This is a genomic window from Micromonospora sp. NPDC049107 (genome assembly GCF_040648595.1).
GTDB lineage: Bacteria > Actinomycetota > Actinomycetes > Mycobacteriales > Micromonosporaceae > Micromonospora.
Genome location: NZ_JBEZEC010000011.1, coordinates 180,684 through 237,787, shown reverse-complemented (window position 1 = coordinate 237,787; position 57,104 = coordinate 180,684). Strand labels below are relative to the sequence as shown.

Genomic DNA, 57,104 nt, shown 5'->3' with positions numbered 1-57,104 from the left:
GCCCGCCGGCGGGTGCCGACGGGCTCCGGTGCTGGTGCTGTCGAATCAGGCGGAGAGCCGGCGGGCCAAGTTCTCGTCGAGCGCGTTCATGAACTCGTCGGTGGTCAGCCACGGGGCGTCGCGCGAGATGAGCAGCGCGAGGTCCTTGGTCATCTGGCCGCCTTCGACGGTGTCGATGATGACCTGCTCCAGGGTGTTGGCGAACTCGGTGACCGCCGGGGTGCCGTCCAGCTTGCCCCGGTGGGCCAGGCCCCGGGTCCAGGCGTAGATCGACGCGATCGGGTTGGTCGAGGTCTTCTCGCCCTTCTGGTACTGCCGGTAGTGCCGGGTGACCGTGCCGTGCGCCGCCTCGGCCTCGACGGTACGACCGTCCGGGGAGAGCAGCACCGAGGTCATCAGGCCCAGCGAGCCGAAGCCCTGCGCGACAGTGTCGGACTGCACGTCACCGTCGTAGTTCTTGCAGGCCCACACGTACCCGCCCTCCCACTTGAGCGCGGCGGCGACCATGTCGTCGATGAGCCGGTGCTCGTAGGTCAGTCCGGCGGCGTCGAACTCCGCCTTGAACTCGGACTCGAACACCTCGGCGAAGATGTCCTTGAACCGGCCGTCGTACGCCTTGAGGATGGTGTTCTTGGTCGACATGTAGACCGGGTAGTTGCGGTCCAGGCCGTACCGGAAGGAGGCGCGGGCGAAGTCCCGGATCGACTCGTCGTAGTTGTACATGCCCATGGCGATGCCGCCGCCGGGGAAGTTGGCGACCTCCATCTCCATCGGCGTGCCGCCGTCGGCCGGCGTGTAGGTGATGGTCACCGTGCCCGGGCCGGGGACGACGAAGTCGGTGGCCTTGTACTGGTCACCGTGGGCGTGCCGGCCGATGATGATCGGCTTGGTCCAGCCGGGGACCAGCCGCGGCACGTTGGACATGATGATCGGCTCACGGAAGACGACGCCGCCGAGGATGTTGCGGATGGTGCCGTTGGGCGACCGCCACATCTTCTTCAGGCCGAACTCCTCGACCCGGGCCTCGTCCGGGGTGATGGTGGCGCACTTGACGCCGACGCCGTGCTCCTTGATGGCGTTGGCGGCGTCAATGGTGACCTGGTCGTCGGTCTCGTCGCGGTACTGGATCGACAGGTCGTAGTAGTGCAGGTCGACGTCGAGGTAGGGCAGGATCAGCTGCTCGCGGATCTGCTTCCAGATGATCCGGGTCATCTCGTCGCCGTCGAGCTCCACGACCGGGTTGTTTACCTTGATCTTCGCCATCGGCCGGCGCTCCTCTCGGGGGACACGTGCTCAAGCAGTACGAGCGTACTGCAATTGGGCCGGCAGCCCCCAGCCGGCCTCGGCCGACCGGTGAAACCGGGGCTGCACGGCACAGCAGTTCCCTGACACGATCGCGCGATGCCACTGAGCCGCACTCTCGGGTCTATCACGATCACCGCGCTCACCGACGGAGAGGGCGCGTTCTTCCAGCCCCGCGACGAGGTATTTCCGCACGCCACGGCCGCACACTGGGCGGAGGCCGACCGCCGCGACCCTGGTTCGGTCACCGCAGACGGGCAGTGGTGGCTGCCGTTCCGCAGCTTCGCGATCCGCTCCGGCGACGGACCGGTGACCCTGGTCGACGCCGGAATCGGCCCGACCGACGCGCCCGCCGCGAGCTGGGCGCCGGTGCCCGGCCGGCTACCCGCCGAACTGGCCGCCGCCGGCATCGACCCCACCGACGTCGACACGGTCGTACTGACCCACCTGCACAGCGACCACATCGGCTGGGCGGTCACCGGCACACCCGGCCGGCCGTACTTCCCGAACGCGAGCTACCTGCTGCAGCGCGCCGAGGTGGACGCGGCCCGGACGCTCAACCCGGGCCTGCCGGCCGGCCTGATCGCGCCGTTGCGCGCCGCCGGCCAGCTCCGGGTGGTCGACGGCGAGACAGACCTCACCCCGGGGGTACGACTGCTGTCCACCCCCGGACACACCCCCGGCCACCAGTCGGTGCTCGTGACGGTGGCCGACGAGCGCCTGCTGATCACCGGCGACCTCCTGGTCCACACGGTGCAACTGGTCGACCCCACCCTGGCGTACGCCCACGAGGAAGACCCCGACGAAGCCCGCCGTTCCCGGGAAACCACCCTGACCACGGCAAACCCCACCCTGCTGGCCACCCCCCACCTAACCACCCCCTTCACCCCCCACCCCTAACCCCGCCCAGCCAGCCCCCCGCACCCCGACCCCGCCCGCCCCGCCCCCGCCTGCCCGGCCCACCCGGCCCTCCGGCCCGATCTCCGCCTACCCGGCCGGCGACTCCCCGGCCCGCTCTCCGCCTGCCCGGCCCGCCCTCCTACCCGCCCAGCGACTGCCCGGCCCGCCCCCGTCGATCACGAAATTATTGCCTTCCCACTCGGCGTGTCCGGGCAATAACTCCATGATCGACGCGTGGATCGAGGTACGGACCCGGCGGCACCCCCGTGATCAAGAGGTTTGCGTCAGGAATCGGGGTTTTGGTGACGCGAACCTCTTGATCACCGGGTTAGGTGGGCGCAGGCCGGGATGTGGCGCGGGCGGCCGGGTGGGGGTGGCGCGGGGGTGGGAGGGAGTGCGAGAAGGGCGCGCCGGCTTGGCCGGCGCGCCCTTCGTCGTGCTGCTGGTGGATCACATGCTGGAGATGTCGCCCTGCTTCGCGCGGACGGCCTCGGCCGCCTCGAGGAGGCTCGCGCGCTCGTCGGCGTCCAGGTCGGTCTCGACGACCCGACGGACACCCTCGGCGCCGATTTCGGCCTCGACGCCCAGGTAGACGCCGGAGATGCCGTACTCGCCGTCGACCCAGGCGCAGACCGGCATGACGTCGCCGGAGTCCTCGGCCACGGCCTTCGCCATGCGGGCCGCGGCGGCGGACGGGGCGTAGTACGCCGAACCCGTCTTGAGCAGCGCGACGACCTCGGCCCCACCGTTGCGGGTCTTGACGACCATCTCCTCGATCTGCTCGGCCGGCATCGCGTCGCGCAGCGGCTTGCCGTTGACGGTGCTCTGCGACGGCACCGGCACCATGGTGTCGCCGTGCGAGCCGAGGGTGAGGGTGCGTACGGACGCCACGGGCACGTTCAACGCCTCGGCGACGAAGTTGCTGAACCGCGCGGTGTCGAGCATGCCGGCCTGGCCGAGGACCCGGTTCTTGGGGAACTGGGTGGCGATCTGCGCCAGGGCGGTCATCTCGTCCAGCGGGTTGGAGACGACGATGACAACGGCGCTCGGGGCGTACTTGGCGACGTTCTCGGCGACCTGGCGGACGATCTTGGCGTTGGTCTCCAGGAGGTCCATTCGGCTCATGCCCGGCTTGCGGGGCAGACCGGCGGTGATGACGACGACGTCAGAGCCCTCGATGGCCTCGTAGCCCTCACCGTTCGGGCCGGTGGTCACGCCGACGACCTTGGTCTCGAAGCCCTCGATGGCCCGCGACTGGTTGAGGTCGAGCGCGAGGCCCGCGGGCTTGCCCTCCACGATGTCGGTGATCACTACGGTGTCGAAGACGTCGTACTCGGCCAGGCGCTGTGCGGTGGTGGAGCCGTAGAAACCAGCCCCGACGACAGTGACCTTCTTACCCATGGTCGTCCCACTCCCTGATACCAGTCGGTTTTCCGGACCGTATCAGCCATCCTGGCACCGATCGGGCCAGGGGCGGAGGGTTACCGCCTTGTCGGGTTAGGAAGGGCCCCTTTACATGCACCAGGCGTTAATAAGGTGCCCTTCCTTACACCTCAGCCGCGTTCGGCGCGCTCCACCACGTTGGTCAGCAACATGGCGCGGGTCATCGGGCCGACACCGCCGGGCATCGGGACGAGCGCGCCGGCCGTCTCGGCCACCTCCGGGTCGACATCCCCGGTGTAGCGGCCCTTGCCGTCCGGGCCGATAACCCGCGTGATGCCGACGTCCACGACCACCGCGCCGGGGTTGATCATGTCGGCGGTCAGCAGTCCGGGTACGCCGGCCGCGACGATGACGATGTCGGCGGCGCGGGTGTGCGAGGCGAGGTCGAGGGTGCCGGTGTGGCAGAGGGTCACGGTGGCGTTCTCGCTACGACGGGTGAGCAGCAGGCCGAGCGGGCGGCCGACGGTGTTGCCCCGGCCGACCACGGCCACGGTGGCGCCCCGTAGCGCCACGTCGTGGCGGCGGAGCAGCTCGACGATGCCACGCGGGGTGCAAGGCAGCGGACCGTCGTAGCCGAGGACCAGGCGACCCAGGTTGACCGGGTGCAGGCCGTCGGCGTCCTTGTCCGGGTCGATCAGCTCCAGCACCCGCTGGGTGTCCAGGTGGGCGGGCAGCGGCAGTTGGACGATGTAGCCGTGGCACGCCGGGTCGGCGTTCAGCTCGGCGATTACGTCGTCGACCTGCTGCTGGGTGGCGTCGGCCGGCAGCTCCCGGCGGATCGAGGCGATGCCCACCTCGGCGCAGTCGCGGTGCTTGCCGTTGACGTACGCCTGGCTTCCCGGGTCGGCCCCGACCAGGACCGTGCCCAGCCCGGGGATGATGCCGCGCTCCGCGAGCGCCTTCACCCGTGTCCGCAGCTCGTCCTTGATCTCCGCTGCGGTCGCCTTGCCGTCCAGAACCGTCGCCGTCACGACCAGATCGTCTCATGTCCGGCACCTGCCGTTCCCGGGACCTCGCTCCGGCCGACCGCCGAGGCCCCGATCACACACCCATCGGTAACGAAGAGTCACGTGCCGTTCATCACTATCAGTGACTGCCTGTGGAACTGGTCACCGTCGAAACGGGCGGCGGCGGTGCGCGTGGGCGACACCGGACGACTCGCCACGGAGCGCCGAATCCGTTTCACCAGAGCACGGAAGATCTCCGCTTCACCGGCGAATTCCCAGTTCATGGCCGCCTGTCCGGTCTGGGGTAGCACGCGCTAGGTCCGCACGCAAGCAGGTACGACTGGAACCGTTACCCGCCCGCGACCCAGCCGTTGTCGACAGGCGGTAAGCCGGCCTACCGTTACCGCCTGTTGCGCAGCGTAAACCCAGCGTCGGGCATGACTGCGCAGCGTGAGGAGATGAGGAGGCTCAATGCGAGTTCGTAGACTCGCTGCCTGGACCGCCCTCCCGCTCGCGGTGACGCTGGGCCTCGCGGCCTGCGGCAGCGGCGGAGACGGCGGATCCGGTGGCAACGGCAGTTCGGCCGTCAGCATCCAGATCGGCGAGCCGAAGCACCTGGTTCCCACCAACACCACGGAGACGTCCGGCTCTCAGGTCATCGCCGGCCTGTTCAGCCCGCTCGTCGACTACGACGCCCAGAACAAGCCGTACGAGGTGGCTGCCCAGTCGATCACCTCGTCCGACAACAAGGTCTGGACGATCAAGCTCAAGGACGGCTACACCTTCCACAACGGTGAGAAGGTCACGTCCCAGAACTACATCAACGCGTGGAACTACGGCGCGTACGCCCCCAACGGCCAGGACACCAACCCCTTCTTCGAGAAGATCGCTGGTTACGCGGACCTGCAGGGCAAGGAGCCGAAGGCCAAGGAGATGTCCGGCCTGAAGAAGGTCGACGACCTCACCTTCACCGTGACGCTCTCCGACCCGTACATCGACTTCCGCACGACGCTGGGCTACAACGCGTTCTTCCCGATGCCGGACGCCGCGTTCTCGGCGCCGGGCGTGCTCAAGGACTCCTACGAGCAGGCTCCGATCGGGCAGGGCCCCTTCAAGATGAAGGGCACCTGGCAGCACGACAGCAAGATCGAGGTCGAGCGGTACGACGCGTTCCCGGGCGAGAAGCCCAAGGTCAAGAACGTGGAGTTCCGGATCTACCAGCAGCTCACCGCGGCGTACGCGGACGTCCTGGCGGACAACCTTGACGTGCTGCCGACGATCCCGACCGAGAGCCTGAGCACCGCGCCGACCGACCTGGGCGACCGGTACCAGACCAGCCCGATGTCGTCGTTCCAGTTCCTGGCGTTCCCGACGTTCGACAAGGACTACAGCAACCCGGACGTCCGCAAGGCCATCTCGATGGCGATCGACCGTGACGAGATCACCAAGTCGGTCTTCAAGGGCTCGCAGACGTCGGCGCGCTCCTTCGTCTCGCCGGTCCTGCCGGGCTACCGCGAGAACACCACCGGCACGGCGGGCGAGTTCAACCCGACCGAGGCCAAGAAGCTCTACCAGGCCGCCGGCGGTCCCGCGAAGATCGTCATCTCGTACAACGGCGACGGCGGTCACAAGGACTGGGTCGACGCCACGGTCAACCAGCTCAAGGCCAACCTGGGTGTGGACGCGGTCGGCGTGGCCGAGCCGAAGTTCGCCGACCTGCTGACCAAGGTCGAGAAGAAGACGCCGGTGGGTGCCTTCCGGATGGGTTGGGTCATGGACTACCCGACCATGGAGGACTACCTCGGCCCGCTGTACAGCACGAACGGCTCGTCGAACTACTACGGCTACAGCAACAAGGATTTCGACAGGCTGGTCAAGGAGGGTGCCGCCGCCAAGACGCAGGACGAGGCGATCGCCAAGTACCAGCAGGCGGAGGACATCCTGGCCAAGGACATGCCGGTGATCCCGCTGCGCTTCGGCCAGAACGTGTTCGGCTACTCGTCCAAGGTCAAGAACGTGCAGATGGACCTGTTCCAGCGGGTCAACCTCGTCAAGATCGAAGCAGCCAACTGAGCTGAGCAGGGTGCGGGCCACCCGGGCGACGAAGCCCGGGTGGCCCGGTCTGCACCACCGGGGCCGGGCCGCAGCAGCGGACCCGGCGTCGGTGGCGCCGGCTCCCCCGGGCCGGACGGCACGTTCCGGATATTTCGGGTACGACCAGAGATGCCGTCCTGCGACCCTTTCGCACATTTCCGGAGAGACTGCTAAGCATGTTCCGCTACATCCTGCGGCGCCTACTGCAGATGGTCCTCGCCTTCTTCGGGACCACCCTGATCGTCTACGCGCTGACATTCGCCGGGCAGGGCGACCCGATCCAGGCGCTCGCCGGCGAACGGCCGGTGACGCCAGCGCAACGGGCCTACCTGACCGAGAAGTACCACCTCGACGCCACCGGCGTCGGCGGGTTCTTCTACCGCTACTTCGACTACGTCAAGAACCTGCTCCAGGGCAACCTGGGCGAGTCACTCACCGGTCGGAACATCGGTGACATCCTCCAGTCGGCCTGGCCGGTCACCGTGCGGCTCGCGCTCATCGCACTCGCCGTGGCGATCATCTTCGGCGTCACCGCCGGGGTGCTCGCCGGCATCCGCCGGGCCAGCATCTTCGACAACTCGACGCTCGTGCTGACCCTCCTGGTGCTCGGCATCCCGACGATCGTGCTGGCGCCCCTGGCGCAGTACCTGCTGGGCGTCAAGTGGCAGCTCTTCCCGCCCACCGCCGGCTCCGACCCGACCTTCTACGCGCTGCTGCTGCCGGGCATCGTGCTCGGCTCGCTCTCGCTGGCCACCGCCCTGCGACTCACCCGGGCCTCGGTGGCGGAGAACCTGCGCGCGGACTACGTCCGGACCGCTCGGTCCAAGGGCCTGGTCAAGCGGCGCATCGTCGTCGTCCACGTGCTGCGCAACTCACTGATCCCGGTGGTCACCTTCCTCGGTGTGGAACTGGGCAACCTGATGAGCGGCGCGATCATCACCGAGGGCGTCTTCAACATCCCCGGCGTCGGCTTCAACCTCTTCCGCGGCATCCGCACCGAGGACGGCCCCCTGGTGGTGGGCATCGTCAGCGTGCTGGTCGTGGTCTACCTGGTCTCGAACCTGGTGGTGGACGTCCTGTACGCCGTACTCGACCCGAGGATCCGCTATGAGTGAGCGCAGCGAGGTGCCGGCATGAGTGACTTTGAGACTGTCGCGGCCAGCGAGAACCAGGCCGCGCGGCGGGGCCCTTCGGGCGAACCGGGCGCACCCAACCAGGTGGGCGTTCCGCAGAAGCCCCGCAGCCTGGCCGGAGACGCCTGGCGGGACCTGCGCCGCAACCCGATCTTCTGGATCTCGCTGGCACTGGTCACCATCTTCACCCTGATGGCACTGCTCCCCGGGGTGTTCACCACGAACAATCCGAACGACTGCCTGCTCTCCCGACAGCACGCCGGGCCGTCCGGCGGAGCTATCTTCGGGTACGACTTCCAGGGCTGCGACACGTACTCCCGGGCGGTCTACGGCACCCGGGCCTCGCTGCTGGTCGGTGCGCTCGCCACCCTCGGCACCGGGATCATCGCGCTCGTGGTCGGCATGCTCGCCGGTTACTTCGGCCGCTGGGTCGACGCGGTGCTCTCCCGGGTGATCGACGTGGTGCTCGGTATCCCGCTGCTGCTGGCCGCGATCGTGCTGCTCAAGCGGGTGTCCAGCGACAGCCAGTGGGCCCGGATCGGCGCTGTCGTCTTCGTGCTGGCGCTCCTCGGATGGACCACCGCCGCCCGCGTGGTCCGTTCCTCGGTGATCACCGCCAAGGAACAGGACTACGTCGCGGCGGCCCGGATGCTCGGCGCCGGCAACAGCCGGATCATGTGGCGGCACATCCTGCCGAACTCGCTGGCTCCGGCCATCGTGGTGCTGACGATCGCGCTCGGCTCGTTCATCGCCGCCGAGGCGACGCTGTCCTTCCTCGGCATCGGCCTCAAGGCGCCGACCATCTCGTGGGGCCAGGACATCGACACCGGCCGGATCCACATGCGCGAGGCGGCCACCCCGCTCCTCGTTCCGTCGGCCTTCCTCGCGCTCACCGTCCTGGCGTTCATCATGCTCGGCGACGCGATCCGTGACGCCTTCGACCCGAAGCTGCGGTGATTCACTCATGACCGTCGAACCCACGCCCGCCTCCGCCACGCCCGAGGGCGGTCACCTGCTGGAGTTGCGGGACCTGCACGTCGAGTTCCGCACCAACGAGGGTGTGGCCCGGGTGATCAACGGCGTGTCGTACCACCTGGACGCCGGGGAGACCCTCGCCGTGCTCGGTGAGTCCGGCTCCGGCAAGTCGGTCACCGCCCAAGCGATCATGGGCATCCTGGACTCGCCGCCCGCGTTCGTCCGCTCCGGCCAGATCCTCTATCAGGGTCAGGACCTGCTCACCCGCTCCGAGGAGCAGCGTCGGCAGGTACGCGGCAAAGAGATCGCGATGATCTTCCAGGACGCGCTGTCCGCCCTCAACCCGGTGTTCCCCGTCGGCTGGCAGATCGGTGAGACGTTGCGCCAGCGCGCCGGGATGTCCCGGGGTGACGCCCGTCGTCGCGCGATCGAGCTGATGGACCTGGTCAAGATCCCCGGGGCCGCCAAGCGGGTCGGTGACTACCCGCACCAGTTCTCCGGCGGCATGCGGCAGCGCGTCATGATCGCGATGGCGTTGGCGCTGGACCCGAAGGTGCTCATCGCCGACGAGCCGACCACCGCGCTCGACGTCACCGTGCAGGCCCAGATCATGGACCTGCTCGCCGACCTGCGCCGGGACCTCAACATGGCGATGATCCTGATCACCCACGACCTGGGCGTGGTCGCCGGCGTCGCGGACCGGATCGCGGTCATGTACGCGGGCCGGATCGTCGAGCACGCCGACGTCCGCTCGCTCTACAAGGCGCCGGCCCACCCGTACACCAAGGGGTTGTTGGAATCGATCCCCCGCCTGGACGTCCGCGGCCAGGAACTGGCGACGATCAAGGGGTTGCCCCCGAACCTGATGCGCATCCCCTCCGGATGCCCCTTCCACCCCCGGTGCCCGTACGCGCAGCAGGTCTGCGTGGACGTGGTGCCGCACGACCTGGTCCTCGGCGACGGCCGAACCAGCGCTTGCCACTTCGCGCAGGAGGTCCGTGATGACAGCGCCCGCTAGCTCCGCCAAGGTCCGGGGCGAGACGATCCTCTCCGTCGACAACCTGGTGAAGCACTTCCCGATCAGTCAGGGTGTGCTGTTCCAACGGCAGATCGGCGCGGTCAAGGCCGTCGACGGCGTGAGCTTCGAGCTGCGCCGGGGCGAGACGCTGGGCGTGGTCGGCGAGTCCGGGTGCGGCAAGTCCACCCTCGCCCGACTGCTCATGCGGCTGGAGACGCCCACCTCCGGAAGCGCCACCCTGGAGGGCAGGGACCTGTTCAAGGCCTCCGGGTCCGAACTGCGCCGGCTACGCCGGAACATGCAGATGGTCATGCAGGACCCGTACACGTCGTTGAACCCGCGGATGACGGTCGGCGACATCATCGGCGAGCCGTTCGAGATCCACCCGGACGCCGCGCCCAAGGGCAGCAAGGCCAAGCGGGTCCAGGAGCTGCTCGACCTGGTGGGGCTGAACCCGGAGCACATCAACCGGTACCCGCACCAGTTCTCCGGCGGTCAGCGGCAGCGCATCGGCATCGCCCGGGCGCTCGCGCTGCGGCCCGAGGTGATCGTCTGCGACGAGCCCGTCTCGGCGCTGGACGTCTCCATCCAGGCCCAGGTGATCAACCTGCTGGAGCAGCTCCAGGACGAGTTCGGGCTCTCGTACATCTTCATCGCCCACGACCTGTCCGTGGTGCGGCACATCGCCGACCGGGTCGCCGTCATGTACCTCGGGCGGATCGTCGAGATCGGCACCGAGGACGAGATCTACGAGCGGCCGACCCACCCGTACACCCAGGCCCTGCTCTCGGCCGTGCCGGTGCCGGACCCGGAGGTACGCGACCAGCGCAGCATGATCCGGCTGGTCGGCGACGTGCCGAGCCCGGCCGACCCGCCGAGCGGCTGCCACTTCCGGACCCGCTGCTGGAAGGCCCAGGAGATCTGCGCGATCGAGGACCCGCAGACCGTCCCGAGAGCGGCAGACCCCCACCCGTCCGCCTGCCACTTCGCCGAACTCCGCTCCCCCACCACAGCCTGACCCCGCCCCCACCCCCGCCCGCCCCCGCCCTTCCGCCCGCCCTCGTCGATCATGAAGTTGCGGTGGGCGAACCCTCCGCCGGCGCCCCTTTTGCGGGGCACCACAACTCCATGATCGACGCGGGCAGGGCAGGGCAGGGCGGGGCGGGGCGGGGCGGGGCGGGGTGGGTCAGTGGAAGAAGTGGCGGGTCTTCGTCAGGTACATCGTTACGTTGGCCTTCTTCGCCGCTTCGATTACCTCTTCGTCGCGGATGGAGCCGCCGGGCTGGACGATGGCGCGGACGCCCGCGTCGATGAGGATCTGCGGGCCGTCGGCGAACGGGAAGAACGCGTCCGAGGCGGCCACCGAGCCACGGGCCCGGTCGGCGCCGGCGCGGCTGACCGCGAGCTGCGCCGAGTCGACGCGGTTGACCTGACCCATGCCCACCCCGACGGTCGCGCCGTCCTTGGCGAGCAGGATCGCGTTGCTCTTCACCGCGCGGACCGCCCGCCAGGCGAACGCCAGGTCGCGCAGCAGCTCCTCGTCGGCGGGCTCACCGGTCGCCAACTGCCAGCTCGCCGGGTCGTCGCCGGGGGCGTCCACCCGGTCGGCGGCCTGGGTCAACACGCCGCCAGTCACCGACCGCCACTCGACGGCAGCCGGAGTCCACGCGGGCGCGCGCAGCAGCCGGATGTTCTTCTTGCCCTGCAACACCTCGACCGCGCCCTCGTCGAAGCCGGGGGCGACCACCACCTCGGTGAAGATGTCCGCGACCTGCCGGGCCATCTCGACCGAGACCGGCCGGTTGACGGCGATGACACCGCCGAACGCCGACACCGGGTCGCAGGCGTGCGCCCGGCGGTGCGCCTCGGCCACGTCCACGCCCACCGCGATGCCGCACGGGTTGGCGTGCTTGATGATCGCCACGGCCGGCTGGTCGGCGAAGTCGTTCGCGGCCCGCCAGGCGGCGTCCGCGTCCACGTAGTTGTTGTACGACATCTCCTTGCCGTGCAACTGCTCGGCCTGAGCCAGCCCTGCCGGGGCGTCCGGGTCGACGTAGAGAGCGGCCGGCTGGTGCGGGTTCTCGCCGTACCGCAGCACCGTCGACTTGCGCAGCGCCGAACCGGCGAACGCCGGCCAGGTGTCGTCGGCGGGAGCCAGCTCACGGGCACACCACTGGGCGACCGCCACGTCGTACTCGGCGATGTCGGCGAACGCGCGGGCCGCGAGCGCGCGACGCTGGGCCAGCGTGAAGCCGCCCTCGTCGAGCGCGCCGAGCAGCGCCGGGTAGCCGGCCGGGTCGGTGAGCACGGCGACCGAGGCGTGGTTCTTGGCGGCGGCGCGCACCATTGCCGGGCCGCCGATGTCGATCTGCTCCACGCACTCCTCGACGCCGGCCCCGGAGGCGACGGTCGCCTGGAACGGATAGAGGTTGGAGACCAGCAGGTCGAACGCGGCCACCCCCAGCTCGTCGAGCTGGGCCACGTGGGTGTCCTTGCGCAGGTCGGCGAGCAGGCCCGCGTGCACCTTCGGGTGCAGGGTCTTCACCCGGCCGTCGAGCACCTCGGGGAACCCGGTCACCGTCTCCACCGGCGTCACCGGCACCCCGGCGGCGGCGATGGTGCCCGCCGTGCTGCCGGTGGACACGATCTCCACACCGGCCGCGTGCAGGGCCTGGGCCAGCTCGACCAACCCGGTCTTGTCGTAGACGCTGACCAGCGCCCGCCGAATCGGGCGACGCCCGTCCTGAGTGGGACTCACGGAACCGTGACCTTCCTTCCGGTGATGGTCCAGCCTTCGCGGACCAGCCGACCGACCTGCTCGACGAGCTGGCGGCGCTCGGCTTCCTTGATGCGTTCGGTGAGGGTGTCCACGTCGTCGTCGTCCAGCACCGGCACTGCGACCTGCGCCACGATCGGCCCGGTGTCCATGCCGGCGTCGACGAAGAACAGCGTGGCCCCGGTGAGCTTCACGCCGTAGGCGAGAGCGTCGCGCGGGCCGTGGATGCCGGGAAACGCCGGCAGCAGGGTGTTGTGGGTATTCAGGTAGCGGTCGCCGAAGGCGGCGAGGAAGTGCGGGCCGACCAGCTTGAGGAACCCGGCGGAGATGACCAGGTCCGGTTGGTGCTTGGCGACGTGCGCGGTGAGCGCCCGGTCCCAGTCTTCCCGGCTGTCGTGATCCGGGACCCGCTCGACGAACGTCGGCACCCCGGCGGCCTCGGCCCGGTCCAGGCCCGCGATGCCGTCGCGGTCCGCGCCGACCGCCACCACCTGGGCGCCGTACGCGGGATCGACCGCGGCGTCCAGCAGGGCCTGGAGGTTGCTCCCGGAGCCGGAGACGAGGACGACGATGCGGGCGACGGACGCGGGCTCGGTCACCGCAACACCCTATCGGGCAGGTCACGAACGACCTTCGACCGGGCGGCGCGCCGATTCTGTGCCGGTGCGGACGAGCATCGAACCGGTACGCTGCCGGTCGCTCGGGCTGGACACCGCGCCGGCCCGCACCCCTGTCAGTAATCCGGCACGGCGAGCGTGCCGATCGAATGAGGAGCACCCCCATGCACCCCGGCGCCCACCCCCAGCAGCAGCCGCCGATCAACAACAACATGACGATGTCGATCGTCGCCATCTTCCTGTTCTGGCCCCTGGCCATCCCGGCGATCATCAACGCGTCGAAGGTCAACCCGCTGCTGCAGCAGGGTGACTACGCCGGTGCCCAGGCCGCCGCCGCAGAGTCGCGGAAGTGGTCGAAGTGGGCCCTCATCGTGGGCATCGCGTGGCTTGTCATCGTGTTGCTGTGCTGTGCGTTGGGCGGCCTGGGCGCGATCATGAGTGGGAACAGCAGCACCAACTGACGGATCCAACCAAGGAGTTCTCTCGAATGCAGCCCGGTAATCCCGGTCAGGACCCGTACGGCCAGCAGCCGAACGACCCGTACGGCCAGCAGCCGAACGACCCGACCGCACCCCAGCCGCCGCACGACCCGTACGCCCCGCCGCCGGCCGCCCCGTACGGCCAGCAGCCCACCTCGGGCCAGCCGTACGGCCAGCCCGCTCCGGGGCAGCCCTACGGCCAGCCGCCGCAGGACCCGTACGGCGCGCCGCAGGCCCCGTACGGGCAGCAGCCGCAGGCGCCCTACGGCGCTCCGACGTACCCGAACGCCGGGTACCCGCAGGCCCAGGGGCAGAACAACACCCTCGGTCTGGTGTCGATGATCCTCGGCATCGCGTCGATCCCGCTGGTCTGCTGCGTCTTCCTGGGTATCCCGGTGGGCATCGCCGCCGTGGTGACCGGCTACCTCGCCAAGCAGAAGGTCGCCCAGGGCCAGGCCAGCAACGCGGGCCAGGCCAAGGCCGGTCTGATCTGCGGCGCGGTCGGCGTCGGCCTGGGCATCCTGCTGCTCCTGCTGAACGTCATCGGGAGCTTCAGCCTGCCGACCGAGCCCTGATCGGCAACCCTCTCGTCGGGGCGCTCCGGATCTCCTCCGGGGCGCCCCGCGGCGTTCCCACCCTCGATCCCCCACGCGTTGATCATGAAGTTATCGCCCCGCACCTCGGCGTGTCGTGACAACAGCTTCCTGATCAACCGAAGGTCAGGGGGTGGGGCGGGGGGTGCGGGCCAGTACGCGGGTGGCGGCGGCGCCGAGTAGCGCGCCTACCGCGACGACGCCGGCCGCCACGGCGCCGACCTGCCAGGCCACCGGCCCGAGCTGCGCCAGCCGCCCCGATCCGAGTGGTCCAGCGGAGGCCGCGGCGGCGACGCCGAGCAGCACGCCGGCCACCGGGCCGGCCAACGCGGCCGGCGCCAGCAACTCCGCCCACCGTCGCGGGGCGCGCTCCGGCCCGGCGACGCGGGCCAGCCGGCGGGCGAGCAGCCAGCCGGCGACCATCCCGGCCAGCACCGGCACCGCGAGCAGCAGGGCGCCGAGGCCGTCCACCGGGCCGCGCGGCAGGCCGGCGAGCAGGGGTACGGCCGGCAGCGCGCCGACGGACACCTCGCTGGTACGCACCGCCGTGTCGACGCCGACCGCGAAGCCCGGCCCGAGCAGATAGCTCGTCGACCAGACCGCCGCGTTCGGCGCGTACGCCATGCTGACCAGGGTGATCCCGGCCTGCCCGGCCACGCCGGTCCGGTACGCGCCGATCATGTCCGCCGCGTCGCCGCCACCGGTGGCCACGGCCAGGCCGGCCGCGCCGGCCCCCGCGCCGAGCAGCAGGAGCGCGGCCACCAGGCCGGTGCGGACGCCGTCGCGCAGCGGGCCGGGTATCCGGGCGACGAGCAGCCGGGTCACGGCGGTGATCCGGATCGCGCCGACCAGCGCGCCGAGCGTGCCGACAACCGCGAACGTGGCCGCCGCCCGCACCGGGGACACCTGTGGACCGTGCGCGCCGATCAGCACCGCGGCGAGAGCGCCGAGCAGGGCGTACGCCAGACCGACCGCTCCGGCCGCGATCAGCGCCCGGCGCGGTGAGCGGCTGTCGCGGGCGCCGATCGCGCGACTCACGTGCACGCCGGCCCGGGTGAGTCGCCACAGCGCGAGCACGGTCAGCGCCAGCGGGGCGAGCCCGAACGGGCCCGCCTCGGTGTGCAGCGGGACGCCGTGCCCCACCAGCCAACCGGCCAACGCGGTGCGCAGGGTGCCGCCCAGCGTGGTGGAGTCCGCGCCCAACTGGACCAGGCCGAGCACGATGGCCACCGGCAGGTACGAGGTGAGGGCGGCCCCGCCGGCGGCCACCCCGGCGGCGACGGGCAACGGCGCCCGGCCGCGCGGCGACCCACCGGCGCGGGGCGCGGGCACCCGTCGGCGCGGCGGGGCGCGGTCGACCGGCCGGTCGTCGGCGCGTACGCCGCCGGCACGGCTGGGACGGTCAGGGGTGACGGGGGACATCCGCTCTACTCTGGCACGTCGCGCGGGCTGTGGCAGTCCGTTAACGCGCCCTCAGGGGCGGCGAGTTGGGCGAACCGGGTTCCGGACGGCCCGCGCGGGTCTAGCCTCGGCCCAGAGGGGGGTGGCCGTCGCCGCCATCGGGTCTCATCCGCCGGTCGCGGCCCGGGTCCGCCCGCCGCCCAGGACCGACCGGAGGTAGTCGTGACGACCGCATACCCGCCGCCACCGCCGGCCCGGGGCCGGGACCGCACCACGCTCTGGGGCGTGCTGGGCATCGTCCTCGGCCTGATCTGTTGCGGCATCCTCGGCATCATCTTCGGTTACCTGTCACTGCGGGACGCGCGGCGTAACGGCCAGTCGCCGGTGCTCGGCTACCTCGCCATCGCGTTCGGCGTGATCAACATCATCGGCGGGTCGATCCTGCGTCTCACCGGCAACTACCCGTTCTGGAACAACGACTGAGCCGGCGGTACGACGAAGGGGCCGACCGGTTCCGGTCGACCCCTTCGCTGTTGCCCTGCCGGCTCAGTTGCCGGACATGATCTCCCGCATCAGCTTCGCGGTCTCGGTCGGCGTCTTGCCGACCTTCACCCCGACGGCCTCGAGCGCCGCCTGCTTCGCCTCGGCGGTGCCGGCCGAGCCGGAGATGATCGCGCCGGCGTGGCCCATGGTCTTGCCGGGGGGCGCGGTGAATCCGGCGATGTAGCCCACCACCGGCTTGGTGACGTTGGCCTTGATGAACTCGGCGGCCCGCTCCTCGGCGTCGCCGCCGATCTCACCGATCATCACGATGGCGTCGGTCTCCGGGTCGGCCTCGAACGCCTTGAGGGCGTCGATGTGCGTGGTGCCGATGATCGGGTCGCCACCGATGCCGACGCAGGTGGAGAAGCCGATGTCGCGCAGCTCGTACATCATCTGGTAGGTCAGCGTGCCGCTCTTGCTGACCAGGCCGATCCGGCCGGAGCCGGTGATGTCGGCCGGGATGATGCCGGCGTTGGACGCGCCCGGGGAGGCGATCCCCGGGCAGTTCGGCCCGATGATTCGGGTGCGCTCGCCCTGGGCGAGGTTGTACGCCCAGAACGCGGCGGTGTCGTGCACCGGCACGCCCTCGGTGATCACCACGGCCAGCGGAATCGCGGCGTCGATCGCCTCGACCACGGCGGCCTTGGTGAACTGCGGCGGCACGAAGATGACGGTGACGTCGGCACCGGTCTCGGCCATGGCGTCCGCCACGGACGCGAACACCGGCAGCTCGGTGCCGTCGAAGTCGACCTTCTGGCCCGCCTTGCGCGGGTTGACGCCGCCCACCACGTTGGTGCCGGCGGCGAGCATCCGCCGGGTGTGCTTGGAGCCCTCGGAGCCGGTCATCCCCTGGACGATGACCTTCGATTCCTTGGTCAGCCAGATAGCCATGATCAGACCCCCGCAGCTGCCAGCTCAGCGGCCCGCTCGGCCGCACCGTCCATGGTGTCCACCCGCTGCACGAGCGGGTTGTTCGCGCCGTCCAGGATCGCCCGGCCAGCCTCGGCGTTGTTGCCGTCGAGACGGACGACGAGCGGCTTGGTGACCTTCTCGCCACGCTGCTCGAGCAGGGCCAGCGCCTGGATGATGCCGTTGGCGACCTCGTCGCAGGCGGTGATGCCGCCGAAGACGTTGACGAAGACGCTCTTCACGGCCGGGTCGGAGAGCACGATCTCCAGCCCGTTCGCCATCACCGCGGCGCTCGCGCCACCGCCGATGTCGAGGAAGTTGGCCGGCTTGACGTTGCCGTGCCGCTCACCGGCGTACGCGACCACGTCGAGGGTCGACATGACCAGGCCCGCGCCGTTGCCGATGATGCCGACCTCGCCGTCGAGCTTGACGTAGTTGAGGTCCTTGGCCTTGGCGGCCTGCTCCAACGGGTCCACGCTGGCCTGGTCGACCAGGGCCTCGTGGTCCGGGTGCCGGAACGCGGCGTTCTCGTCCAGGGTGATCTTGGCGTCGAGCAGCAGCAGCCGCCCGTCGCCGTTCTTGGCGAGAGGGTTCACCTCGACCAGGGTGGCGTCCTCGGCGACGAACGCCTGCCACAGGCCGACGGCCACCTCGACGACCTGGTCGGCGACCTCGGCCGGGAAGCCGGCCGCGGTGACGATCTCCCGCGCCTTGGCCTCGTCGACACCGGTGTTGGCGTCGATCGGCGCCTTCACCACGCGGTCCGGGGTCTCGGCGGCGACCTGCTCGATGTCCATACCGCCGGCCACGCTGGCGATGCAGAGGAAGGTGCGGTTCGCCCGGTCGAGCAGGTACGAGAAGTAGTACTCCTCGGCCACGTCCGCCGTCACGGTGATCATGACCTTGTGGACGGTGTGACCCTTGATGTCCATGCCCAGGATGTCGGTGGCCCTGGCCACCGCCTCATCCGGGCCCTCGGCGAGCTTGACGCCACCGGCCTTGCCTCGGCCGCCGACCTTCACCTGCGCCTTGACGACCACTCGACCGCCGAGGCGTTCGGCGATCGCGCGGGCCTCTTCCGGGGTCGTGGCAACGCCGCCGGCCAGCACGGGCAAGCCGTGCCGCTCGAACAGGTCCCGCCCCTGGTACTCGTACAGGTCCACGATTGCGCGTCCCGTCCCGTCTCCGCGGCGCGCCGTCGCGCCGCCACCAGCGTTCAGAAAACAGTTTGACGCCTGTCATCAGTTGAAACAGGCCATTGGCCGCAGCCTAGCGAGGTGGGCACGGCCGGCAACCGAGCGGGTGCGCGGTGTGCCGTAATGCACAGAGGCGGTCGGGACACGACCCGTTCCGACCAGGCCAGGGTCGGTGTCAGCCGTCCGGGCGATGTTGGCAGGGGTGCGTAACCCGGCCGTGGGGTCGTCGTTGAGTCAGGTGTCGGAGCGCTGCACAGCGCGATGACGGGAGACGGCCGATGCCCTGTCGGTCGAGGGGTGGCGGCGGGGCATCGTGCATAGAGGGGCCGGACGTGTGAGGGGTGCGTCCGGCCCCTCCCCCGTGCCCGGATACCGCGCCGCCGCTCAGGAGACCGGCTGCGCCACGTTCTCGCGGACCCACTCGACGATCGCCTGGGTGGTGGCGCCCGGCGTGAAGATCTTCGCGACGCCCAGCTTCTCCAACTCCGGGATGTCGTCGTTCGGGATGATGCCGCCACCGAAGACGACGATGTCCCGCGCGTCGCGCTCGGTGAGCAACTCCAGCACCCGACGGAACAGCGTCATGTGCGCGCCGGAGAGCACGGAGAGTCCGACCGCGTCGGCGTCCTCCTGGATGGCCGTCTCCACGATCTGCTCGGGCGTCTGGTGCAGGCCGGTGTAGACGACCTCCATCCCGGCGTCCCGCAGGGCGCGGGCGACGACCTTCGCGCCGCGGTCGTGGCCGTCCAGACCTGGCTTCGCGACGACGACCCGAATTCGAGAGCTCATCAGCGCACACCTTTCACCGGCTCCACGGCCTTCACCTGAACGAACGGTAACCCGCCCGGCCGGGGCCGGGAAATCCGGGCTGGAAACACGTCCGTCATCCCGGCGACCACGGACGCGCCCGGCGGCAAGCGCCCTCGCCCGGCCGTGGCGTCAAGCCGGACGACTCCGCCGGATCGGTCACGCTCGGCGACGAACGGGTGGTTACGGGGGCACCGTTCGACGGCACGATGCATGACAATCACGGACGCAAACGGACAAGTCGACACGCCAATTCAGCGGTCTGGCTTGTGACTCGCCTGGTGGTTGGCTAACGTGTCCACGGTTGTCATCAGGTCCATGGACGGGTGACGACGCGGTCGGCAGACGTTCATCCGAGCTTCACGGACGTCCACCGGTCGCCTCGGAACCCCGACAACGGAGGGTGTGCGTGCGCCAGCGCCTGTCGTCTGAGCCCGATCGATATCGCGGCCGCCGCCGCGTACCCACCCCCCCGCGTAGCCGTTACGCGGCGGTCGTCACCACCGCGTTCGTCGGCGCGGGCATCGTCGCGCTGGGCGCGTCGGCCCTGCCGGACGCCAAGGACGTCAGCCCGTCGGTGCTCGACGAGCTCAAGCAGGCGTCGGTCACCAGCCAGGACGCCGCAGCCCGCGCGGACAACGCCGAGCGCGCCTCCCGGGACAGCCGCGGCAAGGAAGCGGCCGAGCCCGAGGTCTGGATGCTGCCGCTGCAGGGCTACGACTTCAACTCGCCGTACGGGATGCGGTGGGGCAAGCTGCACACCGGTGTCGACCTGGTCGTCCCCGAGGGCACGCCCTACGTGGCCGTCCACGACGGGCTGGTCACCAAGGCCGGCTGGTTCGGCGGCTACGGCTACGCCGTGATCGTGCAGCACGCCGACGGCAGCGAGGCCATCTACGGCCACTCCTCCGCGCTCAGCGTCAAGGAGGGCCAGCAGGTCAAGGCGGGCGACCAGCTCGGCCTGGTGGGCCAGACCGGTCACGCCTACGGCACCCACCTGCACCTTGAACTCCATGTCAAGGGCGCACCGATCGACCCCGTTCCGTACCTGCAGGAGCGCGGAGTGGACATCAAGCTGCAAGTCGAGGCAATCTACAGCGATGTAGCCGCGTCCTGACGCTGCGTACTGACCGTTGACCGCCCGGATCTGTCGATCCGGGCGGTTCTGCGTGCGCTGATGTTCCCTGGGTCACAGCGTCGACTGTGGCCCAGCACACGGGCCGCATGATCACTTATCCGGACGGAACGCTTCAGGATGCTGCATAACGGGCCGTCCCGGCTGCGGCCGGCGGGCCGGGCGTCCGGTCCCGGCCATCGCCCGACTCGGCCCGGCACCAGTATTTCGAGGTCAAGTGCCCCTCGACTGTGAAGGTCCGCCGTGCAGGAAGACAGCCCCGTCCAGAACGAGAACACCCCCGACACCACCGGTGAGCAGCCTCGGCGTGCCCGCCGGCGGAACCGCCTCATCGTGCTCGGCGCGGCCAGCCTGGTCGCCCTCGGCCTGGGCGGGGTCGCCGTCGCCACCACCGGACCCGACCGGCCCGCGCCCACCGCCGTCTCGCTCGACGCGCGGTCCCGGGCCGAGGCCGCCAGCCGGGCCGACCGTTCGGCCCGCGAGTCGAGCCCGCCCGCCTCCCCGTCGGCCAGCCCGACCGCGAGCCCCTCGGCCGTCGCCGCCAGCCCGTCGCCCACGAAGACGGCCACCGCCAAGCCGAAGCCGAAGCCGAAGAAGACCACCAAGCCGACGGCCGCCTGGGTCGACCCGATGCCCGGGGCCGCGGTCACCTCCTGCTACGGCGAGCGCTGGGGCACCCTGCACGCCGGGATCGACCTGGCGCTGCCCTCGGGCACCCCCATCCGCGCCGCGGCGGCCGGCACTGTCACCCAGGCCGGCGACGCCGCCGACGGGTACGGGAACTCCGTCTTCATCGACCACGGCAACGGCTACCTGACCCACTACGCCCACCAGAGCCGCATCGCGGTCACCGTCGGCCAGAAGGTCAAAGCCGGCCAGGTGATCGGTTACGAGGGCGCCACCGGCGACGCCACCGGCCCACACCTGCACTTCGAGGTGCACCAGGGCATGTGGAACCAGATCGACCCGGCCCCGTTCATGCGCGCCCGAGGCGTGGACCTGGGCTGCTGACCCCGTACCTGCGCCCCGTCCCCGCCCACTCTTTGCCGCGATCTTGCACTTTCGGTGGCGACATAAAGGGCAGAAGCTCTCATGCCGGCAACCGAAAGTGCAAGATCGGCGCGGGAGGGGGCGGCGGGCGGGGCGGGGGGCGGGGGGGCGGGTTAGAGCTTGTCGACCGGGGCGTGGCGCAGGACCAGCCACATGGTCTGGTCGCCGAAGTCGATCTGCGCGCGGGCACCCGGGCCGTGGCCCTCGACGGCCAGCACCCGGCCCAGGCCGTAGCGCTGGTGGTTGACCCGGTCGCCGGCCGCCACCTTCGGCCCCTGCGGCAGCTCGCTGGCCGTGGTCAGGCGACTGCCGTCCACGCCGAGCCGCTGGGCGAGCTGAGCCGCCTTGGGCGTACCCCCGGTGAAGGTGCCGCGCCCGCCGGGCGCGCGGTCCGCGCGGCCACCGACGCCGCCGCCCCCGCCAGCCCACGAGGTGTACGACCCCTCGGTGCGCTCCCAGCGCACCAGCTCCGGCGGCAGCTCCTCCAGGAAGCGTGACGGGGGGTTGTAGGACGGCTGCCCCCACGCCGAACGGGTGACCGCACGGGACAGGTAGAGCCGCTGTCGGGCACGGGTGATCCCCACGTACGCCAGTCGGCGCTCCTCCTCCAACTCGCGGGTGTCGCCCAGCGAGCGCAGGTGCGGGAAGACGCCGTCCTCCAGGCCGGTCAGGAAGACCACCGGAAACTCGAGGCCCTTGGCGGTGTGCAACGTCATCAGGGTGACGACGCCCTGGTGGTCGGGGTCGTCGGAGGGGATCTGGTCGGCGTCGGCCACCAGCGCGACCTGCTCCAGGAACCCGGCCAGGGTGGCCCGCTCCCCGTCCTCGCCCAGGGCCTCGATCCGCTCGGTGTACTCCCGGGCGACGCTGACCAACTCCTGGAGGTTGTCCACCCGACCGGCGTCCTGCGGGTCGAGGCTCTCCTCCAGCTCGGTGAGGTAGCCCGAGCGGGTCAGCAGGGCCTCCAGCACCTCCTCCGGGGTGCCGGTCTCGGCCAGCTCCCGTGCGCCGTCGAGCAGCGCCACGAAGTCGGCGATGCCGTTGGCCGCCCGGGTGGAGATGCCGGGCGCCTCACGGGCCCGGCGCAGCGCCGCGCCGAAGGAGATCCGGTCCCGGCTGGACAGCGCCTCGACGCACGCCTCCGCACGGTCGCCGATGCCCCGGCGTGGGGTGTTCAGCACCCGCCGCAGGCTCACGGTGTCGTCGTCGTTGACCACCGAGCGCAGGTACGCCAGCGCGTCGCGGACCTCCTTGCGCTCGTAGAAGCGCACCCCGCCGACCACCTTGTACGGCAGGCCGGCGCGGATGAACACCTCCTCGAAGACGCGGGACTGGGCGTTGGTGCGGTAGAAGACGGCGACGTCACCGGGGCGGGTCTCGTCGGCGTCGACGAGTCGGTCGATCTCCCGGCCCACCCAGTCGGCCTCGGAGTGCTCGGTGTCCGCCACGTACCCGACGATCCGCTCGCCGTCGCCGGCCTCGCTCCACAGCCGCTTCGGCTTGCGGGACGTGTTGCGGTCGATCACCGCGTTGGCCGCGTTGAGGATGGTCTGCGTGGAGCGGTAGTTCTGTTCCAGCAGGATCGTCCGCGCGTCGCTGAAGTCCCGTTCGAACTCCAGGATGTTGCGGATCGTCGCGCCCCGGAACGCGTAGATCGACTGGTCGGCGTCACCGACCACGCACAGCTCGGCCGGGTCCAGCCCGTCGGTGCCGGAGACCAGCTCCTTGATCAGGACGTACTGGGCGTGGTTGGTGTCCTGGTATTCGTCGACGAGCACGTGCCGGAACCGCCGCCGATAGCTCTCGGCCACGTGCGGGTGGGACTGGAGCAGGTGCACCGTCGTCATGATCAGGTCGTCGAAGTCCAGCGCGTGCGCCTCGCGCAGCCGGCGCTGGTAGAGCGTGTACGCCTCGGCGAGCGCCCGCTCGTTGGGCCCGCTGGCCCGCGCGGCGAACTGCTCCGGGTCGACCAGCTCGTTCTTGAGGTTGGAGACCTGGGCGGCCAGCCCACGCGCCGGGTAGCGCTTCGGGTCGAGATCCAACTCCCGGGTGACCAACTGCATCAGGCGGCGGGAGTCATCCGCGTCGTAGATCGAGAACGTCGATTTGAGGCCGGCGTGCTCGTGCTCGGCGCGCAGGATGCGGACGCACGCGGAGTGGAACGTCGACACCCACATCAGCCGGGCCCGGGGACCGACCAGCGCGGCGACGCGCTCCTTCATCTCGCCCGCCGCCTTGTTGGTGAACGTGATGGCGATGATCTCGCCGGGGTGGACGTCCCGTGCGGCGAGCAGGTAGGCGATCCGGTGGGTGAGCACCCGGGTCTTGCCGGAACCGGCGCCGGCCACGATCAGCAACGGGGAGCCGGCGTGGCTGACCGCGTCGCGCTGCGGCCCGTTCAACCCGTCGAGCAGTTGCCCCGGATCGAGGCGGGCGGCGGCCGGCCCGGGCCGGTGCGGACGGGCCGGCGCGGACTCCGGCGCGGGCGGGGACGCGGGGATGTCGAAGAGAGGATGCATCGCGCGCCAAGTCTATGCCGCCAGCCGGACACTTCCCGACCGGTGCGGGCCCCGTCCGCCAGCCGGGCCCCGCGTCACGAACCGCGTCGAATCCTTGCGCGCCGGCCATCCGCGTGGGCATACTCGACGGCGTGATCGGAGCGCGCTACTACTTTTACTACGGCACCGGGAGTCCGGCTGCCGTAGGTCGCGCCTGATCGATCAGACCTGCGAAAAGCCCCGGGCTCCTGGAGTCCGGGGCTTTTTCGTCCCGGGTTGCGGGCACGGGGCACCAGAGCGCGAGAGGTACCCGATGATGACAGACGTGGTGGAGCAGAACGGCGGCCCGGCACGGCCGGACCCGGCACAGGCCCCGGTCGACGGGAGCGTGCCGGAGGCGGGCCCTCCGATGGAGTCCGGCGAACCGGCCGACGCGCGGACCGGCACGGTGGAGCCGACCGCCGCCGCGCGGATCGTGCAGATCAGGGAGCGGATCGACGAGATCGACCACGCCTTGATCACGCTCTGGCAGGAGCGGGCCGCGCTGTCGCGGGAGGTCGGCGCGACCCGGATGGCCTCCGGCGGCACCCGGCTGGTGCTCTCCCGGGAACGGGACATCCTGGAACGCTTCCGGCTCGCGCTCGGCGCCGACGGTACGCAACTGGCGCTGTTGCTGCTGCGAGCGGGCCGCGGCCCGCTCTGAGGCGCTCAGCGGGCCGGGAAAGACAGAACCGCCTGCCGTCGTCGTGGTGACGTCGGCAGGCGGTTCCGGTGGATCACGCCTCGTGGGTGGCGACGATCTCGCGCCGCTCCGCGAAGTGGCACGCGCTCGGGTGGTCCGAGTCGCGGCGGATCTCCAGCAGCGGGACCTGCTCGGCGCAGACATCCTGCGCCTTCCAGCAGCGGGTCCGGAACCGGCAGCCCGAGGGCGGGCTGATCGGCGACGGCACGTCACCCGTGAGCCGGATGATCGTCTTGTTGTTCCGCTGGGTCGGGTCCGGCACCGGCACCGCCGAGAGCAGCGCCTGGGTGTACGGGTGGGTCGGCCGCTCGTAGATCTCGTCCTCGGTGCCGATCTCGACGATCTTGCCGAGGTACATCACCGCCACGCGGTCCGACAGGTGGCGGACCACCGACAGGTCGTGGGCAATGAAGATGTACGACAGGCCCAGCTCACCCTGCAGCTTCTCCAGCAGGTTCATCACCTGGGCCTGGATGGAGACGTCCAGCGCCGAGACGGGCTCGTCGCAGACGATCACCTCGGGCCGCAGCGCGAGCGCCCGGGCGATGCCGATGCGCTGCCGCTGACCGCCGGAGAACTGGTGCGGGTACCGGTTGATGTGCTCCGGGTTCAGCCCGACCAGGTCGAGCAGCTCGCGGACCTTGGCCCGGCGGCTGCCCCGGGGCGCCACCTCCGGGTGGATCTCGAACGGCTCACCGATCAGGTCGCCGACCGTCATCCGCGGGTTCAGCGAGGTGTACGGGTCCTGCATGACCAGCTGGATCTGCCGACGCAGCCGGCGCAGCGCCCCACCGGAGAGCTTGGAGATGTCCTGGCCCTTGTAGACCACGCTGCCTGCGGTCGGCTTCTCCAGGTTCATCAGAACCCGGGCGAGGGTCGACTTGCCGCAGCCGGACTCGCCGACGACACCGAGCGTCTCGCCGGCCCGAAGACCGAACGAGACCCCGTCGACGGCCTTGACCTGACCGACGGTCTTCTTGAACACCACACCCTGGGTGACGGGGTAGTGCTTGACCAGGTCACGGACCTCGAGGATGTTCTCAGACACGGTTCACCAGCTCCTCGGCGAAGTGGCAGGCGCTGGCCCGGGCGTGGCCCACCTGAAGCAGCGGGGGGACCTTCTCCCGGCACACCGGCTGAGCCATGGGGCAGCGCGGGTTGAACGGGCAGCCCGGCGGGATGTTCATCAGGTTCGGCGGGAGGCCCTTGATCGTCCGGAGCTGCTGCCCCTTCTCGTCGAGACGCGGGATCGAGTCGATCAGACCCATCGTGTACGGGTGCGCCGGCTTGGCGTACAGGTCGTACACGTCGGCTTCCTCGACGATGCGGCCCGCGTACATGACGGCGATCCGGTCCGCGACGTCGGCGACCACGCCGAGGTCGTGGGTGATCAGGATCATGCCCATCTGCCGCTCACGCTGAAGCTCCGCGAGCAGGTCCATGATCTGGGCCTGCACGGTCACGTCGAGCGCGGTGGTCGGCTCGTCGGCGATCAGCACCTCGGGGTCGAGCGCCAGCGACATCGCGATCATCGCGCGCTGCCGCATACCACCGGAGAACTGGTGCGGATAGTTGTTGAACCGGCCCTTAGCGTTCGGGATCTTGACCTGGTCGAGCATTTCGATCGCGCGCTTCTTGGCGTCGGCGCGACCCATGCCCCGCCGGACCCGGAACTGCTCGGCGATCTGGAACCCGACGGTGAAGACCGGGTTCAGGGCGGAGAGCGCGTCCTGGAAGATCATCGCGATGCCCTCGCCGCGGATGCGGCGGCGCTCCTCGCCGGACATGCGGAGCATGTCCTTGCCGTGGAAGCGGACCTGCCCACCGGTGACGAAACCCGGGGGCGTGTCGAGGATGCCCATGATGGTCTGCGCCGTGACGCTCTTGCCGGAGCCGGACTCGCCGAGCACGGCGAGGGTCTCCCCCGCGTCGACGTGGTACGTGACCCCGTTGATGACCTTTGCGACGCCGTCCCGGGTACGGAACTCCACCCGCAGGTCGTCGACCTCGAGCAGCCGGCCGGAGGGACGCCCGGACCCGCCGGATCCCGGCGCGGACTGCTCGGACACGAGAATGTCGGACACTGGATCTCCCCTAGCGGAGTTTCGGATCGAGGGCCTCGCGGACCGCCTCGCCGAGCATCACGAAGCTCAGCACCGCGGCGACGAGGAAGGCGGCGGGGAAGAACACCAGCCCCGGCGCGACCCGGATGAAATCCTTGCCCTCGCTGATCATGATGCCCCAGGACACCACCGGCGACTTCAGGCCGACGCCCAGGAACGAGAGGGTGGCCTCGGCGCCGATGAACGAGCCGACCATGATCGTGCCGTAGACCAGCAGCGGGGCCAGACAGTTCGGCAGCAGGTGCTTGAGGATGATCCGACCGCTACCGGCACCCAGCGCGCGGGCCGCGACGATGTAGTCGGCCTCCCGGGTGGCGAGCACCGAGGAGCGCATCAGCCGCATCACGACCGGCCAGCTCAGCACGATCAGCGAGACGGTCACCAGGCCCATGATCTCGGCCTTGCTGTTGCTGGTGCCCGAGCCGTTGAACGTGGTCAGGATGACGATCGCGCCGAGCACGAACGGAACCCCGAAGAACACGTCGGCGATCCGGCTGAGCAGCGTGTCGACCCAACCACCGAGGTAGCCGGAGATGATGCCCATGGTCCCACCAACCAGCAGGGTGCCGACCACGGAGAGCACGGCGACCACGACGGAGGCGCGGGCACCGTAGATGACCCGGGCGTAGACGTCCCGGCCCTGTAGGTCGTACCCGAACCAGGCGTTCCCGGACGCCTTGTTGAGGCTGCGCGACAGGGAGCCGTTGACCGCGTCGCCCGGGGCGAACAGCGACGGGAAGGCCGCCATCAACAGGAAGATGACGATGAACGTCGCCGAGATCCAGAACAGCGGCTTGCGGCGCAGGTCGCGCCAGGCGTCACCGAGCAGACCGCGCGGCTTCTCGTTGCTCTGGGGCCCCGGGGCGGCCGGGGTGTCCGTCGCCTGCGGGGTGGGGGTGCTGACGATCGATGCGGTGCTTGGGTCACTCATAACGGATCCTCGGGTCCAGGGCGGCGTAGAGCAGGTCGACCAACAGGTTCATCAACAGATAGACGACCACCAGTACGACCACGATGCCGACCACCGTAGCGCTCTCCTTGGTGATGATCGCGCGGTAGACCTCGCGGCCGATTCCGTTGATGCCGAAGATGCCCTCGGTGACGATCGCGCCGCCCATCAGCGCGCCAAGGTCGGTGCCGAGCAGGGTGACCACCGGAATGAGCGAGTTGCGCAGCAGGTGCACACCCACGACCCGGCGCATCGGCAGGCCCTTGGCGATGGCGGTGCGCACGTAGTCCGCTCGGCGGTTCTCCGCGATGCTCGTGCGGGCCACCCGGGCGATGTACGCCACCGACGCGCTACCGAGCACGAAGCCCGGGACGATCAGTTCGGACAGCCGCATCTCCGACGAGACGGTCGGCTTGACGAGGCCCCACTGCACGCCCAGCAGCCACTGCAGCACGAAGCCGACGACGAACACCGGCAGCGCGAGCAGGAAGAGGGTCGAGACCAGGACCAGGTTGTCCAGGAAGCCGTTGCGGCGCAGACCGGTCAGGATGCCGGCGCCGAGGCCGACGATGGCCTCGATGGCGAGCGCGACCAGGGCCAGCTTCAGCGTGTTGGGGTACGCCGTGGCGATGATGTCGCCGATTTCGCGCTGCGAGAACGTCTGCCCGAAGTCGCCCTGAAGGAGGTTCTTCATGTAGTTGCCGTACTGCACGAAGACGTTCTGGTCCAGGTGGTACTTCTCGGTCATGTACGCGATGTACTGATCCGGGCAGCGGCGCTCGCCGCACTTGCCGGCGAACGGGTCGCCCGGGACCGACCAGACGAGCCAGTAGATCAGGAAAGTCGAGCCGATGAAGACCGGCACGAGTTGGAGCAGCCGTCTCAACAGATAACGGCCCATGGGGTGGTCCTCCAGACAGGGGGCGCGTCGGACGGCCGACACGGTGGCGACAACGTGGCGAGTGGCATGTTGTAGCACCCACTCGCGGAACGGCCCCGGGTCGGGCTCACCGGATGTGGCGAGCCCGACCCGGGGTCAGACCGTACGGATCAGAGCTCGACCGAGGTGATGTCGAGTTCGCCGACGTTGTTCAGCTCGAGCTTCTTGATCTTCTCCGAGTGGCCGGACTGCTGGCCGTAGAAGTAGATCGGGATGCTCGGGACGTCCTGGTCGACAACCTCGACGGCCTTGGCGAACGCCTCGTGCGAGGCCTCCAGGCTCGGCGCGGCGCTGGCCTGCTTGGCCAGGGTGTCGACCTGCGGGTTGCTGTACAGACCGTCGTTGGAGGAGCCACCCTTGACGTAGAGCGGGTTGACCCAGTTCTCCACGTCCGGGTAGTCCTGCTGCCAGGCGGCACGGTACGGGCCGTTCATCTTGTGCGCGTTGATGTTCTGCCGGAAGACCGCGAAGGTCGGGACGCCCTCGGCGCGGGCCTCGATGCCGAGGTTGGTCTTGACCTGCTGCGCAACGGCGTCCATCCAGTCCTTGTGGCTGGAGTCGGCGTTGTAGTAGAACACCATCTCACCGGTGAAGCCGCCGGCCTCGGTCAGCAGCTGCTTGGCCGTGGTCGGGTCGAACTTGCAGGCGGTGCAGTTGCCCGGCTTGGCGCCCGGGGTCAGCGGGTTCGCCCAGCTGTCGGCCGGCTTGCGGGTACCGAAGAAGATCTTGTCCGAGATCTCCTGCCGGTTGATCGACAGCGAGACCGCGCGACGCAGCTTCGGGTTCTGGAAGCGCTTGTCGTAGATCGGGAACGCGATGAACGCGGTCGACGGGGTGACCGTGTTCAGGCCCCGCTCGCCGAGGTCGGCCTTCCACTTGTCGCCGGCGAGCGCCGAGGTGGGGACAACCTCCATGAAGTCGAGGTTGTTGCTCAGCAGGTCGGCGTACGCGGCCGTCTCGTCCTGGTAGAGCTTGACGTCGACGTCCTTGATCTTCATCTTGTCACGCAGGTTGTAGTCGTCGAAGCGCGTGAGCTTGATGACGACGTTGTCCTGCCACGAGACGAACTTCACCGGGCCGTTGCCGATCGGCTTCTTACCGAAGTCCTCGGGCTTCATGGTGAAGAACGCGTCCGGCAGCGGCATGAAGGCGCTGTAGCCGAGCTTGGTCGGGAAGACCGCGGTCGGCGCGGCGAGGGTGACCTCGAAGGTCTGGTCGTCGACGACCTTCAGGCCGGAGAGCTCCTTGGCCGACGGGGTCGGGGCCTTCTGCGGGCCGTCCGCGCCGTCCGGGTCCTCGGTGTAGGTCTTGTCGAAGCCCTCGATGTCCGAGAAGAAGGAGCCGTTCTGCGCGCCGTTCGGCGAGTACGCGGCCCAGTTCCAGGCGTCGACGAAGTTCTTCGCCTTCACCTCGGTACCGTCGTGGAACTTGGTACCCTTCTTGATCTTGATCGTGAAGACCTTGGAGTCCTTGGTGTCGATGGACTCGGCCAGCGCGTTGCGCGGGGCCCCACCGTCGTTCGGGTACTCAACCAGGCCGGTGAACAGCCAGTCGATGACCTTGCCACCGCCGGTCTCCGTGGTGTTCGACGGAACCAGCGGGTTCTCCGGCTGGACGCCGTGGATGACGATGGCGCCGTCCTTGCTGGCGGCGGCGTCGCCGTCGCCGTCACCGCTCGAGCAACCGCTCGCGACAAGCGCGGCAGCCGCGCTGAGCGCGATCGCGCTCGTCGCCCGCTTCGAGACTCTCATTCCGAGGGGCCTCCTCTTTCTAACCTGGTCCGTCGTGGGTTTCACGCACGTTTGGGGGTGACACCGCCCGGCTACCTCGGGGCGGAGGTCGCCGGGACCACAGGGAAGTTTGGAGACACCCCTGATGTTCCGATCCGCCGGGCTCCCCACCCGACGGGGCACGACGCTACGCAGGCGTCGCGACCACGAACCCGCCGGGAAGCAGCGGAGATCATGGTCGTGGGCCGTACGGAGTGCCACACACCGAGGGTGAGGTGCTGCCACTGTGACACCCACCGGCCTCTTCCGTGAAGGTGCCGTTATCAAGCCGTTAGTTGCCCGCCACGTAGCCGATACTTGAAAAATGATCATAAAACGGTCGGTGTGTAGCTCCCCGGCTGCAACGCTCCGACCTGCCAGGAGACCCGTGCGGCGCTCAGATCCCGGCCTTTGTGAGTCACCCCGCACCCGGGGCCGTCGATCGGTGACCGCTCGCGCACTCAGTGTTCTTTACCCGTCCGGATGATGTCCTCGTCCGCTACACGGGCACCAGCACCGACTGGGTGGACGAGGGCGCCGCGGACGGACTTCTGCGCACCACCGACGGCCGAGATGACATCGGCCCCGGCACCGCTCGCGCGGTTCCGGGGCCGATGGTGCGGCGAAATGGATCAGGCGGTGAAGCGGACCTTACGGCGACGCACCACCAGGACGGCCACCGCGCCCGCGGCGAGCAGCAGCAGACCCGCGGTCGCCGCAGCCGCGATCGGCGAACCGGTCAGCGGCAGGCCGCCACCGTTGCTCGCCGGCGAGGTGGACGGGGCCGGGCTGGCCGGCTGCGCCGAGTCCGACGGCGTGGCCGACGGGGTGGTCGGCGACGGCGACGCGCTCGGGGTCGCCGACGGGGTGGCCGGCGGCGTCGTGGGGACGGCCGTGAAGGTGGCCGCCGCCTGGGCGGTGACCGTCGCGCCGGTGCTGCCACCGAGGATCAGCTTCTGCGCCTTCTTGGGGCCGGTGAACAGGAACACCCGGCCGAAGGAGACCGAGTCCTGCGCGGTCAGGGTCACGTTGACCGTGCCGGCGGCCTCGGCGGCGAGCCAGAACTGCCCGCCGTTGGTGGTCGTGGTGACCGGCTTGCCCTCGGCGTCGACGGCGGTGCCGCCGGTGGCCGCGACGGTGATGGCGCCCGCCGGGCCCTTCACCGTGAACGGACCGGCCTTGCCGCCGACCGTCGCGGTGGCGCTGGCCGGGTCGACGGACAGCTCGGCACGCGGCTCCGGCTGGTCGGTGGCGTTCTTGACGAGGTAGTCACGAACCTTCGTGATCACCTCGTACTGGTTGCGCGGCTGCAGGTCCTTCTCCCAGGCGCCCAGCTCGATGCCGTCGCTGAAGTGCCAGATGGCGGTCTGGGTGCCGAAGTAGAGGAGGTTGTCGAGCTGCTTCTTGCCGATCTTGGTGTCCACGCCGGCGGCGGCGAGGAGCTTGGTCGAGTCGGCGTTCGGGTAACCGTGGGTGAGCACCCACTGCACCTTGCCGAGGTTCTTCACCTGGGACTCGTCCCAGGTGCCCTCCTCGTACTTGCCGTCGAGCTTCACGCTGGTGCGGTAGTCGATGCAGAAAGCCGGCACCAGCTTGCCGTCGATCTTCAGGGCGAGCGCGGACGTGGTGCGCGTCTTGCCGTCGAGCTTGAGGGTGACCTCGCTGCCGTCGACTGCCTTGGCCACACCGGTGGCCGGAGCGGCGGCGGCGACGCCTGCCACGCCGAACGCCAGGGCGCTGCCGGCGACAGCGGCCAGGGCGACCCGCGCCCAGCGTTGTCCTCGTTGTCCGAACATCAGAAGTGGTACCTCTCCCCCAGGGGTGACCCGCGATCCGCGGGCACGCGCGTGAGCCGTCGTTTCCGCGGGATGCGACACCCACGCGCGGAAACGGGACCGGGGCAGTATGGAACCACGGTTGATCTTTTGTCAGCCCCGCCCGGCGGCATCCGTGGCATGTGTCCGAATTGCCGGGGCGGAGGAATTAATCACACGAGCCGGCGGTCCGCCGCCCAGCGGGAAAGCTCGTACCGGTTGGACATCTGGAGCTTGCGCAGCACGTTCGACACGTGCGTCTCCACCGTCTTGATGGAGATGAACAATTCCTTGGCGATCTCCTTGTACGCGTACCCCCGGGCGAGCAGGCGCAGCACCTCCCGCTCACGGTTGGTGAGCTGGTCCAGCTCCGGGTCGGCGACCGGCGCGTCCGGCCGCGCCGCGAACGCGTCCAGCACGAACCCGGCCAGCCGAGGGCTGAACACGGCGTCACCGTCGGCCACCCGGCGGATCGCGGCGGCCAACTCGTCCGGCGAGATGGTCTTGGTGACGTACCCCCGCGCGCCGGCCCGGATCAGCCCGATCACGTCCTCGGCCGCGTCGGAGACGCTCAGGGCCAGGAACTTGACCTGCGGGTGACTGCGCCGCATCGCCTCCAGCACCGCGCGGCCGCCACCGTCGGGCATGTGCACGTCGAGCAGCACCACGTCGGGCACCGTGACGGCGATCCGGGCCACCGCCTCGGCCACCGTGCTCGCCTCGCCCACCACCTCGACGTGGGCGCCCAGCTCGGCACGTACCCCGGCGCGGAACATCGCGTGGTCGTCCACCAGGAAGACCCGCAGGCGTTCCGGGCGGCTCTGAACCGGGTGCTCCGTCGGCTGCTCGGCCATGGTCATTTGTTCCTCTCCGCCGCGGACGAGTCCCGGGAGATCGGCAGGATCAACCGGACCTCAGTCCCCTCCCCCGGGCCGGACCGGATCTCGGCCCGTCCGCCGTGCCGCTTCATCCGTCCGATGATCGAACCGCGTACGCCGTGCCGGTGGTCCTCCACCGTATCCGGATCGAAGCCCTTGCCCCGGTCCCGGACGAAGACACTTACCTGTTCCGGTTCCACCTCGGCGTAGAGCGACACGGTCTGCACGCCGGCGTGCCGTGCGGCGTTCACCAGCGCCTCCCGGGCGGCGGCGACCAGCGCGCCGACCTTCTCGTCGGTCTCGCGGTCACCCACCACCACCGCCTCCACGGTGATCGCGAACGTGTCCTCGACCTCGGCGGCAGCCTGCTCCAGGGCGGCCGCGAAGCGCTCGTTCGGCGAGGCCGTGGGCTTGTAGAGCCAGTTGCGCAGCGAGCGTTCCTGCCCCCGCGCCAACCGCTGCACCGTCTTGACGTCGCCCGCGTTGCGCTGGATCAGCGCCAGGGTGTGCAGCACCTGGTCGTGCACCATCGCGGCCAGCTCGGCCCGCTCCTGCTCCCGGATGCGACCCTCACGCTCCGCGCGGAGCTGGTTGTACGTCCGCCAGAGCACCGGGGCGGCGACCACGCCGACCCCGGCCAACCCGACCAGCGCGAAGATCACCCCGTTGATCACCGCGTCGAAGTTCTGTGCCGGCGAGTAGACCGCCGCGACACCGATGATGCCGACCGCGACCAGTACCCCGCCGCCGATGAACCGGAGCACGAAGGCCCGCCGGTCGCTCTCCTCGACGACCGCCCCGAGCCACGGGACCGGCATCGTCTCGCCCCAGCGCCGCCGCCGCTCGGGCGCCGACTGGTGCCAGATCACGCCCGCGCCGACCGCGATGATGGCGACCAGCCAGCCGGCGGTGCCCGCCGCGCCGACCGAGTCGAAGACCATCACCTGGATCAACAGGACGCCGAGCCCGATCGCGACGAACGGCAGGAGCTGGGCCACGTCCCGCCGGGGCGGCACGGCGGTGTCACCGGGCCGCAGCGGCACCACCGCCCAGAACGCCGCGTACAGCAGCAGGCCGAGCCCACTGAGCCCGAGCAGCACCATGAACGCGACGCGCACGCGCAGCACCGAGATGCCGAGGTGGTCGGCGATACCGGCGGCGACGCCGGCGGCCATCCGATGCTCGGGGGCCCGGTACAGGCGCGGAGGCGGGGTCACGGTGCTGATCACAGGCTCCCTGGTCACGGTGGTGGGCTGGGTGCGGGTCGGTGAGTTCGATCGTCACACGCTGCGGCGTCCCACGACCACGGGGACGCCCCCGACATTCCGGCCTCGGAGATCTCAGGGTGGTGTCAGGGTCGGGTCCTGAGGTCGTTCGGGCGAGGTGGGCCGCAGGATCGAGGCATGACCGAGGAAGCTGCCCCGCCGCCCCGCCCCGGGCCGGCACAGTCGGGCGGTTCAGTACCGCCCGCACCGCCCACGACTCCCGCCGGCTGGGCCGAGCCGACCACGTTCGGCCCACCCGCCACACCGCCGACCGACGCCCAGCACGAGCCGCCGGGTGCCGGCTACGCCCCGGGTGCCGGCTACGCGCCGGGCGCCGGCTACGCGGCCGGCACGGGCTACGGGCCCGGCGGGGGTACGACCGGCACGGGCTACGGGCCCGGCGGTGGCGCGGGTACGCCTGGAGGGCCCGGCACGGCCGGACCGTCCGGGGGCCCGCTGGGCGGCACCGGCTTCACCTCGCGGTACGGGCTGGTCCGGCCCCGCGACGGCCGATACCTCGCCGGGGTCTGCGCGGCGATCGGACGAGCCACCAACACCGACCCGGTGCTGTGGCGGGTGCTCCTCGCCGTGCTCGGGTTCTTCGGCGGCATCGGCATCCTGGTGTACGTCGCCGCCTGGCTGATCATCCCCAACGAGGGCGACACGGCCTCTCCGGTGGAGTCCATGCTGGGGCGGGGCCGTTCCAGCATGTCCCCGGTAACCGTGATCATCCTGGGCATCCTGGTGGCCGCGAGCTTCGGCTACATCGTCACCGATGCCTTCCGCGCGGTCCTGCTCGGCGCGGCCATCCTGATCGGCGGCGCGTTGCTCCTCAACCGGGACAACCGTGGGCCACAGCCCTCGGGTGGACCGGTGCCGCCCGCCCCGGCGGGCACGCCACCCGGGCCGGTTCCGCCGGTCGCCTGGCCCGCTCCCGCGTACGGCACGGTGCCGCCCGGCGGTCCGCTGGCGACCGCGCCGCTGGCGGGTGACACCCTGCCGTACGCCACCGCGCCGCAGAGCGCGTACCCGCCTGTCCAGGGTGGTCAGCCGCCCGCGACGGCGCGGCCGCCCGTCGGCGCGCAGCCGGCATCCCCGGCGACGATGGTGTCCGGGGCAGGTCCGGTGTCCGCGCAGCCGGCCGCCGCGACGGCCACGTCGCAGGGCACCGGTTGGCCGGCCGCCTCTCCCGGTTGGCCGGGCGGCGACTCGCCCACCAGCGGCTGGCCGTCGGCGCCGGTGACCGCCGTACCCGCCGCCGGCCCGTCCACCCTCCCCGGGGCGACGACGCCGGGCGGATACCGCCCTCCGTTCGCTCCACACGGCCCGTACGCGGCACCGGCGCCGGTCGCGTACCCCCCGCCCAAGCCACCGAAGCCACCGAAGCGGCCCCGGGAGCGTTCGCCGCTCGGTCCGGTGACCTTCTCGCTGATCTTCCTGGCGCTCGGCGTGGTCGCCCTGCTCGACCTGTTGGACGTCTTCGACGTCGGCGCCTCGGCGTACTTCGCGGCCGCGTTGGCCACCATCGGACTGGGACTGCTCGTCGGCACCTGGTTCGGCCGGGCGCGCTGGTTGATCGCGCTGGGGCTGGTGACGGCCGCCGCGTTGGGCACGGCGACCGTCGCCGAGTCCTACGACCGGATCCGGGGCGTGGACGGCGCGGTCACCTGGGCGCCCACCGACTACCGCGACCTCGCCGACCGGTACGAGAACAGTTTCGGTGACGCCGTCCTCGACCTGCGCGGCATCGACTTCACGAAGCAGGACACCCAGGTGACCGTGGCGATCAACTTCGGTCAGGCGACCGTGGTCGTACCGCCCAACGTGGACGTCACCACGGTGGCCGACGTCAACGCCGGCGACGCCACCGTCTTCGGCAACCGATCCGGCGGAATCGACGGCCGGCTGCGGGAGTCCACCGACCTGGGCGCGGACGGCCCCGGCGGCGGGAAGCTGCGGCTGTACATCCACGTCAATGCCGGCAACCTGGAGGTGACCCGGTGAAGGCTCACCGTACGGACCTGCTCTCGTTCGCCTTCGGGCTGGTGTTCCTGGCGCTGTCAGCCTGGTGGCTGCTCGCCCAACTGCTCGGGCTCGCGCTGCCGCCGGTCGGCTGGTTCCTGGCCGGCGCGCTGATCCTGATCGGAGTCTTCGGTCTGGTCGGCGCGCTGCGCTCCGGCCGGTCCGGCCGCCCGGAGCCGATCGAGACCACCGGACCGGGTGCGACGGCCTCCGCTGCGACGGGCGCGGGCGCGCCCGCGCCCGTCGCAGCCGAGCAGGGCACACCGCGGACCGCCTCGTTCGAGCCGACCGGGTACGAGCCGCCCGCGCCGACCATGTTCGAGTCCATGCCCGACCCTGCGCCCACGGCGGAGCTACGCACGCCGGAGCCACCCACGGCCGAACTGCGCACACCGGAGCCGCCCACGGCCGAGCTGAGCACGGCGGAGCCGCCCACGGCCGAGCTGAGCACGGCGGACGCGGCGACGGCCGGCATGGTCCATCCCGCCTGGCTGGCGCACGCCCCGGCCGAGCCGGAGACCTCGCCGGCCACGGCGCAGGCCGCCGAACCGACCCGGGTCGACCACCCGCTCACCCCGGTCGGCGAGACCCGGGCGGCCGATCCGTCGGCCGAAAAGTCGGCCGAGACGTCGGCCGAGACGTCGGCCGGCGACAAGGATCCGGCGGCCAGCGACGGCCCCGCCACCGGCGACGATCCGGCGGGCGCTGACGAGCGGGCGGGGCGGCGAGAGGATTCCTGACCCCGGCGGTCGCCCCGGGCCGGAGGGCTCGCCGCTGCGGCCGGGGCGGACAGGCGCATATGCTGGCCGGTGGAGATCTCGCCTCCGCCGGCCGGCCCGTCCCGCCATGGCGCCCCCGCCGCGATTCCCGTCTCTACCCCGTCAGGAGCCCGCCCGTCATGACGCAGTCCCCCGCCGTGCGTACCACCGGCCGGTCCGGTCCGGTCCGCATCGGCGAGCGAGCCGCCCGTACGCTCGTCTCCGAGCTGGCCCGGATGAACGACCCGAAGGCCGCCCTGCTGGTCGGCGTGAGCCCGGAGTCCGCGGTGCTGGCCGCGGCGATCGAGGCGCTGCTCCCCGGCGACCGGCTCACCGTGGTGCCCGCCGAGTCGTCCACCGCCGCCGCGCTCCGTGAGCACGTCACCGCCCAGGGCCGGTGGGTCGCCGACCGGGTACACGTGATCGACGCGCTCTCCGACGCCGAGCCCGCGGCGGTGGTCGTCGCCGGTGAGGCGTTCGTCGGCACCGCCGAGGAGGCCCGTCACGACATCCAGGGGTTGTCGAAGTACCTCGCCGACGGCGCGGTGCTGACCGTCGCCACCACCGCGACGCCGGGCCGGACCACCGGCGCGGCCGGCGAGCTGGGCCGCCAGGACGCCCTGTACGGCGTCGGCAGCGACCTGGTGCTGCGCAACTCGCCGCCGATACGGGTCCACCGACTGCGGTTCACGCCGGCCAGTCCGGCGGCGGCCGACCGGCTGGCCCCGGCGTACCGGCCGTCCAGCGTGCCGCTGACCAGGGGCATGCACATCGACTCCAACGGGGTGGCGGCGGCGGGCATCACGCTGGGTCTGGCGGCGCTGGCCCGGGTGGCGCGTCCGTCGTCCAAGCTGTGGCTGCTGCCGGCGCTGGCGGCCGGCCCGGTCGCCGCGTTCTTCCGGGATCCGCAGCGGGACGTGCCGGAGGACCCGAACGCCGTGGTCGCCAGCGCGGACGGCAAGGTCCTGTCGGTGCAGCGGCTGCACGACGAGCGGTTCGGTGACGGCGAGTGGCTGCGCGTCGCGGTCTTCCTGTCCGTGCTGGACGTGCACGTCAACCGGGCCCCGGTCGCCGGCAAGGTGGTGGACTACTTCGTCGCCGACGGTGGTTTCGTCAACGCGATGAAGCCGGACGCCGAGCACAACGTCGCCGCGTACACGGTGCTGGACACCAGCCGTGGCACGGTGGTGGTCGCGCAGCGGACCGGTCTGATCGCCCGCCGCATCGTGCAGCGCGCGCCGATCGGCGCGCTGCTGGCCAAGGGCGAGCGGTTCGGGCTCATCCGGTTCGGCTCGCGGACCGACGTCTACCTGCCGGCCGACGCCGCGGAACCGCTGGTGGGGCCGGGCGACAAGGTCGTCGGCGGCGCCACGGTGATCGCCCGCTGGCGCTGAGACGAAGAACGGGGCGCCGCTGTCCGCGGCGCCCCGTTCTCGTACGTCGGGTCAGGCGGTACGACGCTGGCGCAGCCAGAGCACCGGCCCGCTGATCAGGTAACCGACCACGATCAGGGCGAACGTGAGCCGGATGTCGACGAGCGCGCCGAGCACCGGGGCGAGCCAGAGCCACGGCGGCAGCTTCACCAGGCGCGCGAGCTTGGCGTACGGGAAGCTGGACACCATCGCGAAGGCGAGCAGCGCCACGCCGGCCACGAGCACGAAGCCGGGCACCGGCAGACCGATCGCCACGGTCACGGCGAGCACGGCGGCGGCCATGGTGGTGGGGACACCGCAGAAGAAGCGGCCGTCCTTCGGTGAGACGTTGAAGCGGGCCAGCCGGATCGCCGCGCACGCCGCGACCAGCGCACAGGCGACCGCAGCCGCGGCCGTCGACACGGAGCCGGCGAGCGACGCGTAGACCACCACCGGCGCGGCGAGGCCGAACGAGCACATGTCGGCGAGCGAGTCCATCTGAGCGCCGAACGGGCTGGCGACGCCGAGCCGACGCGCCAACGCACCGTCCAGGCCGTCGAAGATGACGCAGGCGATCAGGCAGAGGGCGGCGATGCGCACCTCGCCCTGCATGGCCAGGAAGATCGCCAGCATGCCGAGCATCAGGCTGGCCAGGGTGCAGGCGTTGACCAGGGCGAACTTCATCCGGCGGGCCATCGTGCGCTCGCCGGGGAGCAGGGGGATCGACCCGGCGGTGGCCTCGTCGGTGTGCGCCATCGGCAGCGCCGGGCTGACCGGCATGACCGCTTCGATGCCGGCGCGGCTGACGCCGGCAGGCCGGCTGAGCCGGTCCAGGCCGTAGCGACGGCGCTGGCGGTCGGCGTACCGGTGCTCGGGCAGTGTCAGGTCGGTGGTCCGCAGGTCACCGTCACGGCGGCCCACCCGGACCAGCAACACCTGGCGGGCGAACGTGCTGCTGCGGCGCAACTGGCCCGCCCAGCGACGCCCTGCGGGGCGCGGACTGTCAGTCGTACGACGCCGGCGCCAAAGGGCTCTCGGCACGTTTCCTCCATCACCGGATCGGCTTGCCGCCCTCGGGGGGCGGGTGTCCGGCTGTCTCGTGCCGGACCTTACGTGGCCCGGCAGCCGTTTTGGCGGAGTACACCATCGCACAGGGGAACGGGGCTTGGCGATAGCTGCCGGCGGTACTCATCTGGTACAAACCACGCGAACCGCTTGTTATTCCCCATCCCGGGCTTCATCGCCCGTTTCCTCCACCATTCCCGCCTCTGACTCTACCGGAGGGTAGCCAACTCGGCTCGCTGAGCCGAGTGCTATGCGGCCAGCTGTCCGATTGCCGAGGCAGCGATGCCGGTCAGCGGCAGCTCAGCGGTCTGCGCGACGGTGAACCAGCCCGCCCGCGCGGTCGAGCCACCGGCGGACTCGGTCACCACGGCGTCGGTGGGGGCGTCCACCAGCACCCGGTAGACCACCCGGACGCCGTGCCAGTCCAACGGACGACCCTCCGGGCCGAGCGCGGCCGGGTTGTGCAGGTTGTCCACGCCGAGCAGCTCCACCACGCGGCCCACCTGACCGCCCTCCTCCACCAGTTCCCGGAGCAGCCCGGTGGTCGGCTGCTCACCGTGATCGGTGCCGCCGCCGGGTAGGTGCCACTTGCCGGCACCGGGGTAGCCGTCGGCGATCTGGGTCAGCAGGATCCGCCCCGCCGGGTCGGTGACCAGCCCGTACGCCCCGAAGCGCAGCCGGCGATCCGGATGCGACGGCGCGGGCGGCTCGGCGGACGGGTACGCGTCGACCGGAAGCGTAACGGCGGGCAGGCCGAGCAGTTCGGCGCTGAACGGCGTCAACGGCAGCTCGGCCACGGCCCCGGGGTCGACCCAACGGGTCTCCACGCCACCGCCGGTGACCTCCGGCACACCGTCAGGTACGGCGAGGTCGAACAGCAAGCGGTCGGTGTGCACCGACGTACCGCCACCCGCGTCGGCGTTCACGTCCGCGACGACGGCCCGCAACCGACCCACCGACGCGCTCGAACCGGTCTGCTCGGTGAACGCGCGCACCACGGCCCGCTCCGGGTGCTCCGCGTGCGCGACAAGCCCTCCCGGCAGCGACCAGGCCCGCGCCCCGCTATCCCGGACAACCAGAAACCGCCCCAGATCCCCCAACAGACCATAGGAACCAACCCGCCGCACCGACTCCACCCCGCCCACGCCCCTACCCCCGTCCCCAGCAGCACCCGGTGATCATGAAGTTATCGCCGTCCATCTCGGCGTGTCCTGACAATAACTTCATGATCACCGCGAGGCCGGAGGGCGGGGGCCAGGGTGGGGGTGGGGGGTCAGGTTAGTTGGGCTGCTTGGACTGCCTCGGCTGTCACCTCGGTCAGACGGTCGGTGGGCAGGGCGCCCAACTCCTCGCGGGCGAACCAACGGGCCTCGCAGGTGGAGCCGCCGACGTCGCCGATGATCAGCGGGTTGGGCTGGTCGACCACCACGCGGTAGAAGGCGCGTACGCCGTGCCAGTCGATCGGATAACCCTCCGGACCGAGCGAGGCGGCGTCGCGGTGGCTCGCCACACCGAGCAGCTCGACGAGGCGGCCGGCCTGGCCGGTCTCCTCGACCAGCTCCCGGATGAGCGCCGCGCCGGGCTGCTCGCCGTAGTCGGTGCCGCCGCCGGGCAGGTGCCAGCAGCCGGCGCCCGGGTAGCCGTCGGAGATGCGGGTGAGCAGCACCCGCCCGGCCGGGTCGGTGCACACCGCGTACGCGGCGAAGCGCTGCGCCCGGTGCAGCCCGTCCGGGCCGGGGACCGCGTAGAAGGAGGGGAACTCGGGGGCCTCCTCGGGCACCACGTCGGCCGAGGAGGCGGGGAGGCCGAGAGTGCGGGCGGTGAAGGAGCGCAGCGGCAACTGACGCGCCTCGTCAAGCGTGTACCACCGGGCCAGGTCGGTGGGACGCTCGCCGGCCCGGTCGGCCAGCGTGCCGCCGCGCACCGCCACCCGGTAGATCAGGCGATCGGTGTGGATGGTGATGCCGCGTTCGGGCAACGCCCGCATGTCGGCGAGCACGTCGGCCAGGCCGGAGACGGCGACCGAGAGGCCCGTCTCGGCGGCGGTCTCGCGGACCACCGTGTGATGGGGGTCCTCGCCGTGGTCGACCGCCCCTCCGGGCAGCGACCAGGTGCCGGGGGTGCCGGAGCGCTCCGATGCGCGGACCAGCAACACTCGGCCGTCTGAATCAGCACAAACTGCGTATGCCGCGATCCTGCGGAGCGGCTCCAGCATGGTGGTCACGGGTCCAAATTCTCCCCGGGCCGCGTTACCGGAACGGAAAAGAGTCGGATTCCTGACTTCTCGCTTCCCGCTCAGGGATCGATCAGGGTAGGGATCCGGGCGGTCACCGAGGGCAGGCCGGGCGTCGACGAGGACCGTGGAGGCATGACACCTACCGCCGCTCCCCAGGCCCCGTACAAGCAGCTCCGGCGACCCACCACCGACCGCATGGTGGCGGGGGTCGCCAGTGGCCTCGGCCGCTACTTCGACGTCGACCCCACCCTGATCCGCGTGGCCTTCGCGGTCACCGGCCTGCTCACCGGCGGGGTCGCGCTGCTCGCGTACCCGATCATGTGGTTCCTGATGCCCGAGGAGCCCACCGGCGCGCCCGCCTGGCCGCACCCGGCGGGCGTCGCGCCGACCGCCGGGTCCGCGCCGGGCGGTCCACCGCCGGGGTACGCCCCGACGCCGCCCTACCCGCCGACGACCCCGCCGGCCGCGTGAGGCCCACTCACTCCCACTCGATGGTGCCCGGCGGCTTGCTGGTCACGTCCAGCACCACGCGGTTGACCTCGGCGACCTCGTTGGTGATCCGGGTGGAGATCCGGGCGACGACCTCGTAGGGCAGCCGGGACCAGTCGGCGGTCATCGCGTCCTCGCTGGAGACCGGGCGCAGCACCACGGGATGCCCGTAGCTGCGCCCGTCACCCTGCACCCCGACGCTGCGCACGTCGGCGAGCAGCACCACGGGGAACTGCCAGACGCCCCGGTCCAGGCCGGCGGCGGTCAGCTCCGCACGGGCGATCAGGTCGGCCTGACGCAGCAGGTCGAGGCGCTCCCGGTCGACGGCGCCGATGATCCGGATGGCCAGACCAGGGCCGGGGAACGGGTGCCGCCAGACCATCGCCTCGGGCAGGCCGAGCTGGAGGCCGAGCGCCCGGACCTCGTCCTTGAAGAGCGTGCGCAGCGGCTCGACGAGCGCGAACTTCAGGTCCTCCGGCAGGCCGCCGACGTTGTGGTGACTCTTGATGTTGGCGGTGCCGGTGCCGCCGCCGGACTCGACCACGTCCGGGTAGAGGGTGCCCTGGACGAGGAACTCCACGTCACCGTGCGAGGCGATCTCCCGGGCGGCGGCCTCGAAGACCCGGATGAACTCCCGGCCGATGATCTTGCGCTTCTGCTCGGGGTCGGTCACCCCCGCCAGCGCGCCGAGGAACCTCTCCGCCGCGTCGACCACCTTCAGCTTGATGCCGGTGGCGGCGACGTAGTCCTTCTCGACCTGCTCGGCCTCACCGGCGCGCAGCAGGCCGTGGTCGACGAAGACGCAGGTGAGCTGGTCACCGACCGCCCGGTGCACCAGCGCGGCGGCGACCGCCGAGTCCACCCCGCCGGAGAGGCCGCAGATGACCTCCTTGTCGCCGACCTGCGCCCGAATGCGGGCGACCTGCTCGTCGATGATGTTCTCGGGCGTCCAGGTCGGCTCGATGCCGGCGATGTCGTACAGGAAGCGGGTCAGCATCTCCTGGCCGTGCGCCGTGTGCCCGACCTCCGGGTGGAACTGCACGCCGGCCCGGCGGCCGACGATGTCCTCGAAGGCCGCCACGGGCGCGCCCGCCGACTCGGCCGTCACCGTGAAGCCCTCGGGGGCCTCCGTGACGCAGTCGCCGTGGCTCATCCAGACCGGCAGATCAGCCGGCAGGTCACGCAGCAGCACACCCGGCTCGGTGAGGCGGGGACGCAGCGGGGTACCGCCGTACTCCCGGCTGCCCGTGTGCGCGACGGTGCCGCCGAGCGCCTGGGCCATCGCCTGGAAGCCGTAGCAGATGCCGAAGACCGGCACGTCGGCCGTGAACAGGCCGGCGTCGATCTGCGGGGCGTCCGGCGCGTACACGCTGGCCGGACCGCCGGAGAGGATGATCGCGGCCGGGTTCTTCGCCAGCATCTCGGCGACCGGCATGGAGTGCGGCACGATCTCGGAGTAGACCTTCGCCTCGCGGACCCGGCGCGCGATGAGCTGGGCGTACTGGGCTCCGAAGTCCACCACGAGGACGGGGCGAGGCAGGCTCATGTGCACAAAGCCTACCGACAGTCACCCCCGGCCCGACCCGCGCCCCACGCACTCGGCGCGGCGGCCGCACCGTCGGCGGTATGCCCCGTGATGTCCGGCGGGGTGGCGACGGCGTCCCGCGTCCCGATACGGTGCGCGACGATCCCCGTGCGGACCGGACGGAGGCGTGCCGATGACCGAGCTGACCATCCGAGCGTTCCGCCCCGAGGACGGCGAGGCGCTGTCGGCCCTGGTCGTCCGCTGCCTGCGGGAGGTGAACAGCCGTGACTACCCGGCCGAGCTGATCGACCGGATGTGCGACCACTTCACCGCCGACCGGTTCCGCGACCTCAGTGCCGAGCGGCGGATCTACGTCGCCGAGCAGGACGGACGCCCGGTCGGCACGGTGTCCCGCGACGGCAACAAGGTCTACACCATGTTCGTCGACCCGGACGCGCACGGCCGCGGCGTCGGCCGCCGGTTGATGCGGCACGTCGAGGAGCTGGCCCGGGCCGAGGGGCACGCGTTCATGGAAACGGGCGCCAGCCACACCGGGCACGGGTTCTACCACCGGCTCGGCTACACCGACGTCCGCGTCAGCGACACCGTGTTCGGCGTCAACCACATCCTCCGCCGGCCCCTGTCAGGGGCGTAGGGCGGCCGGGGCGTCCGCGGGCACGGCCGGCGTGCGCGGGGGTACGGCCGGCAGCCGTCGGTACGGATCTCCGAGTGGGGGCCGGGGGTCCTCGTCGCCCCGGTTGGGCCAGAAGGACATCGCCCGCTCCGCCTGCGCGGTGATCGTCAGCGACGGGTTGACCCCGAGGTTGGCGGAGACGGCCGCGCCGTCGACCACGTGCAGGCCCGGATGGCCGTACACCCGGTGCCAGGGGTCGACCACCCCGTCGGCCGGGGTGGCGCCGATCACCGCCCCGCCCAGAATGTGCGCGGTGACCGGGATGTCGAACGGCTCGGTGAGCGAGCCGCCGGGCGTACCGCCGATCTCCTCGGCGAGCAGTCGGGTGGCGGTGTTGCCGGCCGGGATCCACGTCGGGCTCGGGGTGCCGTGCCCCGGCCCCGCGACCAGGCGGCGGCCCCACCGACCGCGCCGCCAGCGGGTGGTCAACGAGTTGTCCACCGACTGCATCACCAGGGCGATCACCGTCCGCTCCGACCAGCCGCGCACGGTCAGCATCCGCGCGGCCAGGCGCGGCTGCCGGACGATGCTGCCCAGCCAGCGCCGGACCCGGTGCGGCCCGCCGTCGACCAGCAGCGACTGGAGCAGGCCCATGGCGTTCGAGCCGCGGCCGTAGCGGACCGGTTCGATATGGGTCTGCGGATCGGGGTGGAACGAACTGGTGATCGCCACCCCCTCGGTGAAGTCGGTCCGCTCCCGTCGGGCCCGTCGCCGGGGGATCGACGCGCCGAGGATCGCCTCGGAGTTGGTCCGGGTCAACGCGCCCAGCCGGTCCGACAGGCGCGGCAACGCCCCGGTGGCCTTCATCTCGTGCAGCAGCCGCTGCGTGCCGAGCGCCCCGGCCGCGAAGACCACCTGGTCGGCGTGGATGACCTGCCGCCGTCGGCGCAACCACGCCCCGGTGCGCTCGGTGTGCACCTCGTACCCGCCACCGGCGGCCGGCCGGACGGCCGTCACCGTGGTCAGCGGGTGCACGGTGGCGCCCAGCCGCTCGGCGAGCCAGAGGTAGTTCTTGGCCAACGTGTTCTTGGCGCCGTGCCGGCAGCCGGTCATGCACGAGCCGCAGTGCAGACAGCCGGTGCGCTGCGGGCCGACGCCACCGAAGTAGGGGTCGGCGACGCGTTCACCCGGACGACCGATGTGCACGCCGACCGGGGTGGCGTGGAAGGTGTGCCCCACCCCCATCCGGTCGGCCACCGCCCGCATGGCGCGGTCCGCGCCCGTGTGGACGGGGTACGTGGTGACGCCGAGCATCCGCTTCGCCTGGTCGTAGTGGCGGGCCAACTCGTCTCGCCAGTCCGTGACGTCGCGCCACTGTGGATCGCGGTAGAAGGCGTCGAGCGGCTCGTAGAGGGTGTTCGCGTAGACCAGTGACCCGCCGCCCACCCCCGCTCCGGAGAGCACCAGCACGCCGCCGCCGGACCGGCCGGCGGCCGAGCGGAGCAGGGTGAGCCGCTGGATGCCGTAGCAGCCCAGCTTCGGCGCCCAGAGGAACCGGCGCAGACGCCACGACGTCTGCGGGAACTCGTCGTCGGCGAAGCGGCGGCCCGCCTCGACGACACCGACCGAATAGCCCTTCTCCGCCAGCCGCAGGGCGGTGACGCCGCCGCCGAAGCCGGACCCGATGACGACCACGTCGTACCGCATGGACGCATCATTACTCGCGAGTAGCGCTCGCGCCAGCGCCCGTTTTCGCGCGATCATGCACCGGCCGACCGACCCGTCGCCTCCCGGCCGCAACCCGGAGCACCCGTCGGAGCGTTGTTCCGGATACGGGTGGAAGGAAGCACACGATGATCCTGGGGTCGATGGAGCCGCGCCGACGCTGGCTGCTGCTCGGGCTGGCGGCGCTCGCCGTCGTGGCGTTGGTCGTCGGCGGAACGACGGTGATCATGCGGCTGAGCGGCGACGACAAGGCCGCCAGCACCCCGCTGGCCGGCTCGCCGAGTCCGTCGCCGGCCGCCCCACCCACCCCGAGCCCGACCGGCCCGCCGCCGGGCGCGAACATCAGCGGCCCGTTGACGCTGCTGCTGGTCGGCGTGGACACCCGGGTCAGCGTGCCGGGCTGGGAGCCGCACTCCGACGCCGTCCTGGTGCTGCACGTGCCGAAGGGCCTGGGCCGGGCGTACCTCTTCTCGCTCCCCCGCGACCTGCTGGTGGACATCCCGCCGTTCCCCAAGGCCGGCTACAAGGGCGGCAAGACCAAGCTCACCCACTCGATGAGCTTCGGCAGCCGGGTGCCGGGCAAGCCCAAGCAGCCGAGCACGGCCCAGGGGTACGAGCTGCTGCGCAGCACGGTGAGCGGCTACACCGGGCTGCGGATCGACGCGGGCGCCGTGCTCACCTTCGGCGGGTTCGACAAGCTGGTGAACGCCCTCGGCGGGGTGGACATCTACGTCGACCAGCGGGTCGCGTCCCTGCACCGCAAGCCGGACGGCAAGTACCGGGACAGCGCCCCCGGCGGCTACACCGGCCCGCAGAAGGTCTACGAGAAGGGCGAACAGCACCTCAATGGCTGGCAGGCACTGGACTACGCCCGGCAGCGCTACATCACCGGCGGCGACTACGCCCGCCAGCGTCACCAGCAGCAACTCGTCAAGGCCCTGACCCGCAAGATCCTCGACGAGGGCCTGGCCCGGCAGCCCGAGCGGGTCGACCAGGTGGTCGCCGCCCTGGGCGACACCCTGGTGTACGTGGGCGGCGACCGGATCGTCGACCTGGCGTACGCCCTCAGCGGGGTGCCGGAGAACCAGTTCACCCTGGTCGGGCTGCCCGGCTCCGGCGTCGGCAAGGGCAGCGCCTACCGGGGCGAACAGCTCACCAGTGAGGGGCGGACGTTCATCACCGAACTCCGGGCCGGTCGCGCCGACGCGTACCTGAAGGCCCACCCCAAACTGGTGGTCAAGAACTGAGCCCGGCCCCCGCCCCGCCCGGTGGGGCGGGCGGGGGCGTGGGCGGGGTCAGAGCTTCTTGGGTTGGGCGGGCTTCTTTGCGCCGTACAGCCACGCGTCGAAGAGCGCGTCGAGCTGCTTGCCGGAGATCCGCTCGGCGAGGGCCACGAACTCGGCGGTGGTGGCGACACCGTTGCGCTTCTCCGCCGCCCACGTCTTGACGATCTCGAAGAACGCCTTGTCACCGACGGCCACCCGCAGCGCGTGCAGGGTCATTCCGCCGCGCTGGTAGACCGACTCGCTGAACAGGTCCTTCACGCCCGGCTTGCCCGGCGGGGTCTTCCACACCGTGGCGGGCACCCGCTGGTACCGGATGTCGAAGGCCTGCTTGGCGGTGTACTCCTTGGTGTGCTCCGCCCACAGCCACTCCGCGTACGTCGCGAAGCCCTCGTTGAGCCAGATGTCCTCCCACTTGGCCAGCGCCACGCTGTCGCCGAACCACTGGTGGGCCAGCTCGTGGGCGACCACCTCGGTGTTCTCGCCCCGCCGGAAGAAGCCCGCCGAGTAGACCGGGCGGCTCTGCGTCTCCAGCGCGTACGCGATCCGGCTGTCCGAGACCACCACGCCGCCGTACGCGTCGAACGGGTACGGCCCGAAGACCGTCTCCAGGTAGTCGGCCACCTTGACGGTCTTCGCGATCGACGCGTCGGAGGCGCCCTTGGCCACCTTCGTGGTGACCGCGCTGTACACCGGCTTGCCCTTGTGCTGGCCCGTGGTGATCCGGAACTTGCCGATCACCACGTTGCTCAGGTAGCTGGCCATCGGCGACTTCTCCGACCACTTCCAGGTGGTCCAGCCATCCGTGGTGGTGCTACCGCCCGGCACGCCGTTGCTGACCGCGGTGATGCCCTGCGGGACGGTGATCTCGAAGTCGTACGCCGCCTTGTCCGACGGATGGTCGTTGACCGGGAACCAGGTGCTCGCCGACTCGGGCTGACCCAGGGCGATGGCGCCGTCGGCGGTGTGCAGGAAACCGCCCTCGCCGAGCAGTTCGTTCTTCAGCGGCTTCGGCACACCCTCGTACGCGATCTCCACCACGAATCCGTTGCCCGTGATGAGGCCGGCCGCCGGCGTGATGACCAGCTCGTTCTTGTTCCGGGTGTGGGTGGCCGGCGCGGCGTCCACGGTGACCGTCTTGACCGTCAGGCCCGCCAGGTCGAGGTTGAAGGTCGACAGGTCCGCCGTCGCCGTGGCCTGCACGGTGGTCGTACCCGTCAACCGGTCCTTCGCCGGGTCGTAGCGCACCTTGACGGTGTACTTCCCGACGTCGTACCCGCCGTTGCCGTAGCTGGGGAAGTAGGCGTCGCCGACTCCGGCCGCACCCGGAGTGAAGGTCCGCGATGGCGTCGGGGACGCGCTCGGCGACGGCGGTGCCGCATCCGGTGTGGACGAGTCGCATCCGGACAACACGAGCGCCCCGGTCACCAACAGACCGACGCCCGCCCGCAGCCTGTGCCGCCTACCCCGCATCACGAACCTCCCCGTACACCCGGTGCGGGAGGGCCGCGCCACCCCCGCGCGACCGGCGCTCCTGCCCGATCGCAGGCGGCAGCCTATCGATAGATGATCACGAGGCCGTCACGGCAGGGTCGGTGCCGCGCCGCCCACCAGCCAGGCGTCGAAGAGCGGCCGGAGCTGCCGGTCGGCCACCCGCTCGGCCAGCGCCACGAAGTCCGAGGTGGTGGCGGTGCCGGACGCCCGCTCCGACGTCCAGGTGCGCAGGATGCGGAAGAAGGTGTCGTCACCGACCGTCCGGCGCAGCGCGTGCACGGCGAGCGCGCCGCGCTTGTAGACGGCGGTGCCGAACATCCGCTCCCGGCCCGGCTCGACCGACGGCTCCGACCAGTCGGTCGACGCGTACTGCAGCTCGAAGTTGCGCTGCGCGGTCCGGCCGCCGTCGTGCTCCTCCCACAGCCACTCGGCGTAACTGGCGAAGCCCTCGTTGAGCCAGATGTCGCTCCACCTGCGCAGGGACACGCTGTCGCCGAACCACTGGTGGGCCAGCTCGTGCGCCACCACCCCGGGGTTCGGGTGGTCGCCGGTGAAGAAGGCCGGCCCGTAGACCGGCCGGGACTGCGTCTCCAACGCGTACCCGATCCGCTCGTCGGCGACCACGATCCCGCCGTACGAGTCGAAGGGGTACGGACCGAAGCGGCTGGCCAGGAAGTCGACTATCTCCCCGGTGCGGGCCACCGAGCCGGCCGCGCCACCGTTCGCCGGCAGGCTCGCCGCGACCGCGGTGACCAGCGGCCTTCCGGCGTGGGTGCCGGAGACCACCCGGTAGTTCCCGATCACGAGGGTGCTCAGGTAGCTGGCCATCGGGGTGCGCTCCGACCAGCGCCAGGTCGTCCACCCGTCGGCGCTGCTCCGGGGGCCGGGCACCCCGTTGCTCAACGCGGACAGTCCGTCCGGGACGGTCACCGCGATGTCGTAGCTGGCCTTGTCCGACGGGTGGTCGTTGACCGGGAACCAGGTGGCCGCCGATTCGGGCTGCCCGAGCGCGATGGCCCCGTCGGCGGTGTGCAGGAAACCGCCGCTGCCCAGCACGCCGTCGTCGACGGGGGTGGGCACGCCCGCGTAGTCGACAGTCACCGTGAACGACCGACCGCGCGCGAGCCCGGCGCGTGGGGTCACCACCAGCTCGCCGTCGTCGCGTCGGTGCTGGGCGCGCTTGCCGGCGACGGTGACCCCGTCGACGTTCAGGCCGACCAGGTCCAGGTTGAACCGGGACAGCTTCTGGGTGGCGGTCGCCGTGATGGTGGCCCGACCGGTGAGCCGGTCCGTCCTCGGGTCGTAGCGGACGTCCAGCCCGTAGTGCGTGACGTCGTAGCCCCCGTTACCCCGGCCCGGCACGTACGGGTCACCGGCGTCCACCGCACCGGGCCGGAAGCCGTCGTCGTCGCCCGTGCAGCCGGCCGTGGTCAGCACGACGGCGCAGCTCAGAGCCGTGAGAGTGGCGACCAGCCGACGGCGCGGCGGCGTCAGTCCGCTCCGGACCATGCACCACTCCTTCCGCGCCACCCGGGGTCAGGACCGAGCGTAGCCACCGACCCGCCGACGGATGCCCGAATCGACGGCGAGGGCGTCGACGGTGACGGCGAAGGGCCGGCCCCGCCCGGTGGCGGAGCCGGCCCTTCGGCGACGCGAGCGATCAGCGGTCGAGGACCAGCCCGACCTTCTGGAACTCCTTGAGGTCGCGGTAGCCGCACTTGGCCATGGCCCGACGCAGCCCACCGAACAGGTTGAGCTGGCCGTCCGCCTCGTCCGCCGGCCCGAAGAGCAGCTGCTCCATTGAGCCGATCGGGTCACCGGACACCTCGAAGGCGCCCCGGGGCAGCGACGGGTGGCTGGCCGCCGAGTGCCACCAGGCGCCACCGGCGGGGGCCTCGTCGCAGAGCGACAGCGGCTCACCGAGCATCACCGCGTCCGCGCCGCAGCCGAGCGCCTTGGCGATGTCACCGGAGGTCTGGATGTCACCATCGGCGATCAGGTGCACGTACCGGCCACCGGTCTCGTCCAGGTAGTCACGACGGGCCGCCGCGGCGTCCGCGATGGCGGTGGCCATCGGCACCCGGATGCCCAGCACCGACTCGGTCGTCGACCACTCGTCGCCGCCGATACCCACGATCACGCCGGCCGCGCCGGTCCGCATCAGGTGCAGCGCCGTCTTGTAGTCCGTGCAGCCGCCGACGATCACCGGCAGGTCGAGGTCGGCGATGAACTCCTTGAGGTTCAGCGGCTCGTCGGTCGTCGACACGTGCTCGGCCGAGACGATGGTGCCCTGGATGACCAGGATGTCCACCCCGGCGTCCAGGATCACCGGCGCCAGCGCGAGGGTGTGCTGCGGGGAGACCCGCACCGCCACCGTGCCGCCGCCGGCACGCAGCTCGCGCACCCGCTCGGCGATCAGGTCGGGACGGATCGGCTCCGCGTAGACCTCCTGGAGTCGCTTGGTGGCACGGGCGTCCTCGTCCAGGCCGGCCAGCTCGTCCAGCACCTTCGTCGGGTTTTCGTAGCGGGTCCACAGACCCTCGACGTTGAGCACGCCGAGACCGCCGAGCTGGCCCAACCGGACCGCCGACGACGGACTCATCGTGGCGTCCGAGGGGTGCCCGACACAGGGGATGCCGAACGGGTACGCGTCGAGCTGCCACGCGGTCGAGACGTCGTCGACGTCCCGGGTCCGGCGGCTCGGCACGATGGCGATGTCGTCCAGGTGGTAGCCGCGCTGCGCGGTCTTGCCCAGCCCGATCTCGACCACGTCACGCATGGGGGACTCCAGGTGGTTGGGGGTGGTGGGGTCAGCGGGAGTGGTAGTTGGGCGCCTCGACGGTCATCTGGATGTCGTGCGGGTGGCTCTCCTTGAGCCCGGCCGCGGTGATCCGGATCAGCTGGCCGCGCCGGTGCAGCTCGGGGATGCTCTCCGCGCCGACGTACCCCATGGCGGCCCGCAGCCCGCCGATGAGCTGGTGGGCGACCGCGGACAGCGGGCCCCGGTAGGGCACCTGGCCCTCGACGCCCTCGGGGACCAGCTTGTCCTCGGCGAGAACGTCCTGCTGGAAGTACCGGTCCTTGGAGTACGACTTGGCCTGCCCCCGGGACTGCATCGCGCCGAGCGAGCCCATCCCGCGGTACGCCTTGTACTGCTTGCCGTTGATGAAGATCAGCTCGCCGGGGCTCTCCTCGCAGCCGGCCAGCAGGCTGCCGAGCATCACCGTGTCCGCGCCGGCGACCAGGGCCTTGGCGATGTCGCCCGAGTACTGGATGCCACCGTCACCGATCACCGGCACGCCGGCCGGGCGGGCGGCACGGGCCGCCTCCATGATCGCGGTGATCTGCGGGACGCCGACGCCGGCGACGATCCGGGTGGTGCAGATCGCGCCCGGGCCCACACCCACCTTGATGCCGTCGGCGCCGGCCTCGACCAGCGCCCTCGCGCCGGCGTACGTGGCCACGTTGCCGCCCACGATGTCGATCGTCACGTCCTTCTTGAGCCGGCGGACCATGTCCAGCACGGCCCGCTGGTGCCCGTGCGCCGTGTCCACGATCAGCACGTCGACACCGGCGTCGACCAGCGTGCGCGCCCGCTTGTACGCGTCCTCGCCCACACCCACGGCGGCGGCCACCCGCAGCCGGCCGGCGTCGTCCTTGGTGGCGTTCGGGTACTGCTCGCTCTTGGTGAAGTCCTTCACCGTGATCAGGCCGCGCAGCCGGCCGGAGTCGTCCACGATCGGCAGCTTCTCGACCTTGTGCTGGCGCAGCAGCGCCAGCGCGTCGTCCTTGCTCACCCCGACCCGGGCGGTGACCAGCGGAGTCCGGGTCATGATCTCGCGGACCGGGGTGTCCGGCTCGGTGACGAAGCGCATGTCGCGGTTGGTCACGATGCCGACCAACTGGCCGTTGCCGTCCACCACCGGAACGCCGGAGATGCGGTACCGCCCGCACAGCTCGTCGACCTCGCGCAGCGTGTCGTCCGGGCTGGCGGTCACCGGGTTGGTGATCATGCCGGACTCGGAGCGCTTCACCAGGTCGACCTGGAGCGCCTGGTCCTCCAGGGACAGGTTGCGGTGCAGCACGCCGATGCCACCCTGGCGGGCCATGGCGATCGCCATCCGCGCCTCGGTGACCGTGTCCATGGCGCTGGAGAGCAGCGGGACGGTCAGTTCGACGTTGCGGGTGAGCTTCGTCCGGGTGTTGACCCGGCTGGGCACCACGTCCGACTCGCCCGGCTGGAGCAGCACGTCGTCGAAGGTGAGCCCGAGCGGAACGACCCGGGCCGAGCCGGCGGGCAGCTCGGGCAGGTGGCCGCCCAGGTCGGCGTGCTCGACGCCGGCCGGAAGATCGGTGCTGGGCGAATTTTCCACGATTGCTCCCCTGAGCTGCTCGGATGGGCTTCAGCGAGGTGGCGCGGGCGGGCACCGGAACACGCCACGGTGCCGGCACGTCGTCCCATCGTACCCAGTGACCTGCGCGACCTGGATCGGCGGCGGTTGCCTCGGCGCGGTGCCCGGGGGCGGACGTTCCCGCCGCGTTGGGTCTACGGTGAGGGGGTGCACGACGAGCCCATCGACCCGTTCAACGGCGACCCGGCCGACCCGACCGCGGGGCTGGACGATCCGGGCGACGACGCGACGCCGGATCCACTGACCGACGTCGAGCGACAGGACGTGCTGGAGGACCTCGCCGATCTGGAGATCTACCAGGCCCTGCTGGCGCCCATCGGGGTGCGCGGGCTGGTCATCGAATGCGAGGACTGCCGGGAGCCGCACTACTTCGACTGGGACCTGCTGCGGGGCAACCTGCGGCACCTGCTCAACTCGGGGCGGCCCCGCGTGCACGAGCCGGCGTACGACCCGGATCCGGACCACTACGTGACCTGGGACTACGCCCGTGGGTACGCCGACGGGGTGCACGACACCCTGACCGAGGGCACCGAGGACGAGCCGGACCCGGGCGCCGCCCCCACCGACTGAGGTTCCGCCAGCCCCGGGCGCTCCCGGAGACCGCTCAAGATCGTGCTGGAACAAGGAAGTAGTGGCCCCGCCGCGCCGGGAGGCCACTACTTTCCGGTTCGAGCACGATCTTGAGCGGGTCGCGGCGGGCTGCGGCGGGTCGCGGCGGGCTGCGGCGGGCTGCGGCGTCAGGAGACCAGGCCGGCCCGGAAGCCGGCGGCGACCGCGTGGGCGCGGTCCCGGGCGCCGAGCTTGCGGAACAGCCGGCGCGCGTGTGTCTTGACGGTGTCCTCCGAGACGAACAGTTCCCGGCCGATCTCCGCGTTGCTCTTGCCCTCGGCCATGCCCAGCAGCACCTGGAGTTCCCGTTCGGTGAGCCCTATCGACGACCGGCCGCCACGAACGCCCGCGCCGGGCCGGATGGCGTCGGACTGCCCGGTGGCGGTCCCGTCGGTCGCCGCCTCGACCTCGTCGTCGCCCCGCTGCACGGGTACCGAGGCGACGCCCGCCGGCCCGTCGCCGGTCGCGGCGGTCCAGCCGGGCTCTGCGGCGCCGCGTACCGACGGAGTGGAACGGGCCGAGCCGCCGACCGCCGCCGCATCCCGCGCCGGGTCGGTGACCCGCTGCCGGGAGGCCCGGCCGGGCGCGGTCAGCAGGAGCAGGGCCTTCGCCACCGCGCTGGTGAGGTCGTGGTCGGCGTTCTGGATCAGCCCACGGGCGCCGGCGCTGATGGTGGCGGCCGCCGCCTCGGATTCCTCGGTGCCGAGCAGCACGACCGCGGCCTGCGGCGCGCGGGCCAGCACCCGACGGACGAAGCCCGCGCTGTCCGGCCGGGTGAGGGCCGTGTCGGCCAGAACCACGTCGGCCGGTCGTTCGGCCAGTCGCAGCATCACCTCGGGATCGGAGACGGCGGTACGAACGATCGCGGACAGACCCAGCCGCGCGGCAGCAGAAGTGAGGTGCTGAGCCGCGAGCGGTGTCCGAACGCACACAAGAACGGTACGCACTGTGATGGTCTCCTCTCCGCACACGAGCAGACCATGACGAGGTCGGCTGGGGAGGAGGTTCCCGGCAATCATCTGAACTTTTCCGACAGATGGGGCAAAAGCCGCAAGTTGTCGGGGGTTTTCGATCACAGAAGTGTGAGCCGGCAACGACCCGGGTACCGGGGGGTCCAGGCCGGGAACGGTGCGCCTGCGCGGCCCGCCGCCCGGAAGCCGGCCACAAGCATTCTCGCGGTGCCGCGCGGGAGGAGGGGTGCTGATGTCGAACGTACGTAGACTGCCCGGACCCATCGTCGACCTCTGGGACTGGCAGCGGCTCGGTGCCTGCCGGGGCCGGGACAGCGCGCAGTTCTTCCACCCGGACGGGGAGCGCGGATCCTCGCGGCTGCGGCGGGAGTCCTCGGCCAAGTCGGTCTGCCGCGCCTGCCCGGTCCGCGCCGAGTGCGCCGCACACGCGCTGTCGGTCCGCGAGCCGTACGGCGTGTGGGGCGGCTTCAGCGAGTCGGAGCGGCTGCGCCTGCTCGCCGTCGGCTGGGAGGACCTGGCGGACCGCCGGCAGGTCCGGGTCGACGTGGCCCGCCTGGAGGCGCGCCTGGGTCGCCCGCACAAGTCGACGGTCCCCGCCCAGCGCAACGTCGCCTGACCCCACACACCACCCCGACACCGCGAACCGCGCCCCCGCCCAGCGGGAGCGCGGTTCCCGCGTACCCACCCCACCCAACCCCGACCCTGGTGATCATGAAGTTATTGCCCCCGACACGCCGTCAGGGTGGCAACAACCTCATGATCACCGGGCCGAGGGGTGGGGGTGGGTGGGGTTAGTGGACGTTTACCGGGACGGTGTGCCAGCCGGTGGCGCCGTCGGGGGCGACGCTCTGGGTGCGCTCGGTCTGGGTCTCGCCGGTCGCGTCCGTGGCCCGGACCTGAAGGCGGTGCTCGCCCGGCGTGGCGTCCCAGCGCCAGGACCACTGGACCCAGGTGTCCACCGACACCGTCGGGGCCAGCGCCGCCTCCTGCCAGGGGCCGTCGTCGACGCGTACCTCGACCCGGCTGATGCCCCGGTGCTGCGCCCAGGCCACACCGGCCACCGTCACCGGGCCGGCGGTCAGCTTGTTGCGCCGTCGTGGCGCGTCGATCCGCGACTGGGTCTTGATCGGCCCCTGGGCCGACCAACCGCGTGGCACCCAGTACGCGTCGAAGTCGGCGAAGCGCGTCAACTCCAGCTCGGTCACCCACTTGCAGGCCGACACGTAGCCGTAGAGACCGGGCACCACCATCCGCACCGGGAAGCCGTGCTGGACCGGCAGCGGTTCGCCGTTCATGCCGATCGCCAGCAGCGCGTCCCGCCCGTCGCGCAGGGCGGCGGTGGGGGTGCCGCAGGTCCAGCCGTCGACCGACCGGCCGACGACCTGGTCGGCGTCCTCGTCCGGCTGGGCCTCGTCCAGCAGTTCCCGCAGCGGTACGCCGAGCCAGCGCGCGTTGCCGATCAGGTCCCCGCCGACCTCGTTGGAGACGCAGGCCAGCGTGACGTACCGCTCGACCAGCGGCCGGGCCAGCAGGTCCGCGTAGCTGTAGGTGCGCTCGGTACCCACCCGGCCGTGAATGCGCAGCCGCCAGGTGTCCGGGTTCACCTGCGGCACCACCAGGGCGGTGTCGATCCGGTAGAACCCGGAGTTCGGGGTGACGTACGGCGCGAGCTGAGCCAGGGACAGGTCCGCTCCCGCGGGCACGGCCGGCGCGGGGACGGCCGGGGCGGGGAGCCGGATCGCGTCCCGGGCGGCCGAGACGCCCCGCCGCCCGGCCAGCCAACGGCCGCCGAGACCGGCCACGGCCGCCGTACCGAGCAGCACTCCGGTGCCGGTGAGGAACCGTCGGCGCGACTCCGGGTCGACACCCTCGACCGGCGCGGCCGGCGTCACCGGCGTGGGTGGGTCCCACGGCCAGGGTTCCAGCTCGAACGGGCCGGCGATGAACAGCCAGAGCACCAGGGCGCCGAGCCCGCCGCCGACCAGCGACGGCAGCGCGTCGAAGACGTCCGCGCCGGGGCGGGTCAGCGCGGCGGCCACACCGACGGCGCCGAACGCCGCGATACCGGCCAGGCCCAGGGCCAGCCGCCGGATCGCCAGCATTCCGAACAGGGCCGCGAACCCACCCAGCAGCAGGGCCGTTCCGGTCAGCAGGGCGATCTTGTCGGCGGTGC

General features: G+C 71.2%; 49 protein-coding genes and 1 pseudogene (1 of these 50 only partly in view). 20 read left to right on the top strand and 30 right to left on the bottom strand.

What is annotated here, in order from left to right:
- Nucleotides 1–45 precede the first annotated feature (45 nt).
- A complete protein-coding gene (locus AB0B55_RS26430; protein ID WP_355050649.1) occupies nucleotides 46–1,263 on the bottom strand; it encodes an NADP-dependent isocitrate dehydrogenase in 1,218 nt (405 codons plus the stop codon).
- 138 nt (nucleotides 1,264–1,401) lie between these two features.
- Between AB0B55_RS26430 and AB0B55_RS26425 the strand changes: the two genes are divergently transcribed.
- Nucleotides 1,402–2,202: an MBL fold metallo-hydrolase gene (locus tag AB0B55_RS26425; protein ID WP_357126207.1), complete on the top strand. Its 801-nt coding sequence runs from the start codon at nucleotides 1,402–1,404 to the stop codon at nucleotides 2,200–2,202.
- A gap of 450 nt (nucleotides 2,203–2,652) precedes the next feature.
- Here AB0B55_RS26425 and AB0B55_RS26420 read toward each other — a convergent pair whose 3' ends face one another.
- The 3 genes from AB0B55_RS26420 to AB0B55_RS26410 form a co-directional block, all read right to left on the bottom strand.
- The gene (locus AB0B55_RS26420) at nucleotides 2,653–3,603 is read right to left on the bottom strand and encodes a malate dehydrogenase (RefSeq protein WP_357174476.1); all 951 of its coding nucleotides are present in this window, start codon (nucleotides 3,601–3,603) and stop codon (nucleotides 2,653–2,655) included.
- 152 nt (nucleotides 3,604–3,755) lie between these two features.
- Nucleotides 3,756–4,616 (bottom strand): bifunctional methylenetetrahydrofolate dehydrogenase/methenyltetrahydrofolate cyclohydrolase, encoded by an 861-nt coding sequence (locus AB0B55_RS26415; protein WP_357126212.1) that lies wholly within the window; start codon nucleotides 4,614–4,616, stop codon nucleotides 3,756–3,758.
- A 95-nt stretch (nucleotides 4,617–4,711) separates the two neighbouring features.
- Complete coding sequence (locus tag AB0B55_RS26410; protein WP_357126215.1) at nucleotides 4,712–4,876, bottom strand: hypothetical protein; 165 nt, start codon at nucleotides 4,874–4,876, stop codon at nucleotides 4,712–4,714.
- A 187-nt stretch (nucleotides 4,877–5,063) separates the two neighbouring features.
- Here AB0B55_RS26410 and AB0B55_RS26405 point away from each other — a divergent pair, with 187 nt between their 5' ends.
- From AB0B55_RS26405 to AB0B55_RS26385, 5 genes are all read left to right on the top strand, one after another.
- A complete protein-coding gene (locus AB0B55_RS26405; protein WP_357126218.1) occupies nucleotides 5,064–6,665 on the top strand; it encodes an ABC transporter substrate-binding protein in 1,602 nt (533 codons plus the stop codon).
- A 197-nt stretch (nucleotides 6,666–6,862) separates the two neighbouring features.
- The gene (locus tag AB0B55_RS26400) at nucleotides 6,863–7,801 is read left to right on the top strand and encodes an ABC transporter permease (protein WP_355050654.1); all 939 of its coding nucleotides are present in this window, start codon (nucleotides 6,863–6,865) and stop codon (nucleotides 7,799–7,801) included.
- Between the two features lie 18 nt (nucleotides 7,802–7,819).
- Complete coding sequence (locus AB0B55_RS26395) at nucleotides 7,820–8,776, top strand: ABC transporter permease (protein ID WP_357174473.1); 957 nt, start codon at nucleotides 7,820–7,822, stop codon at nucleotides 8,774–8,776.
- A gap of 7 nt (nucleotides 8,777–8,783) precedes the next feature.
- Entirely contained in the window at nucleotides 8,784–9,812 is a 1,029-nt protein-coding gene (locus AB0B55_RS26390; protein WP_357126224.1) for an ABC transporter ATP-binding protein, read from the top strand.
- On the top strand, nucleotides 9,796–10,830 hold the full coding sequence (locus tag AB0B55_RS26385) for a dipeptide ABC transporter ATP-binding protein (RefSeq protein WP_357126227.1): 1,035 nt from the start codon (nucleotides 9,796–9,798) through the stop codon (nucleotides 10,828–10,830). Before AB0B55_RS26390 ends, AB0B55_RS26385 begins: the two co-directional genes overlap by 17 nt.
- A gap of 168 nt (nucleotides 10,831–10,998) precedes the next feature.
- On the opposite strand, the gene purH is transcribed toward AB0B55_RS26385, so the two are convergent.
- Nucleotides 10,999–12,570 (bottom strand): bifunctional phosphoribosylaminoimidazolecarboxamide formyltransferase/IMP cyclohydrolase, encoded by a 1,572-nt coding sequence (purH, locus tag AB0B55_RS26380; RefSeq protein WP_357126230.1) that lies wholly within the window; start codon nucleotides 12,568–12,570, stop codon nucleotides 10,999–11,001.
- Complete coding sequence (gene purN, locus AB0B55_RS26375) at nucleotides 12,567–13,187, bottom strand: phosphoribosylglycinamide formyltransferase (RefSeq protein WP_355050659.1); 621 nt, start codon at nucleotides 13,185–13,187, stop codon at nucleotides 12,567–12,569. The genes purH and purN overlap by 4 nt, the downstream gene beginning before the upstream one ends.
- 167 nt (nucleotides 13,188–13,354) lie before the next feature.
- Here purN and AB0B55_RS26370 point away from each other — a divergent pair, with 167 nt between their 5' ends.
- Both AB0B55_RS26370 and AB0B55_RS26365 read left to right on the top strand, forming a co-directional pair.
- Nucleotides 13,355–13,666 (top strand): CD225/dispanin family protein, encoded by a 312-nt coding sequence (locus AB0B55_RS26370; RefSeq protein ID WP_355050660.1) that lies wholly within the window; start codon nucleotides 13,355–13,357, stop codon nucleotides 13,664–13,666.
- 26 nt (nucleotides 13,667–13,692) lie between these two features.
- Nucleotides 13,693–14,259: a DUF4190 domain-containing protein gene (locus AB0B55_RS26365; RefSeq protein ID WP_357126234.1), complete on the top strand. Its 567-nt coding sequence runs from the start codon at nucleotides 13,693–13,695 to the stop codon at nucleotides 14,257–14,259.
- A gap of 144 nt (nucleotides 14,260–14,403) precedes the next feature.
- Here the strand turns inward: AB0B55_RS26365 and AB0B55_RS26360 are convergent, their stop codons facing one another.
- Complete coding sequence (locus tag AB0B55_RS26360; protein WP_357126237.1) at nucleotides 14,404–15,699, bottom strand: DUF6350 family protein; 1,296 nt, start codon at nucleotides 15,697–15,699, stop codon at nucleotides 14,404–14,406.
- A gap of 201 nt (nucleotides 15,700–15,900) precedes the next feature.
- Between AB0B55_RS26360 and AB0B55_RS26355 the strand changes: the two genes are divergently transcribed.
- A complete protein-coding gene (locus AB0B55_RS26355) occupies nucleotides 15,901–16,161 on the top strand; it encodes a DUF4190 domain-containing protein (protein WP_357174470.1) in 261 nt (86 codons plus the stop codon).
- A 63-nt stretch (nucleotides 16,162–16,224) separates the two neighbouring features.
- Here the strand turns inward: AB0B55_RS26355 and sucD are convergent, their stop codons facing one another.
- The 3 genes from sucD to AB0B55_RS26340 form a co-directional block, all read right to left on the bottom strand.
- On the bottom strand, nucleotides 16,225–17,112 hold the full coding sequence (sucD, locus tag AB0B55_RS26350) for a succinate--CoA ligase subunit alpha (protein ID WP_357126243.1): 888 nt from the start codon (nucleotides 17,110–17,112) through the stop codon (nucleotides 16,225–16,227).
- Nucleotides 17,113–17,114: 2 nt separating this feature from the next.
- A complete protein-coding gene (gene sucC / locus AB0B55_RS26345) occupies nucleotides 17,115–18,293 on the bottom strand; it encodes an ADP-forming succinate--CoA ligase subunit beta (RefSeq protein ID WP_357126246.1) in 1,179 nt (392 codons plus the stop codon).
- A 417-nt stretch (nucleotides 18,294–18,710) separates the two neighbouring features.
- Nucleotides 18,711–19,115 carry a cobalamin B12-binding domain-containing protein gene (locus tag AB0B55_RS26340; protein ID WP_357126249.1) on the bottom strand — a complete coding sequence of 135 codons (405 nt, stop codon included), beginning with the start codon at nucleotides 19,113–19,115 and terminating at the stop codon, nucleotides 18,711–18,713.
- A gap of 427 nt (nucleotides 19,116–19,542) precedes the next feature.
- Here AB0B55_RS26340 and AB0B55_RS26335 point away from each other — a divergent pair, with 427 nt between their 5' ends.
- Nucleotides 19,543–20,250, top strand: coding sequence for a M23 family metallopeptidase (locus AB0B55_RS26335; protein ID WP_357126252.1), 708 nt, complete (start codon nucleotides 19,543–19,545; stop codon nucleotides 20,248–20,250).
- Between the two features lie 261 nt (nucleotides 20,251–20,511).
- A complete protein-coding gene (locus AB0B55_RS26330; RefSeq protein ID WP_357174467.1) occupies nucleotides 20,512–21,279 on the top strand; it encodes a M23 family metallopeptidase in 768 nt (255 codons plus the stop codon).
- Nucleotides 21,280–21,431: 152 nt separating this feature from the next.
- Here the strand turns inward: AB0B55_RS26330 and pcrA are convergent, their stop codons facing one another.
- Entirely contained in the window at nucleotides 21,432–23,837 is a 2,406-nt protein-coding gene (pcrA, locus tag AB0B55_RS26325; protein ID WP_357174464.1) for a DNA helicase PcrA, read from the bottom strand.
- Nucleotides 23,838–24,225: 388 nt separating this feature from the next.
- Here pcrA and AB0B55_RS26320 point away from each other — a divergent pair, with 388 nt between their 5' ends.
- Nucleotides 24,226–24,519, top strand: a complete 294-nt coding sequence (locus AB0B55_RS26320; RefSeq protein WP_357126577.1) for a chorismate mutase — start codon at nucleotides 24,226–24,228, stop codon at nucleotides 24,517–24,519.
- Between the two features lie 73 nt (nucleotides 24,520–24,592).
- Here AB0B55_RS26320 and AB0B55_RS26315 read toward each other — a convergent pair whose 3' ends face one another.
- From AB0B55_RS26315 to AB0B55_RS26280, 8 genes are all read right to left on the bottom strand, one after another.
- Nucleotides 24,593–25,606, bottom strand: coding sequence for a dipeptide ABC transporter ATP-binding protein (locus AB0B55_RS26315; protein ID WP_355050671.1), 1,014 nt, complete (start codon nucleotides 25,604–25,606; stop codon nucleotides 24,593–24,595).
- Nucleotides 25,599–26,627, bottom strand: coding sequence for an ABC transporter ATP-binding protein (locus tag AB0B55_RS26310; RefSeq protein WP_357126580.1), 1,029 nt, complete (start codon nucleotides 26,625–26,627; stop codon nucleotides 25,599–25,601). The genes AB0B55_RS26315 and AB0B55_RS26310 overlap by 8 nt, the downstream gene beginning before the upstream one ends.
- Nucleotides 26,628–26,652: 25 nt before the next feature.
- Nucleotides 26,653–27,612 carry an ABC transporter permease gene (locus AB0B55_RS26305; protein WP_357126262.1) on the bottom strand — a complete coding sequence of 320 codons (960 nt, stop codon included), beginning with the start codon at nucleotides 27,610–27,612 and terminating at the stop codon, nucleotides 26,653–26,655.
- Complete coding sequence (locus AB0B55_RS26300) at nucleotides 27,605–28,531, bottom strand: ABC transporter permease (protein WP_357126265.1); 927 nt, start codon at nucleotides 28,529–28,531, stop codon at nucleotides 27,605–27,607. Before AB0B55_RS26300 ends, AB0B55_RS26305 begins: the two co-directional genes overlap by 8 nt.
- A 149-nt stretch (nucleotides 28,532–28,680) precedes the next feature.
- On the bottom strand, nucleotides 28,681–30,321 hold the full coding sequence (locus AB0B55_RS26295) for an ABC transporter substrate-binding protein (RefSeq protein WP_357126268.1): 1,641 nt from the start codon (nucleotides 30,319–30,321) through the stop codon (nucleotides 28,681–28,683).
- Between the two features lie 650 nt (nucleotides 30,322–30,971).
- On the bottom strand, nucleotides 30,972–32,135 hold the full coding sequence (locus tag AB0B55_RS26290) for a Cys-Gln thioester bond-forming surface protein (protein ID WP_357174461.1): 1,164 nt from the start codon (nucleotides 32,133–32,135) through the stop codon (nucleotides 30,972–30,974).
- Between the two features lie 191 nt (nucleotides 32,136–32,326).
- Nucleotides 32,327–33,007 carry a response regulator transcription factor gene (locus AB0B55_RS26285; protein ID WP_357126583.1) on the bottom strand — a complete coding sequence of 227 codons (681 nt, stop codon included), beginning with the start codon at nucleotides 33,005–33,007 and terminating at the stop codon, nucleotides 32,327–32,329.
- 2 nt (nucleotides 33,008–33,009) lie between these two features.
- Complete coding sequence (locus tag AB0B55_RS26280; protein WP_357126274.1) at nucleotides 33,010–34,275, bottom strand: PspC domain-containing protein; 1,266 nt, start codon at nucleotides 34,273–34,275, stop codon at nucleotides 33,010–33,012.
- 159 nt (nucleotides 34,276–34,434) lie between these two features.
- On the opposite strand from AB0B55_RS26280, the gene AB0B55_RS26275 reads away from it, so the two are divergent.
- The 3 genes and pseudogenes from AB0B55_RS26275 (at nucleotide 34,435) to AB0B55_RS26265 (ending at nucleotide 38,470) form a co-directional block, all read left to right on the top strand.
- The gene (locus AB0B55_RS26275) at nucleotides 34,435–36,300 is read left to right on the top strand and encodes a PspC domain-containing protein (RefSeq protein WP_357174458.1); all 1,866 of its coding nucleotides are present in this window, start codon (nucleotides 34,435–34,437) and stop codon (nucleotides 36,298–36,300) included.
- A pseudogene (locus AB0B55_RS26270) lies at nucleotides 36,297–36,491 on the top strand (hypothetical protein); the annotation flags it as partial. The gene AB0B55_RS26275 and the pseudogene AB0B55_RS26270, both read left to right, overlap by 4 nt.
- Nucleotides 36,492–37,216: 725 nt before the next feature.
- Entirely contained in the window at nucleotides 37,217–38,470 is a 1,254-nt protein-coding gene (locus AB0B55_RS26265; protein WP_357174456.1) for a phosphatidylserine decarboxylase, read from the top strand.
- Between the two features lie 51 nt (nucleotides 38,471–38,521).
- Here the strand turns inward: AB0B55_RS26265 and AB0B55_RS26260 are convergent, their stop codons facing one another.
- From AB0B55_RS26260 to AB0B55_RS26250, 3 genes are all read right to left on the bottom strand, one after another.
- Nucleotides 38,522–39,454 (bottom strand): CDP-alcohol phosphatidyltransferase family protein, encoded by a 933-nt coding sequence (locus tag AB0B55_RS26260; RefSeq protein WP_357126586.1) that lies wholly within the window; start codon nucleotides 39,452–39,454, stop codon nucleotides 38,522–38,524.
- Nucleotides 39,455–39,801: 347 nt separating this feature from the next.
- Nucleotides 39,802–40,689, bottom strand: a complete 888-nt coding sequence (locus AB0B55_RS26255) for an NUDIX domain-containing protein (RefSeq protein WP_357126589.1) — start codon at nucleotides 40,687–40,689, stop codon at nucleotides 39,802–39,804.
- 137 nt (nucleotides 40,690–40,826) lie between these two features.
- Nucleotides 40,827–41,777 (bottom strand): NUDIX hydrolase, encoded by a 951-nt coding sequence (locus tag AB0B55_RS26250; protein WP_357126283.1) that lies wholly within the window; start codon nucleotides 41,775–41,777, stop codon nucleotides 40,827–40,829.
- Between the two features lie 144 nt (nucleotides 41,778–41,921).
- Between AB0B55_RS26250 and AB0B55_RS26245 the strand changes: the two genes are divergently transcribed.
- Entirely contained in the window at nucleotides 41,922–42,260 is a 339-nt protein-coding gene (locus AB0B55_RS26245) for a PspC domain-containing protein (RefSeq protein WP_357126286.1), read from the top strand.
- Nucleotides 42,261–42,267: 7 nt separating this feature from the next.
- On the opposite strand, the gene guaA is transcribed toward AB0B55_RS26245, so the two are convergent.
- Entirely contained in the window at nucleotides 42,268–43,824 is a 1,557-nt protein-coding gene (gene guaA, locus AB0B55_RS26240) for a glutamine-hydrolyzing GMP synthase (RefSeq protein WP_357126288.1), read from the bottom strand.
- A gap of 172 nt (nucleotides 43,825–43,996) precedes the next feature.
- On the opposite strand from guaA, the gene AB0B55_RS26235 reads away from it, so the two are divergent.
- Nucleotides 43,997–44,458 (top strand): GNAT family N-acetyltransferase, encoded by a 462-nt coding sequence (locus AB0B55_RS26235; protein WP_357126291.1) that lies wholly within the window; start codon nucleotides 43,997–43,999, stop codon nucleotides 44,456–44,458.
- Here the strand turns inward: AB0B55_RS26235 and AB0B55_RS26230 are convergent.
- Complete coding sequence (locus AB0B55_RS26230; protein ID WP_357174452.1) at nucleotides 44,447–46,144, bottom strand: GMC family oxidoreductase; 1,698 nt, start codon at nucleotides 46,142–46,144, stop codon at nucleotides 44,447–44,449. The genes AB0B55_RS26235 and AB0B55_RS26230 overlap by 12 nt on opposite strands.
- 146 nt (nucleotides 46,145–46,290) lie before the next feature.
- Between AB0B55_RS26230 and AB0B55_RS26225 the strand changes: the two genes are divergently transcribed.
- Nucleotides 46,291–47,409, top strand: coding sequence for an LCP family protein (locus tag AB0B55_RS26225; protein ID WP_357174449.1), 1,119 nt, complete (start codon nucleotides 46,291–46,293; stop codon nucleotides 47,407–47,409).
- 48 nt (nucleotides 47,410–47,457) lie between these two features.
- On the opposite strand, the gene AB0B55_RS26220 is transcribed toward AB0B55_RS26225, so the two are convergent.
- The 4 genes from AB0B55_RS26220 to guaB all read right to left on the bottom strand — a co-directional run bounded on the left by AB0B55_RS26220 (nucleotide 47,458) and on the right by guaB (nucleotide 53,312).
- A complete protein-coding gene (locus AB0B55_RS26220; protein WP_357174446.1) occupies nucleotides 47,458–48,918 on the bottom strand; it encodes a M1 family metallopeptidase in 1,461 nt (486 codons plus the stop codon).
- A gap of 108 nt (nucleotides 48,919–49,026) precedes the next feature.
- Entirely contained in the window at nucleotides 49,027–50,448 is a 1,422-nt protein-coding gene (locus AB0B55_RS26215) for a M1 family metallopeptidase (RefSeq protein WP_357174442.1), read from the bottom strand.
- Nucleotides 50,449–50,599: 151 nt separating this feature from the next.
- Nucleotides 50,600–51,718, bottom strand: coding sequence for a GuaB3 family IMP dehydrogenase-related protein (locus AB0B55_RS26210; RefSeq protein ID WP_357126307.1), 1,119 nt, complete (start codon nucleotides 51,716–51,718; stop codon nucleotides 50,600–50,602).
- Between the two features lie 31 nt (nucleotides 51,719–51,749).
- The gene (gene guaB / locus AB0B55_RS26205) at nucleotides 51,750–53,312 is read right to left on the bottom strand and encodes an IMP dehydrogenase (protein ID WP_357126310.1); all 1,563 of its coding nucleotides are present in this window, start codon (nucleotides 53,310–53,312) and stop codon (nucleotides 51,750–51,752) included.
- 186 nt (nucleotides 53,313–53,498) lie between these two features.
- On the opposite strand from guaB, the gene AB0B55_RS26200 reads away from it, so the two are divergent.
- Nucleotides 53,499–53,921 (top strand): DUF5319 domain-containing protein, encoded by a 423-nt coding sequence (locus tag AB0B55_RS26200; RefSeq protein WP_357126313.1) that lies wholly within the window; start codon nucleotides 53,499–53,501, stop codon nucleotides 53,919–53,921.
- 167 nt (nucleotides 53,922–54,088) lie between these two features.
- Here the strand turns inward: AB0B55_RS26200 and AB0B55_RS26195 are convergent, their stop codons facing one another.
- The gene (locus AB0B55_RS26195; protein ID WP_357174439.1) at nucleotides 54,089–54,907 is read right to left on the bottom strand and encodes a response regulator transcription factor; all 819 of its coding nucleotides are present in this window, start codon (nucleotides 54,905–54,907) and stop codon (nucleotides 54,089–54,091) included.
- 256 nt (nucleotides 54,908–55,163) lie between these two features.
- Here AB0B55_RS26195 and AB0B55_RS26190 point away from each other — a divergent pair, with 256 nt between their 5' ends.
- A complete protein-coding gene (locus AB0B55_RS26190) occupies nucleotides 55,164–55,547 on the top strand; it encodes a WhiB family transcriptional regulator (protein WP_357174435.1) in 384 nt (127 codons plus the stop codon).
- Nucleotides 55,548–55,722: 175 nt separating this feature from the next.
- Here AB0B55_RS26190 and AB0B55_RS26185 read toward each other — a convergent pair whose 3' ends face one another.
- Nucleotides 55,723–57,104: the 3' portion of a molybdopterin-dependent oxidoreductase gene (locus tag AB0B55_RS26185; RefSeq protein WP_357174432.1), read on the bottom strand. It continues 184 nt past the right edge of the window; the window shows 1,382 of its 1,566 coding nt (coding positions 185–1,566); its start codon lies off the right edge, out of view; the stop codon is at nucleotides 55,723–55,725.

Coding starts and splice junctions, on each gene's coding strand:
- AB0B55_RS26210 (WP_357126307.1), bottom strand. CDS start 51,718: ATGCGTGACGTGGTCGAGATCGGGCTGGGCAAGACCGCGCAGCGCGGC.
- AB0B55_RS26365 (WP_357126234.1), top strand. CDS start 13,693: ATGCAGCCCGGTAATCCCGGTCAGGACCCGTACGGCCAGCAGCCGAAC.
- AB0B55_RS26190 (WP_357174435.1), top strand. CDS start 55,164: ATGTCGAACGTACGTAGACTGCCCGGACCCATCGTCGACCTCTGGGAC.
- AB0B55_RS26305 (WP_357126262.1), bottom strand. CDS start 27,612: ATGAGTGACCCAAGCACCGCATCGATCGTCAGCACCCCCACCCCGCAG.
- guaA (WP_357126288.1), bottom strand. CDS start 43,824: ATGAGCCTGCCTCGCCCCGTCCTCGTGGTGGACTTCGGAGCCCAGTAC.
- AB0B55_RS26340 (WP_357126249.1), bottom strand. CDS start 19,115: ATGAGCTCTCGAATTCGGGTCGTCGTCGCGAAGCCAGGTCTGGACGGC.
- AB0B55_RS26290 (WP_357174461.1), bottom strand. CDS start 32,135: ATGTTCGGACAACGAGGACAACGCTGGGCGCGGGTCGCCCTGGCCGCT.
- AB0B55_RS26360 (WP_357126237.1), bottom strand. CDS start 15,699: ATGTCCCCCGTCACCCCTGACCGTCCCAGCCGTGCCGGCGGCGTACGC.
- AB0B55_RS26230 (WP_357174452.1), bottom strand. CDS start 46,144: ATGCGGTACGACGTGGTCGTCATCGGGTCCGGCTTCGGCGGCGGCGTC.
- AB0B55_RS26420 (WP_357174476.1), bottom strand. CDS start 3,603: ATGGGTAAGAAGGTCACTGTCGTCGGGGCTGGTTTCTACGGCTCCACC.
- AB0B55_RS26295 (WP_357126268.1), bottom strand. CDS start 30,321: ATGAGAGTCTCGAAGCGGGCGACGAGCGCGATCGCGCTCAGCGCGGCT.
- AB0B55_RS26320 (WP_357126577.1), top strand. CDS start 24,226: ATGGAGTCCGGCGAACCGGCCGACGCGCGGACCGGCACGGTGGAGCCG.
- AB0B55_RS26215 (WP_357174442.1), bottom strand. CDS start 50,448: ATGGTCCGGAGCGGACTGACGCCGCCGCGCCGTCGGCTGGTCGCCACT.
- AB0B55_RS26265 (WP_357174456.1), top strand. CDS start 37,217: ATGACGCAGTCCCCCGCCGTGCGTACCACCGGCCGGTCCGGTCCGGTC.
- AB0B55_RS26430 (WP_355050649.1), bottom strand. CDS start 1,263: ATGGCGAAGATCAAGGTAAACAACCCGGTCGTGGAGCTCGACGGCGAC.
- AB0B55_RS26405 (WP_357126218.1), top strand. CDS start 5,064: ATGCGAGTTCGTAGACTCGCTGCCTGGACCGCCCTCCCGCTCGCGGTG.
- sucD (WP_357126243.1), bottom strand. CDS start 17,112: ATGGCTATCTGGCTGACCAAGGAATCGAAGGTCATCGTCCAGGGGATG.
- AB0B55_RS26400 (WP_355050654.1), top strand. CDS start 6,863: ATGTTCCGCTACATCCTGCGGCGCCTACTGCAGATGGTCCTCGCCTTC.
- AB0B55_RS26225 (WP_357174449.1), top strand. CDS start 46,291: ATGATCCTGGGGTCGATGGAGCCGCGCCGACGCTGGCTGCTGCTCGGG.
- AB0B55_RS26275 (WP_357174458.1), top strand. CDS start 34,435: ATGACCGAGGAAGCTGCCCCGCCGCCCCGCCCCGGGCCGGCACAGTCG.
- AB0B55_RS26425 (WP_357126207.1), top strand. CDS start 1,402: ATGCCACTGAGCCGCACTCTCGGGTCTATCACGATCACCGCGCTCACC.
- AB0B55_RS26370 (WP_355050660.1), top strand. CDS start 13,355: ATGAGGAGCACCCCCATGCACCCCGGCGCCCACCCCCAGCAGCAGCCG.
- AB0B55_RS26235 (WP_357126291.1), top strand. CDS start 43,997: ATGACCGAGCTGACCATCCGAGCGTTCCGCCCCGAGGACGGCGAGGCG.
- pcrA (WP_357174464.1), bottom strand. CDS start 23,837: ATGCATCCTCTCTTCGACATCCCCGCGTCCCCGCCCGCGCCGGAGTCC.
- AB0B55_RS26390 (WP_357126224.1), top strand. CDS start 8,784: ATGACCGTCGAACCCACGCCCGCCTCCGCCACGCCCGAGGGCGGTCAC.
- AB0B55_RS26285 (WP_357126583.1), bottom strand. CDS start 33,007: ATGGCCGAGCAGCCGACGGAGCACCCGGTTCAGAGCCGCCCGGAACGC.
- AB0B55_RS26245 (WP_357126286.1), top strand. CDS start 41,922: ATGACACCTACCGCCGCTCCCCAGGCCCCGTACAAGCAGCTCCGGCGA.
- AB0B55_RS26300 (WP_357126265.1), bottom strand. CDS start 28,531: ATGGGCCGTTATCTGTTGAGACGGCTGCTCCAACTCGTGCCGGTCTTC.
- AB0B55_RS26385 (WP_357126227.1), top strand. CDS start 9,796: ATGACAGCGCCCGCTAGCTCCGCCAAGGTCCGGGGCGAGACGATCCTC.
- AB0B55_RS26220 (WP_357174446.1), bottom strand. CDS start 48,918: ATGCGGGGTAGGCGGCACAGGCTGCGGGCGGGCGTCGGTCTGTTGGTG.
- AB0B55_RS26410 (WP_357126215.1), bottom strand. CDS start 4,876: ATGAACTGGGAATTCGCCGGTGAAGCGGAGATCTTCCGTGCTCTGGTG.
- AB0B55_RS26395 (WP_357174473.1), top strand. CDS start 7,820: ATGAGTGACTTTGAGACTGTCGCGGCCAGCGAGAACCAGGCCGCGCGG.